General features: G+C 70.1%; 54 protein-coding genes and 2 pseudogenes (1 of these 56 cut by a window edge). 18 read left to right on the top strand and 38 right to left on the bottom strand.

Features of this window, described 5'->3' with window-relative positions:
* Positions 1–568: the 5' portion of a phosphoenolpyruvate carboxylase gene (gene ppc / locus ACWDR3_RS23010; RefSeq protein ID WP_450354403.1), read on the bottom strand. Its footprint begins 2174 nt before the window's first position; 568 of the gene's 2742 nt are visible here — the first part of the coding sequence; its start codon is at positions 566–568; the stop codon falls past the left edge of the window.
* Positions 569–883: 315 nt separating this feature from the next.
* Here ppc and ACWDR3_RS23005 point away from each other — a divergent pair, with 315 nt between their 5' ends.
* Complete coding sequence (locus ACWDR3_RS23005) at positions 884–1897, top strand: acyl-CoA desaturase (RefSeq protein WP_450354402.1); 1014 nt, start codon at positions 884–886, stop codon at positions 1895–1897.
* Positions 1894–2571: a TetR/AcrR family transcriptional regulator gene (locus tag ACWDR3_RS23000; RefSeq protein WP_124003795.1), complete on the top strand. Its 678-nt coding sequence runs from the start codon at positions 1894–1896 to the stop codon at positions 2569–2571. Before ACWDR3_RS23005 ends, ACWDR3_RS23000 begins: the two co-directional genes overlap by 4 nt.
* Before the next feature lie 134 nt (positions 2572–2705).
* Here ACWDR3_RS23000 and ACWDR3_RS22995 read toward each other — a convergent pair whose 3' ends face one another.
* The 3 genes and pseudogenes from ACWDR3_RS22995 to ACWDR3_RS22985 all read right to left on the bottom strand — a co-directional run bounded on the left by ACWDR3_RS22995 (position 2706) and on the right by ACWDR3_RS22985 (position 4129).
* Entirely contained in the window at positions 2706–2879 is a 174-nt protein-coding gene (locus ACWDR3_RS22995) for a CsbD family protein (RefSeq protein ID WP_450354401.1), read from the bottom strand.
* Between the two features lie 81 nt (positions 2880–2960).
* A pseudogene (locus ACWDR3_RS22990) lies at positions 2961–3314 on the bottom strand (glyoxalase); the annotation flags it as partial.
* A gap of 2 nt (positions 3315–3316) precedes the next feature.
* Complete coding sequence (locus ACWDR3_RS22985) at positions 3317–4129, bottom strand: trans-aconitate 2-methyltransferase (RefSeq protein WP_450354400.1); 813 nt, start codon at positions 4127–4129, stop codon at positions 3317–3319.
* A gap of 89 nt (positions 4130–4218) precedes the next feature.
* Here ACWDR3_RS22985 and tamR point away from each other — a divergent pair, with 89 nt between their 5' ends.
* On the top strand, positions 4219–4716 hold the full coding sequence (tamR, locus tag ACWDR3_RS22980; RefSeq protein ID WP_450354399.1) for a MarR family transcriptional regulator TamR: 498 nt from the start codon (positions 4219–4221) through the stop codon (positions 4714–4716).
* A gap of 75 nt (positions 4717–4791) precedes the next feature.
* Here the strand turns inward: tamR and ACWDR3_RS22975 are convergent, their stop codons facing one another.
* Positions 4792–5565 (bottom strand): LuxR C-terminal-related transcriptional regulator, encoded by a 774-nt coding sequence (locus ACWDR3_RS22975; protein WP_450354398.1) that lies wholly within the window; start codon positions 5563–5565, stop codon positions 4792–4794.
* 258 nt (positions 5566–5823) lie between these two features.
* On the opposite strand from ACWDR3_RS22975, the gene ACWDR3_RS22970 reads away from it, so the two are divergent.
* A complete protein-coding gene (locus tag ACWDR3_RS22970) occupies positions 5824–6279 on the top strand; it encodes a GNAT family N-acetyltransferase (protein ID WP_450354413.1) in 456 nt (151 codons plus the stop codon).
* Here the strand turns inward: ACWDR3_RS22970 and galK are convergent.
* The 3 genes from galK to galT are packed head-to-tail and all read right to left on the bottom strand — an operon-like array spanning position 6272 to position 9449.
* Positions 6272–7426: a galactokinase gene (gene galK / locus ACWDR3_RS22965; RefSeq protein WP_450354397.1), complete on the bottom strand. Its 1155-nt coding sequence runs from the start codon at positions 7424–7426 to the stop codon at positions 6272–6274. The two genes, ACWDR3_RS22970 and galK, sit on opposite strands and share 8 nt — an antisense overlap.
* On the bottom strand, positions 7426–8391 hold the full coding sequence (gene galE, locus ACWDR3_RS22960; protein WP_450354396.1) for a UDP-glucose 4-epimerase GalE: 966 nt from the start codon (positions 8389–8391) through the stop codon (positions 7426–7428). The genes galK and galE overlap by 1 nt, the downstream gene beginning before the upstream one ends.
* Positions 8388–9449 carry a galactose-1-phosphate uridylyltransferase gene (galT, locus tag ACWDR3_RS22955; RefSeq protein ID WP_450354395.1) on the bottom strand — a complete coding sequence of 354 codons (1062 nt, stop codon included), beginning with the start codon at positions 9447–9449 and terminating at the stop codon, positions 8388–8390. Before galT ends, galE begins: the two co-directional genes overlap by 4 nt.
* A 125-nt stretch (positions 9450–9574) precedes the next feature.
* Here galT and ACWDR3_RS22950 point away from each other — a divergent pair, with 125 nt between their 5' ends.
* Entirely contained in the window at positions 9575–11284 is a 1710-nt protein-coding gene (locus ACWDR3_RS22950; protein WP_450354394.1) for a sodium:solute symporter family protein, read from the top strand.
* Positions 11285–11305: 21 nt separating this feature from the next.
* On the top strand, positions 11306–11620 hold the full coding sequence (locus ACWDR3_RS22945; RefSeq protein WP_450354393.1) for a hypothetical protein: 315 nt from the start codon (positions 11306–11308) through the stop codon (positions 11618–11620).
* A 78-nt stretch (positions 11621–11698) separates the two neighbouring features.
* Here the strand turns inward: ACWDR3_RS22945 and ACWDR3_RS22940 are convergent, their stop codons facing one another.
* From ACWDR3_RS22940 to rsmI, 12 genes are all read right to left on the bottom strand, one after another.
* Entirely contained in the window at positions 11699–12391 is a 693-nt protein-coding gene (locus ACWDR3_RS22940) for a helix-turn-helix transcriptional regulator (RefSeq protein WP_450354392.1), read from the bottom strand.
* 252 nt (positions 12392–12643) lie between these two features.
* Positions 12644–14461: an outer membrane protein assembly factor BamB family protein gene (locus ACWDR3_RS22935; RefSeq protein ID WP_450354391.1), complete on the bottom strand. Its 1818-nt coding sequence runs from the start codon at positions 14459–14461 to the stop codon at positions 12644–12646.
* A 58-nt stretch (positions 14462–14519) separates the two neighbouring features.
* Positions 14520–16373 (bottom strand): outer membrane protein assembly factor BamB family protein, encoded by a 1854-nt coding sequence (locus ACWDR3_RS22930; RefSeq protein WP_450354390.1) that lies wholly within the window; start codon positions 16371–16373, stop codon positions 14520–14522.
* A 189-nt stretch (positions 16374–16562) separates the two neighbouring features.
* Positions 16563–18365 carry an ABC-F family ATP-binding cassette domain-containing protein gene (locus tag ACWDR3_RS22925; protein WP_450354389.1) on the bottom strand — a complete coding sequence of 601 codons (1803 nt, stop codon included), beginning with the start codon at positions 18363–18365 and terminating at the stop codon, positions 16563–16565.
* Positions 18366–18436: 71 nt separating this feature from the next.
* Positions 18437–19528: a peptidoglycan recognition protein family protein gene (locus tag ACWDR3_RS22920; RefSeq protein ID WP_450354388.1), complete on the bottom strand. Its 1092-nt coding sequence runs from the start codon at positions 19526–19528 to the stop codon at positions 18437–18439.
* 184 nt (positions 19529–19712) lie between these two features.
* Positions 19713–20981 carry a hypothetical protein gene (locus ACWDR3_RS22915; RefSeq protein ID WP_450354387.1) on the bottom strand — a complete coding sequence of 423 codons (1269 nt, stop codon included), beginning with the start codon at positions 20979–20981 and terminating at the stop codon, positions 19713–19715.
* A gap of 60 nt (positions 20982–21041) precedes the next feature.
* The gene (locus ACWDR3_RS22910) at positions 21042–21941 is read right to left on the bottom strand and encodes a 4-(cytidine 5'-diphospho)-2-C-methyl-D-erythritol kinase (protein WP_450354386.1); all 900 of its coding nucleotides are present in this window, start codon (positions 21939–21941) and stop codon (positions 21042–21044) included.
* Positions 21938–22867, bottom strand: a complete 930-nt coding sequence (gene rsmA, locus ACWDR3_RS22905) for a 16S rRNA (adenine(1518)-N(6)/adenine(1519)-N(6))-dimethyltransferase RsmA (protein ID WP_450354385.1) — start codon at positions 22865–22867, stop codon at positions 21938–21940. Before rsmA ends, ACWDR3_RS22910 begins: the two co-directional genes overlap by 4 nt.
* Before the next feature lie 125 nt (positions 22868–22992).
* Positions 22993–24315, bottom strand: a complete 1323-nt coding sequence (locus tag ACWDR3_RS22900) for a ubiquitin-like domain-containing protein (RefSeq protein ID WP_450354384.1) — start codon at positions 24313–24315, stop codon at positions 22993–22995.
* Positions 24316–24467: 152 nt separating this feature from the next.
* Positions 24468–25367: a TatD family hydrolase gene (locus tag ACWDR3_RS22895; protein WP_450354383.1), complete on the bottom strand. Its 900-nt coding sequence runs from the start codon at positions 25365–25367 to the stop codon at positions 24468–24470.
* Positions 25368–25414: 47 nt separating this feature from the next.
* On the bottom strand, positions 25415–25828 hold the full coding sequence (locus ACWDR3_RS22890; RefSeq protein ID WP_450354382.1) for a hypothetical protein: 414 nt from the start codon (positions 25826–25828) through the stop codon (positions 25415–25417).
* A 248-nt stretch (positions 25829–26076) separates the two neighbouring features.
* Entirely contained in the window at positions 26077–26934 is an 858-nt protein-coding gene (gene rsmI, locus ACWDR3_RS22885; RefSeq protein ID WP_450354381.1) for a 16S rRNA (cytidine(1402)-2'-O)-methyltransferase, read from the bottom strand.
* Between the two features lie 86 nt (positions 26935–27020).
* Here rsmI and ACWDR3_RS22880 point away from each other — a divergent pair, with 86 nt between their 5' ends.
* Positions 27021–28766, top strand: coding sequence for a dolichyl-phosphate-mannose--protein mannosyltransferase (locus ACWDR3_RS22880; RefSeq protein WP_450354379.1), 1746 nt, complete (start codon positions 27021–27023; stop codon positions 28764–28766).
* A 42-nt stretch (positions 28767–28808) separates the two neighbouring features.
* Here ACWDR3_RS22880 and ACWDR3_RS22875 read toward each other — a convergent pair whose 3' ends face one another.
* Together ACWDR3_RS22875 and ACWDR3_RS22870 are read right to left on the bottom strand one after the other, a co-directional pair.
* Positions 28809–29669 (bottom strand): hypothetical protein, encoded by an 861-nt coding sequence (locus tag ACWDR3_RS22875; RefSeq protein ID WP_450354378.1) that lies wholly within the window; start codon positions 29667–29669, stop codon positions 28809–28811.
* Positions 29670–29672: 3 nt separating this feature from the next.
* Complete coding sequence (locus ACWDR3_RS22870; protein ID WP_450354377.1) at positions 29673–30089, bottom strand: hypothetical protein; 417 nt, start codon at positions 30087–30089, stop codon at positions 29673–29675.
* A 297-nt stretch (positions 30090–30386) separates the two neighbouring features.
* On the opposite strand from ACWDR3_RS22870, the gene ACWDR3_RS22865 reads away from it, so the two are divergent.
* A complete protein-coding gene (locus ACWDR3_RS22865; protein WP_450354376.1) occupies positions 30387–32006 on the top strand; it encodes a penicillin-binding transpeptidase domain-containing protein in 1620 nt (539 codons plus the stop codon).
* 118 nt (positions 32007–32124) lie between these two features.
* The gene (locus tag ACWDR3_RS22860; protein ID WP_450354375.1) at positions 32125–33801 is read left to right on the top strand and encodes a penicillin-binding transpeptidase domain-containing protein; all 1677 of its coding nucleotides are present in this window, start codon (positions 32125–32127) and stop codon (positions 33799–33801) included.
* A gap of 71 nt (positions 33802–33872) precedes the next feature.
* Here the strand turns inward: ACWDR3_RS22860 and ACWDR3_RS22855 are convergent, their stop codons facing one another.
* Positions 33873–34220, bottom strand: a complete 348-nt coding sequence (locus ACWDR3_RS22855) for an SsgA family sporulation/cell division regulator (protein ID WP_450354374.1) — start codon at positions 34218–34220, stop codon at positions 33873–33875.
* A 168-nt stretch (positions 34221–34388) separates the two neighbouring features.
* Between ACWDR3_RS22855 and ACWDR3_RS22850 the strand changes: the two genes are divergently transcribed.
* From ACWDR3_RS22850 to ACWDR3_RS22825, 6 genes are all read left to right on the top strand, one after another.
* On the top strand, positions 34389–35444 hold the full coding sequence (locus tag ACWDR3_RS22850) for an energy-coupling factor ABC transporter permease (RefSeq protein ID WP_450354373.1): 1056 nt from the start codon (positions 34389–34391) through the stop codon (positions 35442–35444).
* Position 35445: 1 nt separating this feature from the next.
* Positions 35446–36207 carry a cobalt ECF transporter T component CbiQ gene (gene cbiQ, locus ACWDR3_RS22845; RefSeq protein WP_450354372.1) on the top strand — a complete coding sequence of 254 codons (762 nt, stop codon included), beginning with the start codon at positions 35446–35448 and terminating at the stop codon, positions 36205–36207.
* The gene (locus tag ACWDR3_RS22840; protein WP_450354371.1) at positions 36195–36965 is read left to right on the top strand and encodes an energy-coupling factor ABC transporter ATP-binding protein; all 771 of its coding nucleotides are present in this window, start codon (positions 36195–36197) and stop codon (positions 36963–36965) included. Before cbiQ ends, ACWDR3_RS22840 begins: the two co-directional genes overlap by 13 nt.
* A 135-nt stretch (positions 36966–37100) precedes the next feature.
* Positions 37101–37556: an organic hydroperoxide resistance protein gene (locus ACWDR3_RS22835; RefSeq protein ID WP_450354370.1), complete on the top strand. Its 456-nt coding sequence runs from the start codon at positions 37101–37103 to the stop codon at positions 37554–37556.
* 34 nt (positions 37557–37590) lie between these two features.
* Complete coding sequence (locus ACWDR3_RS22830) at positions 37591–38754, top strand: serine hydrolase domain-containing protein (RefSeq protein ID WP_450354369.1); 1164 nt, start codon at positions 37591–37593, stop codon at positions 38752–38754.
* A gap of 49 nt (positions 38755–38803) precedes the next feature.
* Positions 38804–39220 carry a RidA family protein gene (locus ACWDR3_RS22825; RefSeq protein ID WP_450354368.1) on the top strand — a complete coding sequence of 139 codons (417 nt, stop codon included), beginning with the start codon at positions 38804–38806 and terminating at the stop codon, positions 39218–39220.
* A 9-nt stretch (positions 39221–39229) separates the two neighbouring features.
* Here ACWDR3_RS22825 and ACWDR3_RS22820 read toward each other — a convergent pair whose 3' ends face one another.
* The gene (locus tag ACWDR3_RS22820; protein ID WP_450354367.1) at positions 39230–39937 is read right to left on the bottom strand and encodes a Clp protease N-terminal domain-containing protein; all 708 of its coding nucleotides are present in this window, start codon (positions 39935–39937) and stop codon (positions 39230–39232) included.
* A 245-nt stretch (positions 39938–40182) separates the two neighbouring features.
* Between ACWDR3_RS22820 and ACWDR3_RS22815 the strand changes: the two genes are divergently transcribed.
* Positions 40183–41034 carry an LLM class flavin-dependent oxidoreductase gene (locus ACWDR3_RS22815; RefSeq protein ID WP_450354365.1) on the top strand — a complete coding sequence of 284 codons (852 nt, stop codon included), beginning with the start codon at positions 40183–40185 and terminating at the stop codon, positions 41032–41034.
* An 85-nt stretch (positions 41035–41119) separates the two neighbouring features.
* Here the strand turns inward: ACWDR3_RS22815 and ACWDR3_RS22810 are convergent, their stop codons facing one another.
* Together ACWDR3_RS22810 and ACWDR3_RS22805 are read right to left on the bottom strand one after the other, a co-directional pair.
* Positions 41120–41773 carry a TetR/AcrR family transcriptional regulator gene (locus ACWDR3_RS22810; RefSeq protein ID WP_450354364.1) on the bottom strand — a complete coding sequence of 218 codons (654 nt, stop codon included), beginning with the start codon at positions 41771–41773 and terminating at the stop codon, positions 41120–41122.
* A gap of 131 nt (positions 41774–41904) precedes the next feature.
* Positions 41905–42264 carry a hypothetical protein gene (locus ACWDR3_RS22805; RefSeq protein ID WP_450354362.1) on the bottom strand — a complete coding sequence of 120 codons (360 nt, stop codon included), beginning with the start codon at positions 42262–42264 and terminating at the stop codon, positions 41905–41907.
* Here ACWDR3_RS22805 and ACWDR3_RS22800 point away from each other — a divergent pair.
* Positions 42257–43213, top strand: a complete 957-nt coding sequence (locus ACWDR3_RS22800) for a prolyl oligopeptidase family serine peptidase (protein WP_450354361.1) — start codon at positions 42257–42259, stop codon at positions 43211–43213. The genes ACWDR3_RS22805 and ACWDR3_RS22800 overlap by 8 nt on opposite strands.
* Positions 43214–43251: 38 nt before the next feature.
* Here the strand turns inward: ACWDR3_RS22800 and ACWDR3_RS22795 are convergent, their stop codons facing one another.
* From ACWDR3_RS22795 to ACWDR3_RS22750, 10 genes are all read right to left on the bottom strand, one after another.
* The gene (locus ACWDR3_RS22795) at positions 43252–46005 is read right to left on the bottom strand and encodes an alkaline phosphatase family protein (RefSeq protein ID WP_450354360.1); all 2754 of its coding nucleotides are present in this window, start codon (positions 46003–46005) and stop codon (positions 43252–43254) included.
* Positions 46006–46018: 13 nt separating this feature from the next.
* A complete protein-coding gene (locus tag ACWDR3_RS22790; protein WP_450354359.1) occupies positions 46019–47380 on the bottom strand; it encodes an ABC transporter permease in 1362 nt (453 codons plus the stop codon).
* On the bottom strand, positions 47377–48333 hold the full coding sequence (locus tag ACWDR3_RS22785) for an ABC transporter ATP-binding protein (protein WP_450354358.1): 957 nt from the start codon (positions 48331–48333) through the stop codon (positions 47377–47379). Before ACWDR3_RS22785 ends, ACWDR3_RS22790 begins: the two co-directional genes overlap by 4 nt.
* Positions 48334–48469: 136 nt before the next feature.
* Positions 48470–49246 carry an aquaporin gene (locus ACWDR3_RS22780; protein ID WP_450354357.1) on the bottom strand — a complete coding sequence of 259 codons (777 nt, stop codon included), beginning with the start codon at positions 49244–49246 and terminating at the stop codon, positions 48470–48472.
* Complete coding sequence (locus ACWDR3_RS22775) at positions 49243–49551, bottom strand: ArsR/SmtB family transcription factor (RefSeq protein ID WP_450354356.1); 309 nt, start codon at positions 49549–49551, stop codon at positions 49243–49245. Before ACWDR3_RS22775 ends, ACWDR3_RS22780 begins: the two co-directional genes overlap by 4 nt.
* A 102-nt stretch (positions 49552–49653) precedes the next feature.
* Positions 49654–50499, bottom strand: a complete 846-nt coding sequence (locus tag ACWDR3_RS22770) for an EamA family transporter (RefSeq protein ID WP_450354355.1) — start codon at positions 50497–50499, stop codon at positions 49654–49656.
* On the bottom strand, positions 50496–51020 hold the full coding sequence (locus tag ACWDR3_RS22765; RefSeq protein WP_450354354.1) for a YbaK/EbsC family protein: 525 nt from the start codon (positions 51018–51020) through the stop codon (positions 50496–50498). Before ACWDR3_RS22765 ends, ACWDR3_RS22770 begins: the two co-directional genes overlap by 4 nt.
* Positions 51021–51045: 25 nt before the next feature.
* Entirely contained in the window at positions 51046–51600 is a 555-nt protein-coding gene (locus ACWDR3_RS22760) for an isochorismatase family protein (RefSeq protein WP_450354353.1), read from the bottom strand.
* A complete protein-coding gene (locus tag ACWDR3_RS22755; protein ID WP_450354352.1) occupies positions 51597–51776 on the bottom strand; it encodes a DUF397 domain-containing protein in 180 nt (59 codons plus the stop codon). Before ACWDR3_RS22755 ends, ACWDR3_RS22760 begins: the two co-directional genes overlap by 4 nt.
* Positions 51773–52618, bottom strand: coding sequence for a helix-turn-helix domain-containing protein (locus ACWDR3_RS22750; protein WP_450354350.1), 846 nt, complete (start codon positions 52616–52618; stop codon positions 51773–51775). Before ACWDR3_RS22750 ends, ACWDR3_RS22755 begins: the two co-directional genes overlap by 4 nt.
* A 124-nt stretch (positions 52619–52742) precedes the next feature.
* Between ACWDR3_RS22750 and ACWDR3_RS22745 the strand changes: the two genes are divergently transcribed.
* Positions 52743–53150, top strand: a complete 408-nt coding sequence (locus tag ACWDR3_RS22745) for an ATP-binding protein (protein ID WP_450354349.1) — start codon at positions 52743–52745, stop codon at positions 53148–53150.
* A 900-nt stretch (positions 53151–54050) separates the two neighbouring features.
* Here ACWDR3_RS22745 and ACWDR3_RS22740 read toward each other — a convergent pair.
* On the bottom strand, positions 54051–54455 hold the full coding sequence (locus ACWDR3_RS22740; RefSeq protein WP_450354348.1) for a hypothetical protein: 405 nt from the start codon (positions 54453–54455) through the stop codon (positions 54051–54053).
* Between the two features lie 184 nt (positions 54456–54639).
* A pseudogene (locus tag ACWDR3_RS22735) lies at positions 54640–55587 on the bottom strand (MMPL family transporter); the annotation flags it as partial.
* Positions 55588–55693: the final 106 nt, after the last annotated feature.

Below are 55693 nucleotides of genomic sequence, written 5' to 3'. Positions count from 1 at the left end.
CGCGCAGTTCGTCGGTCTGCCAGACCAGGTCGATGTTCTCGGCGAGCCGGGTGTCGTAGCGGCGGCGGTCGGCCTCGATGACCGGGGTCTCCAGGAGTGTCGCGATGCGCCGGAGCTTGTTGAGGACGGACCGGCGGGCGGCCTCCGTCGGGTGGGCCGTGAAGACGGGCCGCACGTTCAGGTTGCCGACGGTCTGGCGCAGGTGCTCGGGGTCGGCGTCCTTGAGGCGGTCGGCGGTGCGGGCCAGCAGACCGCCCTCGGCGGCCCGGCGAGCGCGCAGCTCACGGCCGCGGTGCACCTGCTCGGTGACGTTGGCGAGGTGGAAGTAGGTGGAGAAGGCGCGCACCAGCTTGGCCGCGGTCTCCAGCTCGATGCCGCGCAGCAGCTCGGCGGCGGCCTCACCGTCCTCGCGGGTGAGGCGGCGGACCTTCTCGACCAGCTCCAGGAGCTCGGGGCCCTCCTGCCGGACGAGGGTCTCGCCGAGCAGGTCGCCCAGTCGCCTGATGTCGGCGCGCAGCTCACTGCTGGTCGAGGTGGTGCTCGTAGTCAGGTCGTCGGCACTGCTCACAGGTGCGGCTCCTTGCAGTGTTGAAGCTCGTCCGGGAGGGAACCCGGCCGACCGGGGCCGTGCGGCGAGCTGCCGCATACGACCCTGACATCCGGGAAGGAATCAGAGCGGACCGCGCTGTCCGACCGACTCCAAGGATAGGTGTCCATGCGGACGCGCAGACTGTCGGGCTCCTTGCCGCCCGGCCACGCACTGCCATACTTACGATGCCGTAGGTTACGGAACCGTAGGGACTGTTGTAACGGAGCCCGGGCAAGGTTCCCGCTGCCGTCCCGGCACAACCTCTCCACCATCGACCCCACAGGGGACGCCACCATGTCCACAAGTTCCGATGTGATCGACGACGCCCCGAAGGCGAACAACGACACCCCCCTTCCCCCAGCGACCCTCGGCGGTGAGAAGAAGGGGACGGTCGAGCAGCTCGCCCTTCTCCTCTTCATCGTCGTGCCCTTCCTGGCCCTCGTCGCGTCGGTGCCGCTCGCCTGGAGCTGGGGCGGTGTGAGCTGGCTCGACCTCGGGCTGCTCGTCTTCTTCTACTACCTCGGCTGCCACGGCGTGACGATCGGCTTCCACCGCTACTTCACCCACGGTTCCTTCAAGGCCAAGCGCCCGCTGCGGATCGCGCTCGCCATCGCCGGTTCGATGGCGGTGGAGGGCCCGCTGGTGCGCTGGGTGGCCGACCACCGCAAGCACCACAAGTTCTCCGACGCGGAGGGCGACCCGCACTCCCCGTGGCGCTTCGGCGAGACCCTGCCGGCGCTGATGAAGGGCCTGTGGTGGGCGCACATCGCCTGGATGTTCGACGAGGAGCGGACCCCGCAGGACAAGTACGCGCCGGATCTGATCAAGGACACGGCGATCCGCACGATCTCCCGGCAGTTCATCTACTGGACGATGCTCTCCCTCGCCCTGCCCGCCCTGATCGGCGGTCTGGTGACGATGTCCTGGTGGGGTGCCTTCACGGGCTTCTTCTGGGGATCGCTCGTGCGGGTGGCGCTGCTGCACCACGTGACCTGGTCGATCAACTCGATCTGCCACGCGGTCGGCAAGCGCCCCTTCAAGTCGCGGGACCGCTCGGGCAACGTGTGGTGGCTCGCGGTGCTGTCCTGCGGTGAGTCCTGGCACAACCTGCACCATGCCGACCCGACCTCCGCGCGGCACGGTGTGATGCGCGGCCAGGTGGACTCCTCGGCGCGCATCATCCGCTGGTGCGAGCAGCTCGGCTGGGCCTACGACGTGCGCTGGCCGTCACGCTCGCGTATCGATTCCCGCCGGAACACCGACCAGGACGGCTCCCGGCGCGGGAGGGAAACCGCCGAGGCGGCATGATTGACGCCGTGGCGACCGACTCCAGCAGCACCCCGAGCAATGAAAAGCCGCGGCGTGCCCGCCGCACCCGGATGACGGGTGCCGAGCGTCGCCAGCAGCTGCTGGAGATCGGCCGCACCCTGTTCGCCGCCAAGGGCTTCGAGGGCACGTCGGTGGAGGAGATCGCGGCGAAGGCCGGGGTCTCCAAGCCGGTGGTGTACGAGCACTTCGGCGGCAAGGAGGGCCTGTACGCGGTGGTCGTGGACCGCGAGATGCGCCGCCTCCTGGACATGGTGACCAGCTCCCTCACCGCCGGCCACCCCCGCGAACTGTGCGAACAGGCCGCCTTCGCGCTCCTCGACTACATCGAGGAGTACACGGACGGCTTCCGCATCCTGGTCCGCGACTCCCCCATCCCCCAGTCGACGGGTTCCTTCGCGTCCCTGATCTCCGACATCGCCACGCAGGTCGAGGACATCCTGGGCCGCGAGTTCAAGAACCGCGGCTTCGACTCCAAGCTGGCTCCCCTCTACGCGCAGGCCCTGGTCGGCATGGTCGCGCTGACCGGCCAGTGGTGGCTGGACGTCCGCCGCCCGAAGAAGGCGGAGGTCGCCGCCCATCTGGTCAACCTGGCCTGGCACGGCCTGGACGGCCTGGAGGCGAAGCCGCACCTGATAGGGCGCCGCAAGAGCTGAACGCCCGCGCAAAGAAGTGCGTGAGGAAGCAAGGCGCGTACGAGAAGGCGGGCCCCTGCCGTCCCAGGCAGGGGCCCGCCTTGTTTCCCCGGCGCCGGCCCTACAGTGCTCGACCGCATCGGCGCCCGAGCACGTCAGTCCTTGAAGACGTCCTTGACCTTCTCCTTGGCCTGGCGGGCGTCGCCCTTGGCCTGCTCGGCACGGCCCTCTGCGGTCATCCGCTCGTTGCCGACGGCGCGGCCGACGGTCTCCTTGGCCTTGCCCTTCATCTGCTCGGCCTTGGCCTTGCCCTTCTGCTCTTCAGCCACCGTTCATCACTCCAAAGATCGGTCGGATTCCGGTGTCGCACTCCGGGTGACCGCCGAGCCGCCGGGCAAACCTCGATCGCGCGGTTCAAGGAACTCCAGCCGGTTGCCGACCGGGTCGTCCGCGTAGAAGCGCAGGTGCTCCGGGAGGTCGTCGTCCCAGGTCACCGCCACTCCATGCGCCACCAGCCGGGCCGCGTACGCCTCGATGCCGGTGACGCGCAGACCCGGGTGCGCCTTCCTGGCGGGCCTGAAGCCGTCCTCGATCCCCAGGTGCAGCCGCACGGCCCCGGCCTCGAACCAGCACCCGCCGCGCGCCGCGAGCACCGGCGGCTTGGGCACCTCGGCCATGCCGAGGACGTCGACGTAGTAGCCGCGCAGCAGGTCCTCGGAGCCGGGCGGGGCGGCGAGCTGGACGTGGTCGACGGCGACGAGCACGGTCAGTCCTTCTTCCGGGCGACCGCGAAGATACGGCGGAAGGGGAACGGGGTGCCGTGCTCGGTCGCCGGATAGGCCTCGCGCAGGGCGGCCCGGTATTCGGCGAGGAACGCGTCCCGCGCGGGCGGGTCGTCGGCGAGAGCGGTGAGGACGGGCCGCAGCCCGGTCCCCTTCACCCAGTCGAGCACCGGGTCCTCGCCGCTCAGGAGATGGACGTACGTCGTCTCCCACACGTCGGCCGAAGCGCCCAGCGCGGTCAGCCGCTCCAGGTAGGTCTCCGGTGCGAGCACGGCGTCGTCGTGGCGGAGGGTCTCGGCGAGGCGGTCGCGGAAGGGGGCGGAGTGGGCCAGGTCGCGCATCAGCTGGTGGCTGGGGGCCGAGAAGTTGCCGGGGACCTGGAAGGCGAAGGTGCCGCCGGGGGCGAGGGCGGCGATCCAGTCGGCGAAGCGGTCGACGTGTCCGGGGACCCACTGGAAGGTGGCGTTGCTGACGATCAGGTCGTACGTGCCCTCGGGCGCCCAGGTGCGGACGTCGGCGTAGGAGAAGTCCAGGCGCCCGCCGCCGGGTGTCGCGCCCTCGTACTCCACGAGCGCCTTGTCGAGCATCTCGGGCGAGTTGTCGTAGCCGACGATGTGCGCGGCCGGCCAGCGCTCGGCGAGCAGGGCGGTCATGTTGCCGGGGCCGCAGCCCAGGTCCGCGACGCGGGGTGCGGGTGACGGCGGGTCCTGGATGCGGGCGAGGAGGTCGGTGAAGGGGCGGGCGCGGTGGTCGGCGTGGCGGAGGTACTGGGCGGGGTCCCAGGTGGGTGAGGTCATGACGTCCACCTTCCCCGCCCATATATCTTGATGTCAAGAGACTTGACTTCAAGAGACTTCACGTCGACACAACCACTACACTGATCGTCATGGAGGACGAGGTCGATCGGCTGGTCGCAGCATGGCGCCGGGAGCGCCCGGACCTCGACGTGGAGCCGCTGGAAGTGCTCAGCCGGGTGAGCAGGCTGGCCCGGCACCTTGATCGGGCGCGTCGGCTGGCCTTCGCCGAACACAGCCTGGAGCCCTGGGAGTTCGACGTACTGACCGCGCTCAGGCGCGCGGGCACGCCGTATCAACTCTCGCCGGGGCAGTTGCTGACGCAGACTCTGGTCACCTCGGGCACGATGACCAACCGGATCGACCGGCTGGCCCAGAAGGGCCTGGTGGAGCGGCTGCCCGACCCGAGCGACCGGCGCGGGGTGCTGGTCCGGCTGACCGACGAGGGCCAGGACCGCGCGGACCAGGCCCTGGCCGGCCTACTCGCTCAGGAACGCGCGATCCTCGCGGAGCTGTCACGTTCACAGCGCGGCGAACTGGCGGGCCTGCTGCGGCAGCTGACGGCGCCGTTCGACAACATCCCCGGCTGAGCCGAGCGTTGGCGTTGGGCCGGAAAGACCCTGGCCCTGGTCAGGCACAGGGTCCCGGCCAGGCACAGGTCCCGGTCACGCCGTGTGGGTCTCCTCCGCCCCGATGCGGGTCGTCGGTTCCAGGTCGACCGGGCCTACCCCTGCCCTGCGCGCGAGCGCCACCGCGGCGAGGGTGGAGTGGACGCCCAGTTTGCCCAGGACGTTCTGCATATGGGTGCGGACGGTGTGCGGGGAGAGGAACAGGCGCTCGGCGACGGCCTTGCGGCCGAGTCCGGCGACCATGCAGCGCAGCACTTCGCGCTCCCTCGGCGTGAGGGACTCCACCAGCCGTTCGCTCTCGGTGCGGTGCTTGCGCGCCGCCGTGAGCTCCCGCAGGACACCCGTGAGCAGCGCCGGCGGCAGATGGGTCTCGTCGCGCAGCACCCCCCGGATGACCGTGAGCAGCCGGGACAGCGAGCAGTCCTTCGCCACCCATCCCGACGCCCCGGCCTGCAGGGCCAGTGCGGCCCGCCGGGGATCGTCCTTCTCGGCCAGGACGACGATCCGGACGCCCGGCTGGGCGGTGCGGACGCCGGCGACGAGAGAGATCCCGTCCACCAGCCCGTCCTCGCCGGCTTCCTGGAGCGGCACCGCGGGCCGGACCCCCGGCACGTTGCCCCCCAGGTCCGAGTCGACGAGCAGCACGTCGTAGCGGCGCCCCTCGGCGGCGGCGCGCTCCAGACTGCGCAGCGCCGCGGGACCGCTGCCGGCGGCGGAGACGTCGACATCGGGCTCTGCGGCCAGTGCCGCGGCGAGCGACTCGGCGAAGATGCGATGGTCGTCGACGACCAGCACACGGATGCGAACCACGAAACCCCCTTCCCCAAGCTCTCGAAGAGCAGGGGATACCCCATCGTCGGGAGACGACACGGGCGCAGGTACGACGCCCGAAGCGCGATGGCTGTGCACGGCCGCCGCCATGCGAGAACTGCTACCCCCACTTCGGGTGCCGTACCCGACTTGTCTCGCCCCCTGATCTGCACCGGCCCCCACCGGTGCCGTTCATCAGGGTACGGCTGGGGGGCGGGAGCGGAAGGTAATTTGCAGAACTGGTTGGCCAGCGCGTTTATGGTGAGCCGCATGTTTCGTCTTGAGACAGAAATCGACAGGGCTCGACGCGATCTTCTCCGTTCCCGGCTCCGGGACACCAACACGGCCGCCTCACCGGTGCTGCGCGCGCTGCGCGGAACGCCCGCGGAACGTGAACTTCCGCTCCATGTCTGGGCGTTGGACGAGGCGGACGCGCTCGCCGGCGGCCTGGTCGGCCACACCTGGACGAGCTGGCTGCACGTGACGTACCTGTGGGTCGACGACCGCCACCGCGGCGCGGGCCTCGGCTCCAAACTCCTCGAAACCGCGGAGCGCATCGCACGCGAGGAGCGGGGCTGTACGGCGGCCCGGCTGGAGACGTGGGACTTCCAGGCGCCGGAGTTCTACAAGAAGCAGGGGTACGACGTGGTGTGCGTGATCCCCGACTATCCGCCGGGGATCACCGAGTACACCTTGACCAAGCGGCTCAGCTGAGCCGGCGCGCGCCCGGCGAGGGCACCGCCTCGAACACCCGCGGCGCGAGGAACCCGGCCGCGGCGAAGGCCTCTTCGACGGCCTTGGTGATGGTGTCCACGTCGGCGGTCTCCGCCAGCACGATCGCCGAGCCGCCGAAGCCGCCGCCGGTCATCCGGGCGCCGAGCGCGCCGGAGGCGACGGCCGTGTCGACGACGAGGTCCAGCTCAGGGCAGGAGACCTGGAAGTCGTCCCGCAGCGAGGCGTGACCGGCGACCAGCACCGGGCCGATCGCGCGGGTCTCCCCCGCCTCCAGGAGCGCGACCACCTTCTCCACCCGCTCGTCCTCGGTGACGACGTGCCGGACCAGCCGGACCACTTCCTCGTCGTCGCCGATCCGGGCGAGGGCCGCGTCCAACTCGTCGTACGGGATGTCCCGCAGGGCGTCCACGCCGAGCAGCGCCGCGCCCTTCTCGCAGCCCGCGCGCCGCTTGCCGTACTCGCCCTCGCTGTGCGAGTGCTTGACCCGGGTGTCGACGACCAGCAGGCGCATGCCCTCGGCCGCGAGGTCGAAGGGGATCTGCTTCTGCGAGAGGTCCCGGGTGTCGAGGAACAGGGCGTGGCCCTCCTCGCAGCACGCGGACGCGGTCTGGTCCATGATGCCGACCGGGGCACCGACGTAGACGTTCTCCGCGCGCTGGCACAGGCGGGCCAACTGCCAGCGCTTGAGGCCCAGTTCGTACAGGTCGTTGAGCGCGAGGGCGACAACGACCTCCAGGGCCGCCGACGAGGACAGACCCGCGCCCGCCGGGACCGTCGAGGCCAGATGGATGTCCGCGCCGGTCACCGGATGCCCGGCCTCGCGCAGCGCCCAGACGACACCCGAGGGGTACGCCGTCCAGTCGCGGTCGGCCTCGGGCACCAGGGCGTCGAGCGACAGCTCGACGACCCCGCTCTCGACGTCCGCGGAGTGCAGGCGCAGCACCCCGTCCGTGCGGCGCGAGACGGCGGCCACCGCGGTGTGCGGCAGCGCGAACGGCATCACGAAGCCGTCGTTGTAGTCGGTGTGCTCGCCGATCAGGTTGACCCGGCCCGGCGCCGCCCAGACGCCCTCCGGCTCGGTCCCGTACAGCCCGACGAAGTCCTCACGGACCTGCTCTGCCCCCACTACTGCTCCCTTGCGATCTGCTGCGCGAACTCCCAGGCGTCCGCGACGATACCCGCGAGATCCGCGCGGGACGGCTGCCAGCCCAGCTTCTCGCGGGCGGCCTCCGCCGAGGCCACCAGCGACGCCGGGTCGCCGCCCCGGCGCGGGGCCACCACCTCGGGGATCGGGTGCCCGGTGACCTGACGGACGGTCTCGATGACCTGGCGGACCGAGAAGCCCTCGCCGTTGCCCAGGTTGCAGATCAGGTGCTCGCCGGGGGTGGCGGCGGTCAGGGCGAGGAGGTGCGCCTCGGCCAGGTCGGCGACGTGGATGTAGTCGCGCACGCAGGTGCCGTCGGGCGTCGGGTAGTCGTCGCCGAAGACCGAGATGGCCTCGCGCCGGCCCTGGGCGACCTGGAGGACCAGCGGGATCAGGTGCGACTCGGGGTCGTGCCGCTCGCCCTGCGCGCCGTACGCGCCCGCCACGTTGAAGTAGCGCAGCGAGACCGCGCCCAGGCCGTGGGCCGCCGCCTCGCCGGTGATCATGTGGTCGACGGCGAGCTTGGAGGCGCCGTAGGGGTTGGTCGGGGCGGTGGGTGCCGTCTCGACGATCGGGACCTCGGTCGGCTCGCCGTAGGTGGCCGCCGTGGAGGAGAAGACCAGCTTGCGCACGCCGGCCTCGCGCATCGCGCCGAGCAGCGCCATGGAGCCGCCGACGTTGTTCTCCCAGTACTTCTCGGGCTTCACGACCGACTCGCCGACCTGCGAGAAGGCGGCGAAGTGCAGCACGCCCTCGTAGGAGGAGTCGAGCCACTTGGCGGCGTCACGGATGTCGCCCTCGACGAAGGCCGCCCCGGCCGGGACGCCCTCGCGGAAACCGGTGGACAGGTTGTCGAGGACGGTGACCTCGTGGCCCGCCTCCAGCAGATGCCGGGCGACCACGCTGCCGACGTACCCCGCGCCACCGGTCACCAAGTACTTGCTCATGAACTCGCTACCTCTCGCAGACGCTGGGCCGCGCGCTCCGGCGGCACGTCGTTGATGAACACGCTCATGCCGGACTCGGAGCCCGCGAGGAACTTCAGCTTGCCGGAGGTGCGGCGGATGGTGAAAAGCTCCAGGTGCAGCGCGAAGTCGTCCCGGCTGATGCCGTCGAACTCCGGCAGCGCGCCGAACGGCGCCTGGTGCCAGCCCGAGATGTAGGGCGTGGGCGGTTCACCTTCGCCGAAGATCCGGTCGAAGCGCCTCAAGAGTTCCAGATAGACCTGGGGGAACTCTGTGCGCGCCTCCTCGTCCAGACCGAGCAGATCGGGCACCCGGCGCTTGGGATACAGGTGGATCTCGTACGGCCAGTGCGCGGCGTACGGCACGAAGGCCGCCCAGTGTTCACTCTCCAGGACGACCCGCTCACCTGAGAGTTCACGCTTCAGGACGGCGTCGAAGAGGTTCTCCCCGCCGCTCGCCTTTTTGTGCTGCGCGAGTTGACGCAGCATCAGCGTGGTGCGAGGGGTGGTGAAGGGGTAGGCGTAGATCTGGCCGTGCGGGTGGCCGAGCGTCACGCCGATCTCCTCGCCGCGGTTCTCGAAACAGAACACCTGCTCCACGGAGGGGAGATGCGACAGCTCCGACGTACGGTCCGTCCACGCGTCGAGGACCAGCGCCGCCTGCTCCACGCTCAGGTCGGCGAAGGAGGCGTTGTGGTCGGACGTGAAGCACACGACCTCGCACCGCCCGGAGTCGCCGGCCAGCGAGGGGAAACGGTTCTCGAAGACCACGACGTCGTACGACGAGTCGGGGATCTCGCTCAGCCGGCCGTCCCGCGAGGGACACAGCGGGCACTCGTCGGCCGGCGGGTGATAGGTGCGGCCCTGGCGGTGCGAGGCGACGGCGATGGAGTCCCCGAGCAGCGGATCCCGACGGATCTCGGAGGACGTGACGGTCGGCTCCAGCGGGCGACGGTCCACGGCGTCCCGCACGGTGTCGTCGCGCAGATCGTAATAAATCAACTCGCGACCGTCGGCCAGCCGGGTCGAGGTCTTCTTCACTGCGGACTCCCGTTGTTCGAGCCAGCCAACCACCAAACAGAACCGAACACACCAAAACACAACTCACCACCTCAGTCAACATCACAATCAATCAAGGTGAGACAACGAACGTGTTGAATTACTGGGTGCAGAACCCCACATATGCCCCCGAGTCCCCCCATTCGACTGTGCAACTGGCAGCCGAGCTGCGACTCCCCACCAACTGGCTCGACTATCTGATCCTCGGCATCTACTTCGTCGTGGTGCTCGGCATCGGCTTCGCCGCCCGGCGCTCGGTGAAGACGAGCCTCGACTTCTTCCTCTCCGGCCGGTCGCTGCCGGCCTGGATCACCGGGCTCGCCTTCATCTCGGCGAACCTCGCCGCCACCGAGATCCTCGGCATGGCGGCCAACAGCGCGCAGTACGGCGCGTACACCGTGCACTGGTACTGGATCGGCGCCATCCCGGCCATGGTCTTCCTCGGCCTGGTGATGATGCCCTTCTACTACGGCAGCAAGGTCCGCTCGGTCCCCGAGATGCTGCTGCTGCGCTTCGACAAGGCCGCACACCTGCTGAGTTCGATCCTGTTCGCCTTCGCGGCCATCCTGATCGCCGGTGTGAACCTGTACGCCCTCGCGATCGTGGTCGAGGCGCTGCTGGGCTGGCCGCAGTGGGTGGCGATCCTCGTCGCCGGCTTCTTCGTGCTGGCGTACATCACCCTCGGCGGGCTTTCGTCCGCGATCTACAACGAGGTGCTGCAGTTCTTCGTGATCCTGGCCGCGCTCATCCCGCTCGTCGTGCTCGGCCTGAAGAAGGTCGGCGGCTGGGGCGGCCTGACCGACAAGCTGGACGCGAGCCACGGCCACAACTTCACCACCGCGTGGGGCGGCACCGGCATCGGCAGCACCAACCCGCTCGGCGCGAACTGGCTGACCATCGTGCTGGGCCTCGGCTTCGTGCTGTCCTTCGGCTACTGGACGACCAACTTCGCCGAGGTGCAGCGCGCGCTGTCCGCGAAGAACCTCTCCGCGGCCCGGCGCACCCCGCTCATCGCCGCGTACCCGAAGGTCTTCATCGTGTTCCTGGTGATGATCCCGGGCCTGGTGGCCGCGGCGCTCGTCCCGAAGATCGGCACCAGCGGCTCGGACCTCCAGTACAACGACGCGATCCCGTACCTGATGGAGCAGTTGCTGCCCAACGGTGTCCTCGGCATCGCGGTGACCGGACTGCTCGCCGCGTTCATGGCCGGTATGGCGGCCAACGTGTCGTCCTTCAACACGGTGTTCACCACCGACATCTGGGGCAAGTACGTCGTCACGGACCGCGAGGACGCGTACTACGTCCGCTTCGGCCGGCTGATCACGGTGATCGGTGTGGCGGCCTCGGTGGGCACGGCGTTCCTGGCGTCGTCCTTCTCCAACATCATGAGCTACCTCCAGACCCTGTTCTCCTTCTTCAACGTGCCGATGTTCGTGGTCTTCATCGTCGGCATGTTCTGGAAGCGGGCCACGCCGAAGTCCGGCTTCTGGGGGCTGCTCGCGGGCACGGTGACCGCGATGGTGAACTACTTCTGGATCTACAAGCAGGGGATCATCTCCATCCCCTCCGACCAGGGCGCGAACTTCGTCTCCGCGATCGCCGGCTTCGTGGCCGGTGCGGTGGTCATGTTCATCGTGTCCCTGTTCACCCAGCCCAAGCCGGCCGAAGAGCTCCAGGGCCTGGTCTACGGCACGACCTCGCCGGGCATGACGGAGGCTCCCGCGGAGGGTGACGACGCGTGGTACCGGCGGCCGGCTTTGCTCGGTTGGGGTGCCGTGATCCTGGCGGCCCTCTGCTACATCCCGTTCTCGTTCTAGTCGCGGGAGGATTGAGAGACCATGTCTGAACACTCAGGACACTCAGGGCACGACGTCCAGCGCGAGGTCAGTGAGCTGGAGGGCAAGTCGACGACGGCCTCTCGGCTGTTCGATCTTCGGCTCATCATCGGCGGGTTGTTCGTCGTCTACGGCGTGATCGTCACGATCGCCGGGATCAATCCGTCGGACTCGTCGCTGGACAAGTCCGAGGGGATCAACATCAACTTGTGGACCGGGATTGCGATGCTGCTGCTCGGCATCTTCTTCCTGGGTTGGGTGAAGCTTCGGCCGGTGCCTCCGGTGGAGATTGCGGAGGAGAAGGACGAGGGGGCTTAGATCGGTTGCCGGGTGCGGGGAGTTCGTGGCTGGTCGCGCCCGCGCGGCGGAGCCGCAAATCGATACAGCCCCGCGCCCTTAGGCGTCCGGGCCCGCTGAGTTGTTCAGCGGGCCCGCCCTGTCCAGCAGTCCCGTCCTTGCCGCCAGTGCCGCCGCCTCCAGCCTCGAACCCACCCCCAGCTTCATCAGGACCCTCTGCACATGCGTGCGGGCTGTGGATGGGGCGATGCCCATGCCGGCGGCGATCAGGCGGGTGTCCTCGCCGTCGGCCACGCGGACCAGGACCTCTACCTCCCTCGGGGTGAGCATCTGGAGCAGGCGTTGGCCCTCGTCGTCGGGCTGGGCCGCCGGGTTGAGGAGTTCACTGAAGGCGCCTTGCAGCAACTGCGGTGCTACGGCCGCTTCCCCGGCCCGCGCCTTCATGATCGCCCGCTCCACGCCCTCGATGCGCTCGTCATGGCGTACGTAGCCGGAGGCGCCCGCCGCGAAGGCCGCCGCGATGCCGCGTGGGCTCGGTACCGGGCCCAGGACCAGGACCGCCACCTGCGGGCGCTCGCGCTTGATCCGTACCACCGGGTCGAACATGCCCGGCTCGGCCGGTGTGGCCGTCCCCAGCAGGCACACCTCCGGTGCCCGGCTGATCACCAGTTCCGCCGCACCGGCGGCAGGTGCCGCCGCGGCCAGCACTCGGTGTCCCCGCAGCTTGAGCGCCGAGGCCAAGGCCTCGGCGAGCAATCGGTGGTCGTCGACCACCATCAGCCGCACTCCCATCGAGCAACCCCCCAGTCCCCCCAATGGATCCCCATGGACGCACGGAAGCCCCCCTCCGGCTCCCCCGCCCTCCATGACCCCGGAAGCTACACGCTTGTTCGACGTTGCGCTCCCCCTACCGGTGAGAAGTGCCCTGGATCGACGGATTTTCTGGCTTTCCACTCATTCGAAAGGTGATGAGCGGTACGCGCACGGCCCCGCCCCTGAGCAGGGGCGGGGCCGTCACGGAACCCAGGTGGTCCAGCCGCCGGTTCAGCCGCTCGTGCCGAAGGCGAGTGCCAGATACTCCTTGTCGCCCGCGGTGGACGAGGAGTCCGCGTAGACCGCCGACATGTAGAGGTGGCCCTGCCGGTAGATGATCTCGGAGTACTCCGGCAGCATCCGCGACTCGGCGTCGCGCACCGAGTCCGTCGCCGGGTTCTCCAGCAGCTTGGTCTCCTTGAAGGAGCCGCCGTCGAGGCTGACGATCTGGCCGCCCTTGTCGTAGGGCGGGCGCTTGTACGCGATCAGGTTGGCGCCGTCCATGCGCAGCGGGGTGATGGTGTAGCCGTCGCCCGCGTCGCCGCGCTGGCCGGTCTGCTTGCCGGTGGCGAGGTCGAAGACGACGACCTCGTTGCTCTGGCCGTGCTCGCCGCCGCTGTCGTGCTCCTCGGTCGGCACGTACAGCCGGTCGTTGCCGACCGCGAGGCCGGAGCAGTTCTCGATCCGGGAGATGCCGTCGCACTTGGCCGCGTACTGGTCGCCCGGCGCCGAGATGCGGGTGCGCAGCTTGCCGGTCTTGTTGTCGATGGAGAAGAAGTCCGAGATGCCGCTGCCGTCGCCCGCGGTGTCGCCGACGTCGGCCGCCACCACCAGCGGGTTCGTGGAGACCACGGCCGCGTACTCGATGCCGTCGGACATCTTGTATTCCGAGATCACCTTCCCGGACTTCGGGTCGATGGTCTGGATGTGCAGCTGCCGCTGGCCGTACGCGCCGCACTTGCGCACCGCGACCAGCTTCTCGCCGCCCGCGTACCCGGCGTCGTAGCAACTGTCGGTCGGCTTGGGCGCCCACAGGGACTTGCCGGTGGTGATGTCGAACGCGCCGCCGCCGCTGGTGCCGCCGACCGCGACCGTGTTCGCGCTGACGGTGACGTTGTCGAAGTTGATCGGGGTGTCACCGGTCTTGACCGTCTTGGTCCACAGCTTCTTGCCGGAGCCGAGGTCGAGCGCCGCGACCTGGCTGCAGCCGTGCGCCGGGTCGGCCTTGGTCGGCATGGCGGGCTCGTAGACGATCGCCGTCAGGCCGCCGTCGGTGGCGTACTTGCTGGACTGGCAGACCGGGCCCGGCAGTTTGATGGTCCAGAGCTTGGTGCCCTTGTCGGGGTCGTAGCCGTCGATCTCGGCGACACCGCTCTTGACGTACGCCTTGTCGGTGAGCCAGGAGCCGTTGACGGCCACGCTGTTGACGCCCTTGGCGACCTGCGGCTCGGGGACCTGGAAGAGGACCTGGGAGGCGGTGTTCGCGGGGACCTTCTCCTCGCCGCCGGTGGACGTGCCGCCGGTGTCGCCCTTGTCGTCCTTGCCGCCGGTGGGGCCGGCCGAGCTGGCCTGCTCGTCCTTCTTGTCGTCGTCCTTGCCGGACGAGGAGTACCAGATGCCGCCGCCGACGATCAGCGCGATCGCCACGACCGCCGACACGATGATCGCGACCTGCGCGTTGACCTTCCGGCCGCCGCCCGGCTGCCCCGGCTGCGGGTGCAGCGGCACGGTGGTCGGCTGCGGATAGCCGTAACCGGGCTGCTGGCCATAGGGGTTGGGCGGCTGACCGTACGGATTGGGCTGCTGGGCGTACGGGTTGGGCTGCTGGCCCGGGTAGCCGTACCCCGGCTGCTGCGGCGGCTGGGGTGCCTGCGGGGCGCCGAAGCCGGGCTGCTGCGGGGGCGCGGCCGGCGGGGCCTGGGGCGGCGGCGCCTGCGGGTGGCCGTAGCCGGGCGGCGGCTGCTGGGGCGGCTGCTGCGGCTGGTCCTGCGGTGGGCCGAAACCGGGCTGCTGCGGCGGCTGGTTGGGCGGTGGCGGCGGCTGGGTCATGACGTGAGTACCTCGGGGACGGGGACGGCGGCGGGTCGCGGGCGAAGGGAGGAAGGCGTCACTTGCCGTAGGCGAGCATCAACTTCTCCTTCGTGTCGTCGTTCCCGGACAGCCGTGTGGTCGCGAGATAGAAGCGCCCGTCGACCCAGTCGAAGATCTTGGAGTAGAAGCCGCTCTCGACGCCCGCGGTGCTCGCCGGGTTCTGCAGCAGCTTGACCGGCTTGTGCGACGAGCCGCCGGTGGGGATCGACACGACCTGGCCGCCGGTGGCGTAGGACGGCTCGACGTAGGCGAGGAGCTTGCCGCCCTCGGTGCGCAGCGGCAGCATCGACTCGTCCGCCGGGGACTTGACCCGCCACTTCTCCTTGCCGGTCGCCAGATTGATCGCGACGACGTCGTTCGGCCCGCCGGAGGCCTCGGTCGGCAGGTAGAGGGTGGTGGAGTCGACCGCCACGCCCTGGCAGCCCTGAAGGTCGCGCTGGAGGATCGCCCAGCCGCACGAGGGCGCGAAGTCCTCGTCGAAGCTGACCTGCGAGCGGAAGGTGCCGTTGGAGTTGAAGGTGGAGATGTTCCAGGCCTTCTTGTCCTCGTTGGTGCTGTAGACCACGACCGGGTCCACGGAGTACGTCCGCGCGACCCGCCAGCCCTTGTCGAACTTCTGGGTCCACCTGACCTTGCCGGTCTTCGGGTCCAACTCCTGCATCTCGTCGTGCTCGTTGTTCCCGGTGGCGTCGCAGGAGGCGACGGAGAGCAGCCTGCCGCCGCCCGCGAAGGCGGTCGGGAAGCAGGCGTTGCCGTACTTCGTCTTGTCGAACAGCTTCTTGCCGGTGCCGATGTCGAAGGCCACCCCGGACTGCGAGCGGCCCACCATCAGCGTCTTGCCGGTGATGGACATGCTGATGGTGATGGTGCTGTCGAACAGGGCGCCGTCGGCGAGCGTGGAGCTCCAGCCCTTGGCGCCGGTGTTCAGGTCGATCTGCTGGAGCTTGTTGCACTCGGCCCGGTCGCTCGCGCCGCTCTCGTAGGCCACCACGACCTTGTCGTCGGCCGACTTCTGCGGGGTGACCGCGCAGATCTTCTGCGGGAACGTCAGCGCGTCCCAAGTGGGGTTGCCGTCACCGACGTTGTAGGCGAAGAGCTGCTTGTACGCCGCCTTCACCACGGTCTTGTCGGTGATCCACAGGCCGGGTGCGTCGGCGCCGGAACCGGGCGCGTTCGGCGCCTCCTTGTACCAGAGCACCTTCGACTCGCCCGCCTTGCGGCCGGAGTTGAGGTCCTCGGGGTCGGCCCCGCCGTCGCCGCTGCCGTCACCGGGGTTGACCGGGGTGGACGCGGACGGCTTCGCGTCGTCGCTCTTCTGGGCGACCGGCTTCTTGTCCTTGTCGTCGTCGCCACCGCCGCTGGTGACGGCGAAGACCGCGCCGCCGATGAGGGCGAGCGCGACGACGGCCGCCCCGACGGCGAGCCCGGGCCTGCCCTTGAAGGGATTGCGGGAGCCGCCGACGGGGGGCGGCGGCATGCCGGGACCGCCCGGGTACTGGGGCTGCGGCGGATAGCCGTACCCCGGCTGGGCGCCGTAGGGACCCGGCTGCTGCGGCTGGCCGTAGGGACCGGGCTGCCCGTAGGGGCCCGGCTGTTGGGCGTACTGGCCGGGCTGCGCGTACGGGCCCGGCTGCTGCGGTTGGCCGTACGGTCCCGGCTGGCCGTAGGGGCCCGGCTGCTGAGGCGCCTGCGGGTAGCCGTAGCCGGGCTCGGGCGCGGCGGACGGCGGGCCCTGCGGAGGCGGCGGGGTCTGGGGCGGGCCCTGCGGGGGCGGGGGCGTCTGAGGCGGCTGCGGCTGGGGTGGCGGCGCGCCGAACGCACCTTGCGGCGGCTGCGGTGGCTGCTGCGGCTGGTCCGGCGGCTGGGTCATCAGCGCGTCTCCCCCTCGTTCACTGATTTTTAGCCACCCCGGGCTGTGTCGGGCCCGGAGTCGTCCTCAGAAAGTTCTCAGACGGCTCTTTCTATCACTCGGTGCCGACAACACATCGGGCCGGTTCAACCCCTGTTCCCAAGGGAGAACCGGCCCGTGATGCCGCCGTTACGCGCCTTCACTCACCCTTCACGCGTCCTCGGCGAGATCCAGCCAGCGCAGCTCCAGTTCATCGCGCTGCCCGGCGAGATCGCGGAGTTCGGCGTCCAGTTCGGCCACTTTCGCGAAGTCGGTGGAGTGCTCGGCGATCTGCGCGTGCAGCTTGGTCTCGCGCTCGGAGACCTTGTCCAACTGCCGCTCGATCTTCTGGAGTTCCTTCTTCGCGGCCCGCTGGTCGGCGGCGCTCTTCTCGGCCACGGGCTTCACCGTGACCGGTGCCGCGGCGGCGGCCGCCTCCTCCATCCGCTTGCGCCGCTCCAGGTACTCGTCGATGCCGCGCGGCAGCATCCGCAGGGTGGCGTCACCGAGCAGCGCGAAGACCCGGTCGGTGGTGCGTTCGACGAAGAACCGGTCGTGGGAGATGACGATCATCGAGCCGGGCCAGCCGTCGAGAAGATCCTCCAACTGGGTCAGCGTCTCGATGTCGAGGTCGTTCGTCGGCTCGTCGAGGAAGAGGACGTTGGGCTCGTCCATCAGCAGCCGCAGCAACTGGAGCCGGCGCCGCTCACCACCGGACAGGTCCCCGACCGGCGTCCACTGCTTCTCCTTGTTGAAGCCGAACGTCTCGCACAGCTGCCCGGCGGTCATCTCGCGCCCCTTGCCGAGGTCGACGCGCTCGCGGACCTGCTGAACGGCCTCCAGAACGCGCAGAGTCGGGCTCAGTTCGGCGACCTCCTGGGAGAGGTAGGCGAGCTTGACGGTCCGGCCGACGGTGACCCGGCCCGCGGCCGGCTGGGTCTCGCCCTCGCTGCGGGCGGCCTGGGCCATGGCCCGCAGCAGGGAGGTCTTGCCGGCGCCGTTCACCCCGACCAGGCCGATCCGGTCGCCGGGGCCAAGCTGCCAAGTGACGTGCTTCAGCAGCACCTTGGGGCCGGCCTGGACGGTGACGTCCTCCAGGTCGAAGACCGTCTTGCCCAGCCGCGAGGAGGCGAACTTCATCAGCTCGCTGGTGTCCCGGGGCGGCGGCACGTCCGCGATCAGCTCGTTGGCGGCCTCGACGCGGAAGCGCGGCTTGGAGGTCCGGGCGGGGGCGCCGCGGCGCAGCCAGGCCAGCTCCTTGCGGACCAGGTTCTGCCGCTTGGTCTCCTCGGTGGCGGCGATCCGCTCGCGCTCGGCCCGCGCGAAGACGTAGTCGGAGTAGCCGCCCTCGTACTCGAAGACGGAACCCTTCTGCACGTCCCACATGCGGGTGCAGACCTGGTCCAGGAACCACCGGTCGTGGGTCACGCAGACGAGGGCCGAGCGGCGCTCGCGCAGATGGCGGGCGAGCCAGGAGATGCCCTCGACGTCGAGGTGGTTGGTGGGCTCGTCCAGGACGATCAGGTCCTGGTCCTCGATCAGCAGCTTCGCGAGCGCGATCCGGCGCCGCTCGCCGCCGGAGAGGGGCGCGATGACGGTGTCCAGACCCTGCGGGAAGCCCGGCATGTCCAGCCCGCCGAACAGTCCGGTCAGTACGTCCCGGATCTTGGCGTTGCCCGCCCACTCGTGGTCGGCCATGTCCCGGATGACCTCGTGGCGGACGGTGGCCGTGGGGTCGAGCGAGTCGTGCTGGGTGAGCACGTCGAACCGCAGCCCGCCGGAGTGGGTGACACGCCCGGTGTCCGCCTCCTCCAGCTTGGCGAGCATCCGGATCAGCGTGGTCTTGCCGTCACCGTTGCGCCCCACGACCCCGATCCGGTCCCCTTCGGAGACACCGAGCGAGACACCGTCGAGCAGGGCACGGGTGCCGTACACCTTGCTGACGTTCTCGACATTGACCAGGTTGACGGCCATTTTGCTCCTGACAGGGGGGACGGTCAGCCACCCAGCCTAATGTGCACCGGGCGGCTGACGATCCGCGCAGGTCAGGAGGCCGCTGCCGTCCTGACCTCGGCCAGGAGGTCGTACATCGTCTGGCCCGGGCAGTCCGTCTGGAGCCAGTCGCGGTGGCCGGTGACCGTCTCGTTGTCCTTCTGCACGCCGTTGACCGGGTTGGTGTACGCGATCTTCGCCTGCGGGTCGAGGCCCTTGAAGCGGGCGATGACCTTGATCAGGCGGGTCAGCGAGGCCTTGGCCGCATCGGTCGGGGGCTGGTCGACGAGGGTGCCGATCAGGGCGATGCCGAGGTTGCCGGAGTTGAAGCCGGCGGTGTGGAAGGCGGTGACCACCTTGCCGTCGGGGTCGAAGGCGGGGACGCCGTCGTCGCCGGAGTAGCGGCCCTCGTAGACCGTGCCGTCCTCGTCGATCAGGAAGTGGTAGCCGATGTCGCCCCAGTCGAGGGTGACCGCGTGGTACTCGTAGATCGCGCGGACGGTCGCCGCCGGGTCGGGGTCGTTGTTCGGGGTGTCCGTGTGGTGGACCGTGATCGCCTGCAACGCGTAGTACGCCTCGGGCGAGTTGACCTTGCCGTCCTTGTACCGCTTCGACTCGTCGGCGCCCCACGCGGGCCGGGACAGATACTGCACGCCCCGCACGCGCGTGGCGTCCGTCGGCACCTTGAAGGTGCGGTCCGGGCCGCCCGTGGTGTCGATCGCGAGCGAGCGCAGCGCCGTCGTGGCGTCCGGTGCCTTCAGCGCGTACGCCGTGGCGCCGCCGGACGGGACCAGGGCCGTACCGCCGTCGTCGACGGTCGCGCAACCGCCGCCCAGGGTCTGCCAGTTCGCGTCGCCCGGGAAACGGATGCCGGCACCGTCCGGCGCACCGCTCCAGCGGACGCCGACATAGGTCGCGGAGAAGGCGGTCGTGGCCGTGCCGGTGCCGGTCGAGGCGGCGGACCGGGTCGCCGGGAACGACTCGGGCTTCGTACCGGCGTCGGTCTCGGTCTCACCGGACTCGGTGGCCGCGAAGACCGCCGGGGTGAGCGCGGCGCCACCGGCCACGGCCGCGGCGGTCCCGATCACGCCGCGCCGGGAGAGGTGGCGCTTCCTGCGGTGGGTGGGAGTGGGGGGTTCGGACACGTGCGTGGCCCTTCGGCTGTGCAGATGAGCTGTGCGTGAGGGGGTCGGCGTGGCGGAACTGACGCCTGGACGCCGACGCCTGAAGTGTCAACGACCCTATCCACCCCACCCGCCCCACCCGTACTGCGAACGCCGTACTTCCCTGTGGAGATCGGGCGAAGATCGGTCAGCCCGTGAGGAGCGGTCAGCCACGCTCCCGTTGGCGCAACTGATAGCGCCGCACCGCGTCCAGCAGCCAGGTGTCCAACCACTTCTCCCGGTCCACGGGACCGATGTGCCGCTCGGCCTCGACGCAGCGCGGATCGTCCTGCAGGGCGAGGCCGTACACCGCGTAGATCCGGATCATCTGCTCCTCGTGGTCGACGAGTTCGGCCAGCGCGTCGGCGATGCGAGGGTCGCGGCCCGGGTACTCGGCGAGCCAGTAGCCGGCCACCGCGCGGACCTGTGAATCGGGGTCGCGGGCGAGGGTGAGCACTGCCGAGAGACGCTCCGGGCGGACCAGCATGCACCTCTCGTCCCGCCGGAGGCCGATCGGGACCAGCATGCGGATCCGCGGGTCCGGATGCGCGAGGTGGGAGAGCAGCAGGGGCTCGATCTCCGGCCCCTCGCTCTGCGTCAGCGCGCTGAGCACCGCCGCCAGCACCTCGGTGTCCTCCTCGGCCGCGGCCCACGGCACCAGCACCTCGGGCCCGCGGGCCTCGAAGAGGTCGTCAGGGCCCAGGGGGTCGCTCCCCAGCCCCATGACCAGACACTTCAGCACGTCCGCCGCGAACAGGCGCCGCAGCCGGTCGGGGTGCCGGCCCAGGGCCACGGCGGCGGCCCAGGTCTCCTCGTCCATCCGGGCCGAGAGGACCAGCGACACCGTGGACCAGACGGCGTGATCCGGGTCGGGGTGCGCCAGAGCGCGCGCCACCAACTCGTCGAAGGGCGTGCGAACCCCGAAACTCGCCTCCAGCTTGCTCAGAATCCCCGCGTGTCCGTCACGCACGCTCACCCCACCGAGCGTGAACTGCTCCCAGTGACAGCACCAGCCGTAGTGCTCGCCCCGACTCCGCTCGACCGGTCCCGACTCGCCGGTCCTGCGCCGGAGTTCGGCCTCCGCGCCGGTCTCCGTCCACTGCCGGGCGCGGACGAGCAGTTCGGCTCGCGCGGCGGGCGAGAGATGGACGGGTTCCCGCAGGACGATGTCGGCCATGACGTCGGAACCGCCGTCCACCGCGCGCAGCAGCGGGGTGGTGCCGTCGGGGAGGGCGCGCAGCGGATCGGCGCCCGCCTCGACCAGCGCCTCGGCGACCGGTTCGTCGTACGCGTCGATGGCCAGGCACAGCACGGGCAGTCCGTCGACCACCGCCTCCGGGTCCGCGCCCGCGTGCAGCAGGTCCCTGACCTCGTCCACGTCACCACGCCGTACGGCGGCCACGAGCGCGTCCGTCGCGACCGGATCCTTCGTCAATTCCCCAACTCCCCAGTTCCCGGCGGAGCCTAGAGGGCCGCTACGGGACCCGGCACCTGATTAACCGCCCAGTAGCGTCGCCCCCGGCGCCGGCCCCGAAGTCACCCGTACCGTCCGGCACGTGCCCGAACTCTCCAGTGCCGCCGCCACCTTGGCCGCGGACTCGGGGTCGCGGGCGAGGAACGCCGTCGTCGGGCCCGAGCCGGAGACCAGCGCGGCGAGGGCGCCGGCGGTGCGGCCGGCGGCGAGGGTGTCGGCGAGTTCGGGGAAGAGGGAGAGCGCGGCGGGCTGCAGGTCGTTGGAGACGGCGGCGGCGAGTGCGTCCGGGTCGCCCTTGGCGAGCGCGTCGAGGAGTTCGCGGGAGGCCACGGGCTCGGGGATGTCCGTGCCCTCGCCCAGCCGGTCGAACTCCCGGAAGACGGCCGGGGTCGACAGTCCGCGTTCCGCCATCGCGAACACCCAGTGGAAGGTGCCGCCGACTTCGAGGACGGTGAGCTTCTCCCCCCGCCCGATGCCGAGCGCGGCCCCGCCCACCAGACTGAACGGCACATCGCTGCCCAACTCGGCGCAGATGTCGAGCAGTTCCTCGCGCGTGGCCCGGGTGCCCCACAGCGCGTCGCACGCCACGAGCGCGCCCGCGCCGTCGGCGCTCCCGCCCGCCATACCGCCGGCGACCGGGATGTCCTTGGCGATGTGGAGGTGCACGGCCGGGTCGATGCCGCGTCGTTCGGCGAGCGCGACGGCCGCGCGGGCCGCCAAGTTCGTACCGTCCAGGGGCACTTGGCCGGCGTCCGGTCCGGTGCAGGTGACGCGCAGTTCGTCGGCCGGCGTGACGGTGACCTCGTCGTACAGGCCGACCGCGAGGAAGACGTTGGCCAGGTCGTGGAACCCGTCGGGCCGGGCGGCGCCCACCGCGAGCTGGACGTTGACCTTGGCGGGGACGCGGACGGTGACGCTCACTTGCCGGGCTCCTTGGGTGGGGTGGGGTCGGCGGAGGTGCTGCCGACTTGATTCTCGGCGCCGTCCACCTTGTTCTCCGCGATCCGCGCGAACTCCTCCACCGTCAGCGACTCCCCGCGGGCCTGCGGGGACACCCCCGCCGCCACCAGCGCCGCCTCCGCCGCCGCGGCCGAACCCGCCCACCCGGCGAGCGCCGCCCGCAGGGTCTTGCGGCGCTGGGCGAAGGCCGCGTCGACGACCGCGAAGACCTCGCGCCTGGAGGCCGTCGTCTTGAGCGGCTCGGTCCTGCGGACGAGCGCGACCAGGCCGCTGTCCACGTTCGGTGCGGGCCAGAAGACCGTGCGGCCGATGGAGCCGGCGCGCTTGACCTCGGCGTACCAGTTCGCCTTCACGGACGGGACGCCGTACACCTTCGAACCGGGCGGCGCGGCGAGCCGGTCGGCGACCTCCGCCTGGACCATGACGAGGGTGCGCTCGATGGTCGGGAAGGTGTCGAGCATGTGCAGGAGGACGGGGACGGCGACGTTGTAGGGGAGGTTCGCCACCAGTGCCGTCGGCGGGGGGCCGGGGAGGTCGGTGATGTGCATGGCGTCCGAGTGGACCAGGGCGAAGCGGTTGGCGCGCTCTGGCATGCGGGCCGTGATGGTCGCGGGCAGCGCGGACGCGAGGACGTCGTCGATCTCCACGGCTGTGACGCGGTCGGCGACTTCGAGCAGCGCGAGGGTGAGCGAGCCTAGCCCCGGGCCGACCTCGACCACCACGTCGTCGGGGCGGACCCCGGCCGTGCGGACGATGCGGCGGACCGTGTTGGCGTCGATGACGAAGTTCTGGCCGCGCTGCTTGGTGGGCCTTACGCCGAGGACGGCCGCGAGTTCACGGACTTCGGCGGGGCCCAGGAGGGCGTCGGGGGTGGGGTTGCTGCTCACGGGACCTAGGGTACGGGGCTGTCATTTGGCTGCTGCGCCGTCGTGGCTGGTCGCGCCCACGCGGCGGAGCCGCAAATCGACACAGCCCCGCGCCTCTTTTGGGGGGCGAGCCCCCCACACCCATCTCAGCCGTGCAGCCTTGTCCCACAGTGCGGCCATGGACTCGACCCCCGCCTGACGTACAGCTTCTTCGCTCGGAATGTCTGTTCCGCCGCCGGGGCGTCCTGGGGGCGGCCGCTGCCGCCGAGGCCCTGCCAGGTGCGGGTGTCGAACTGGTAGAGGCCGCCGTACGTGCCGGACGGGTCCACCGCGTTCGGGCGGCCGCCGGACTCGCAGGTGGCGAGGCCGTTCCAGTTGAGGCCGTCGGCGCCGCCCACGGAGGTCGGCAGGGGCTTGGTGCCGACCTTCACGAGCTGCTTGCGCGGTCGGCGCACCACCTCGTCGTCGGTCCTGCGTGGCTTCTGCTTCACGCCGTTGACCGTGCGCAGGGCGTACGTCACCCGGCGCAGGCCCGGCACCCCGGCCTGTTCGACGACCTCCGTGCCCTTGAACAGCGAGGGGTCCTCCGTGCGCTGCACCTCGAACGGGATCGGCTCCTCGCGGACCTCCTTCGTCCCGGTGATCCGCAGCACGGTGACCGTCTGCCCGTCGCGCGGGAAGCTGTCCTGCGGGACGGACGTGGTGTCCTGGTCGTGCAGGGTGATCCCGGACTCGCCGATGACCTCGCCGACGGTCGCCGCGTTCGTGCGGACGGTGCGGGCGCGGCCGTCGGCCATGACCGTCACCGAGCGCTCGGTGCGCACGTGGAGTTCGAGACCGGCGCGTCCGATGGGCTGGGAGCGCGAGATGGACAGGTACGCGCCCTCCGCGCGTACTCCCAGCTGCTTGAGCGCTCCGTCGACCGTGTGCGCCGTCGTCCACACCTCGCGCCGCTGGCCGTCGAGCGTGAGCCGGACCGGGCGGCCGTAGTGCACCGCGACCTCGTCGCCGCTGGTCAGGTCCGTGCCGGGGGCGGGCGCGACCACGTCGTGCGCGCCGACGTCGACGCCCTCCTCGGCGAGCAGTTCGGTGACGTCGTCGGCGAAGGTGTGCAGGGTGCGCGGCTTGCCGTCGACGCTCAGCTCGATCGCCTTGTCCTCGGCGACGAAGGCGGTGGTGCCGCCGGCGAGGAACGCGACGACCAGTGCCTGCGGCAGCAGCCGGCGCATCGCGCTGTCCGGGCGCTCGGTGTACCGCCCCTTGCGCCGGCGTTCGGCCCGCCCCGCCTGCCGGGGCAGCGTCGGTTCGGTCGGCCGGGTCGGCTCGGGCACTTCGTAGGCCGGCCGGTAGGTGTCCTCGTACGTGTCCGGCGCCGCGTACACGCCGTAGGCCAGCGTCTCCGCGCTGTGCAGGTCAGTGCGCGGCTCAGCGCCGTACGGCTCGTACGTCTGGTACTTCGAGTTGCTCACGCCGACACGCTCCAGTGGCCGGAGGGGTCCGGAAAGGGCCCCCAGAACCTAGCGGAGCATTCGTCACTCTCCAAAGCGACGCGACTACTCAAAGTGGTGTTCGAGCGGTTCGGGGGCCGGATCGGCCGCCCTCGACAGGCCGCAGCCGGTCCTCAGTAACCGAACGCCCGTGCCGTGTTCGCCGCCAGGGCCGTCGACAGCGTGTCCTCGTCGATGTCGCGTACGGCGGCCAGCGCGCGCACCGTGACCGGGATGAGGTACGGGGCGTTGGGCCTTCCGCGGTGGGGCACCGGTGTCAGGAAGGGAGCGTCCGTCTCCACCAGGAGCAGCTCCAGGGGGGCGACGGCTGCGGCGTCGCGCAGGTTCTGGGCGTTCTTGTAGGTGACGTTGCCTGCGAAGGACATGAAGTAGCCGGCGCCGGCGCAGATCTCCGCCATCTCGGCGTCGCCGGAGTAGCAGTGGAAGACGGTCCGCTCGGGGGCGCCCTCCTCCTTGAGGATGCGCAGTACGTCCGCGTGGGCGTCGCGGTCGTGGATGACGAGCGCCTTGCCGTGCTGTTTGGCGATCTCGATGTGGGCGCGGAACGAACGCTCCTGCGCCTCCTTGCCCCCGGGCCCGGTGCGGTAGTAGTCGAGGCCGGTCTCGCCGACGCCCTTGACCTGCGGGAGCCCGGCCAGGCGGTCGATCTCGGCGAGCGCCTCGTCGAGCGCTTCCTCGCCCCCCGGTACACGGGCGCCCTGCCTCGACCAGCCGTCGGGGTCGCCGTGGACGATGCGCGGGGCCTCGTTGGGGTGGAGGGCGACGGTCGCGTGGACGTTCTCGTGCGCGGCGGCCGTCTTGGCGGCCCAGCGCGAGCCCTTGATGTCGCAGCCGACCTGCACGACCGTCGTCACCCCAACCGACGCGGCCTTCGCGAGGCCCTCCTCGACCGTGCCGGACTGCATGTCCAGGTGGGTGTGGGAGTCGGCGACGGGCACCCGGAGGGGTTCCGGGAGCGGTGGGGCGGCGTTCTTGCCGGAGGTGCCGGACGAGCTGGAAGAAGGGGAAGGCATGCCCCGATCCTACGAAAGGGGCATGCCTTCACGCGCTCCGTTTTCGCTCAGCTCGCCTTGCGCTGGAACGGGTGCAGCAGGTCCGACAGATGCCAGTGGTGCCGCTCGCCGTCGGCCTGCGCGGGCACCTCGGGGAGCTCGGTCCCGGGCGCCGTCACGGCCGTCGGTGCCGGCTGGTGACGGTAGGCCGCCTTGTGCACCGAGGAGACCTGCCCGGGCCGCATGATCCGTACGACATGGCCGTCGCACTGCACGCACGAGGGCCTGCTCAGCGGGGAGGGCACGACCCGGCCGCCGGCCACGTACGTGACGTACTGGTGGCCCTCGGTGTCCTTGTGGTGCTCTATCTCGTACGACTGCTCCCAGCCGTGCCCACAGCGCATGCAGGCGAAGGAATACGACTCGTGGACCACCGCGGTCGCCGCACCGCGGCCGCCGTTCTGTCCGGAGATCTCGCTCATGCCAGCTCCTCTTGTCCGCTGGGCACAGGGACGGTTCGTCCCCACAACCCAGTGGACGCCTCCACCGGCGGGAAAGCATCAGGCCTGTCGAGTGTTGGAGCCGATTTGGACTTTCCTTGCCATACCGGCCTCGCGGACCGGTGCGGACTTTGCCATCGCCCCTGCCTGCTTTGCCTGCCCGTGGGGCGCGCGCTCAGAAGATATGCGCCCTGCTCAGAGCGGGTATGAGCCAGGTCACGCAGGCCTCGTCAGGAGCTCGCGGAAGCCGCGTTCTTCGCAGCCACAACCGCGTCGAAAACCTCCCGTTTGGGCAGCCCGGCCTCCGCCGCCACCGCCACGATGGCTTCCTTGCGCCGCTCCCCCGCCTCCTCGCGCACCCGCACCCGCCGCACCAGCTCGGCCGCGTCGAGCTCCTCGGGCCCCTTCTCCGGCGCGCCCTCGACGACGACGGTGATCTCACCGCGCACGCCCTCGGCGGCCCACGCGGCGAGCTCTTCCAACGGGCCCCGCTTGACCTCCTCGTACGTCTTGGTCAGCTCCCGGCAGACGGCCGCCCGCCGCTCGGCGCCGAAGACCTCGGCCATCGCGGCGAGGGTGTCGTCGAGCCGGTGCGGGGCCTCGAAGTAGACGAGGGTGCGCCGCTCGTCGGCGACCTCCCGCAGCCGGGACAGCCGCTCGCCCGCCTTCCGCGGCAGGAACCCCTCGAAGCAGAACCGGTCCACGGGCAGTCCGGACAGCGCGAGCGCGGTCAGCACGGCGGACGGTCCTGGTACGGCGGTGACGCGGACGTCCCGCTCGACGGCGGCGGCGACCAGCCGGTACCCGGGGTCGGACACCGACGGCATCCCGGCGTCCGTGACGAGCAACACCCGTGCGCCGCCCACGAGTTCCTCGACCAGCTCGGGCGTACGGGCCGACTCGTTGCCCTCGAAGTACGACACGATCCGCCCCTTGGGCGTGACGCCCAGCGCCTGGGTCAGCCGCCGCAGCCGCCGGGTGTCCTCGGCGGCGACGACGTCGGCACCGGCCAGTTCGGCGGCGAGCCGGGGCGGGGCGTCCGCGGTGTCGCCGATGGGGGTGCCTGCGAGAACGAGGATTCCAGTCACGCCGTCCATCCTCCCAGCCGCGTTCCGATGCGGACGCATCCGGCCATGCACGGGACTCACACAGCGCTGTTCCCTACGATGGCGCGGTGACCAGTACCGCGTCCTCCACGGACACCCGGCAGGGCCGGCCCCCGCAAGACCAGCAGCCCTCGTGGCAGCAGCGGCTGCGCCGTTTCGGCTACCAGCCGGGGGCGGCCCAAGACACCGACGTACGCGAGCGGCTCGTACCGCCGTACGTCCAGCCCAGCCCGCGTCTGTGGCAGGTGCTCGGCGTACCGCCGGCGCTCGCGGAGCGCATCGCCCGCTGGTCCGGCTGGGGCGGCCCGCTGCTGGTCACGCTGATGGCGGGCGTGCTGCGGTTCTGGAACCTGGGCAGCCCGAAGGCGGTGATATTCGACGAGACGTACTACGCCAAGGACGCCTGGGCGCTCGTCCACCGCGGCTTCGAGGTCAACTGGGACAAGAACGCCAACGACCTGATCCTGTCGACGAACGGTCACGTCAGCGTCCCCGCGGACGCGGCGTACGTGGTGCACCCGCCGGTCGGCAAGTACGTCATCGGCCTGGGCGAGCTGATCTTCGGCTTCGACCCGTTCGGCTGGCGCTTCATGACCGCGCTGCTCGGCACGCTCTCGATCCTCATCCTCTGCCGCATCGGCCGCCGCCTGTTCCGCTCGACGTTCCTCGGCTGCGTCGCGGGCGCGCTGATGGCGGTGGACGGCCTGGCGTTCGTGATGAGCCGTACGTCGCTGCTGGACGGCGTGCTGATGTTCTTCATCCTGTCCGCGTTCGGCTGCCTGCTGATCGACAGGGACAGGGCGAGGGAGAAACTGGCCGCGGCGCTGCCTGTCGACGCCGACGGCAGGGCCCGCCCGGACGCGCACATCGCGGAAACCACCCGCTTCGGCTGGCGCCCCTGGCGCTGGATGGCCGGCCTCACCCTGGGCCTGGCCCTCGGCACCAAGTGGAACGCCCTCTACGTCCTGGCCGCGTTCTGCGTGATGGCCCTCCTCTGGGACGCCGGCTCCCGCAAGGTCGCGGGCGCCCGCCACCCGTACACGGCGGTCCTGCGCAGGGACACGGGCCTCACTTTCGTGGCAACGGTCCCGGTAGCGATCGCGGTCTACCTGACGTCCTGGATCGGCTGGATCCTCTCCCCCACGAACGGCTCCGGCGGCTACTTCCGCAACTGGGCCGCCACCGACGGCAAGGGCGGCAACTGGACCTTCCTGCCCGACTGGCTGCGCAGCCTGTGGCACTACGAACACGAGGTCTACGAGTTCCACGTAGGCCTCTCGTCCCCCCACACGTACATGTCCAACCCGTGGAGCTGGCTGGTCGACGGCCGCCCGGTCTCGTACTTCTACGAGTCCCCCTCCCCCGGCAAGGACGGCTGCCCGGCGGACGCGGGCGAGAAGTGCGCGCGCGAGGTCCTGGCGCTGGGCACCCCCCTCCTCTGGTGGGCGGCCTGCTTCGCCCTGGCCTACGTCCTGTGGCGCTGGTTCTTCCGCCGCGACTGGCGAGCGGGCGCCATCGCCTGCGGCGTCGCGGCGGGCTACCTCCCCTGGTTCATGTACCAGGAGCGCACGATCTTCTTCTTCTACGCCATCGTCTTCGTCCCGTTCCTCTGCCTGGCGGTAGCGATGCTCCTCGGCGCGATCATCGGCCCACCGGGATCGAGCGATACCCGGCGGGTGGCGGGGGCGACGGGGGCGGGGGTGTTGGTGCTGCTGATCGCGTGGAACTTCATCTACTTCTGGCCGCTCTACACCGGAACCGCCATCCCGATCGACAACTGGCGGTCTCGGATGTGGCTGGATACGTGGGTGTAGGTGGGCGGGGGCGGCCGCACACCGCGGTGCTCCCCGCGCCCGTCACAGGACGGTGAAGCTGTCCTTGGCCTTGCCGTAGATCTTCAGGGCCTGCGTCTCGATGTCCGGCTGGTACCAGGTGTTGATCTGGTAGGACTTGCCGTCCGCGTCGAAGCCCAGCAGCAGGGCGTGCCAGGAGACGTTCTTGAGCGTGAAGGTGTACTCCCAGACGACCGCCGGGTTGCCTTGGAACTCCGTCTCCTCCAGACGGATCTTGCGGTAGCCCTCGCCCTGGTGGGACTCCTGTTCCGAGGTCTGCCAGGTCTCCAGCAGATCACCGTCGGCGAGAGCCGACTTGGCCGCGAGTTCCTGCTTCCCGTCGGGGGATGTGTAGCTCACCTCCGCCCCCGTCGGCACAACCCGTCGCCAGCCCTCGGGCGTCACCCAGGCGAACCCGCCCTCCTCCACCACCTGCGCGCCGGGTGACTCGGTGGCGGGGCGGGGGGTGCCCTCGATCGTGGACGGCGGCACCATCGGTGCGGCAGGACTTCCCGCGCCTGACTGCGCGGGGTCGGACGTCAGGAGTGAGGCGCTGAACGTGACAGCGAGGACGAGGCCGGCGACAGTCGCGAACGCGAGGAGGGGCCACCAGTTCCGCCGAACCGCGGCAGGCACCCCGATCTCGGAGGGCGAGTCGAACGTGACGTGAAAGGTGGTCGTCGGTGCGTTCCGCACCACCCGTCGCTGAGCCAAGTGCTCGGTCCCGTTGGTCCGTTGCCCGGCCACCTCGACGTCGAGCAGCGACGCGACGTACCTGCGCCAGAGGGGCAGGTCCCGCCGCCGCCCCTGTTCGATCAGGTGGTCCAGCGCCTCGGGACGAGAGTCCGTCAGCGATGCCCAGTACCGCTCGGCGAGCCGGCTCATGGCTCACACACCCCCCGTGCCGCCTGGCAGGCCCACGGTGTCCTCACTGCCCGCAGGAGCAGGCACGGCTGTCTGCGGAGCACCGCCTGCGATGACCGCCTGAAGGCTCCGTGCGCTGCCGAACTGCCGTAGCAGCGCAGGCGCCGACGCGCCCACCGCGACCGTGGCGAGCGCCCCGGTCAGCTGCGGGGCGAACAGCCAGCCGGCTCCCGCGCCGAGGGCCACCCGGGTGAGGGCGGCCAGTGTGTCGGAGGCAGGATCGACGTACTTCTTGAGCCGCGGCAGTTGTTCACGCCGCCTGTTCCGCGCGAGGGCCCGATGCCGGGCCGCCTGCCATGTCGCGATCCGGCCGTAGAAGACCACGATCTCCACGACGAGACCGCCCAGCGCGCCGTACGCAATGGACGTAGACCACTCCATGGCCGTCCCCCTCGGCAATGGCGATGCACGCGGCTCGATTCGTTCCGCGTGTTTCAGCATCCCAGAAGGGGGCGCTGTCCGGGAGGACAACGACATGAGCCGTCAAACCTACGTATGACGGTGCCGCGGCCGTCGGCCAGCTGCGTCCCCACCCCCTCCTCCTCTTCGACAACAAACGAAAACTTGGGCCACAGCCACCCCCCATCTCGCATACAGTGCGAGCATGGACAGCCCTTTCTGAACGTGTTCAGAAGAACCTGAGGACGGAGGGAGGGGCTCACGGGGAGGGGAACGTTCATGGGTCGGGGGGTCAAGACCGCTGTCATAGGCGGGGTGTTCGCCGTGATGGTGGGTGGGGCCGGGTACGGGGCCTACAACATCGTCGGTGCGGTGAGCGGGGACGAGGGGTCCGGGGCGGCGGCCGTGAAGACCGGGCCGCCCAGTGCCGGGGAGGTCAAGGACGCGTCGGGCAAGTTCTTCGCGGCCTGGGAGAAGGGCGACGGGGCGCAGGCGGCCACGTACACGAACAACGATGTCGGCGCCGAGCCGCTGTTGACCGCCTACGGCACCGACGCCCACATCACGCACGTGAAGATCACGCCGGGTGCCGCGACCGGCGCCACCGTGCCGTTCTCCGTGAAGGCCACGGTGTCGTACGAGGGGAAGTCCAAGCCGCTCGCGTACAAGAGCGAACTGACCGTCGTGAGAGGGAAGACCACCGGGCGTGCGCTCGTCGACTGGCAGCCGTCCGTCCTGCATCCGCAGTTGAAGAAGGGCGACACGCTGGTCACCGGCGAGGCCGCCAACCCGCCCATCGAGGCCGTGGACCGGGACGGGACCGTCCTGACCGCCGAGAAGTATCCGTCCCTCGGGCCGATCCTCGACGAGCTGCGCGCCAAGTACGGTGACAGCGCCGGTGGTACGCCCGGGGTCGAGCTGTCGATCCGGCACGACGTCGAAGGGTCCGCCGACACCTCGCTGCTCACCCTCTCGAAGGGCAAGCCGGGCGAGCTGCGGACCACGCTGCGGGCGAGCGCGCAGGCGGCGGCCGAGACCGCGGTGAAGAAGTACGCGGAGTCGTCCGTGGTGGCCGTCAAGCCGAGCACCGGCGAGGTCCTCGCGGTCGCCAACCACCGCGCGGACGGCTTCAACGCCGCGTTCCTCGGCCAGTTGGCGCCCGGCTCCACGATGAAGATCCTCACCGCGGCCACGCTCATCGACAACGGCATCACCAGCATGAACGGCCCGGCGCCCTGCCCGGACGACGCGACTTGGCAGAGCCAGACCTTCCACAACCTCAAGGACATGACCCCGAACCTGAACGCGACGCTCTCCGAGAGCTTCGCCCGCTCCTGCAACACGGCGTTCGTGAAGTACGCGGACGAGGTGAAGGTGGACTCGCTCACCAGGGAGGCCGAGGACCGCTTCGGGCTCGGGCGCGACAACTGGAAGAGCGGCATCCCGTCCTTCGACGGCTCGGTCCCCGCCTCCGGCGGCCCGGACACCGCGGCGAACATGATCGGCCAGGGCCAGGTCCAGATGAGCCCGCTGAACATGGCGTCGGTGACGGCGACCGCGATGACGGGCGCCTTCCGGCAGCCGGTCATCGTCTCCCCGAAGCTCGACGACCGCCAACTGGCCACCGCCAAGGGCCTGTCCGCGAATACGGTCCAGCAGTTGCGCTCGATGATGAACCGCACCGCGGTCAGCGGCACCGCGGCCGGCGTGATGGCGGGCCTGGGCCCGGACTTCGGCGCGAAGACCGGTTCCGCGGAGGTCGACGGCCAGTCCAAGTCGAACAGTTGGTTCACCGGCTACCGCGGCGACGTGGCGGCCGCGGCGATGACCCAGGACGGCGGCCACGGCGTGGACGCGGCCGGCCCGATTGTCGCAGCTGTGCTACGGAGTGGTGGCTGAAGTCACCCGTACAGGACGGGACTCTAGGGTGGCTACCGTCGTTGAGTTGGGTGTGGGAGGGCTGGGTCCGCCGGGACCCTGAGGGGACCCTGGGGAATCAGCGGAGGATTCGGGAACTGTGGGTAAAAGAGGGCGCGTCGCCGAGCGACGGAAGACCAAGCCCGCCGTGATCGGCGGGATGATCGCCGTGGTCGTCGGCGGCGCCGGTTTCGGCGTCTACGCGCTGTACGGGAGCGGGGCGGCGGCCGACGACCGGACCACCAACACGTCCTCGTCCGCCGACCACAAGGACGTCAAGACCGGCCCGCTGTCGGCGACCGAGGTCACCACCGCGGCCACCCGGTTCCTCACGTCCTGGCAGCAGGGCAAGGTGCCGCAGGCCGCCGCCGTCACGAACGACACGACGGCCGCCACCACCCTGCTCACCGGCTACACCAAGGACGCCCACATCGAGGGCGTCACCCTCACCCCGGGCGTCCGCACCGGCGACAAGGTCCCCTTCTCCGTGAAGGGCACGGTCTCGTACAAGGGCACCAGCAAGCCGCTGGCGTACGAGAGTTCGCTGACCGTCGTGCGGAACAAGGCGGACGGCAAGCCGCTGGTCGACTGGTCCTCCGCCGTCGTCCACCCCGACCTCAAGGACGGCGACACCCTGGTCACCGGCGAGTCCGGGACCCCGCCGATCAAGGCCTACGACCGTGACGGCGGCGAGCTGACCACCGCCAAGTACCCGTCCCTCGGGCCGGTGTTGGACGGGCTGCGGGAGAAGTTCGGCAAGATCGCCGGCGGCAAGGCGGGCGTCGAACTGGACGTGGTGCGCGGCAAGGCGTCCGAGAAGGCCAAGCTGTCCGACAAGACGCTGCTGACGCTCGCCAAGGGCACGCCCGGTTCGGTGAAGACGACGCTCAGTCCGACCCTCCAGGCCGCCGCCGAGCAGCAAGTGGCCAAGCAGGCCCGGGCATCGGCCGTCGTGATGCGCCCCTCGACCGGCGAGATCCTGGCCGTCGCCAACACCTCGCACGGCTTCAACGTCGCCTTCCAGGGCTCCCTCGCCCCCGGCTCCACGATGAAGATCGTGACCTCGACGATGCTGTTCGAGAAGAACCTCGTCACGCCGAGTTCCTCGCACCCCTGCCCCAAGACGTACAAGCTCGCCGGCTGGACCTTCCACAACGACGCCGACTCCGAGATCAAGCAGGGCACGTTCAAGATGAGCTTCGGGGCGTCCTGCAACAACGCCTTCATCAACTTCGCGCCGAAGCTGTCCAACAGCGACCTGACGAAGGAGGCCCAGCAGGTCTACGGACTCGGCATGAACAACTGGGCCATCGGTGTCCCGACCTTCGACGGCGCGGTCCCGGTGCAGAGCGGCGCGCAGATGGGCGCCTCGCTGATCGGCCAGGGCGGGGTGCGGATGAACCCGCTGAACATGGCGTCGGTGGCCTCGACGGTCGCGACCGGTTCCTTCCACCAGCCGTACCTGGTCTCCCCGAGCGTGGACAACCGCACGCTGGCGAAGGCCTCGCGGACGATGTCGTCGACGACGCAGGCCGAGCTGAAGGACGTCATGCAGTACACGGCCGCGTACGGCACGGCGGCCAAGGCGATGGCGGGCCTGGGCCCCAACTACGGTGCCAAGACGGGCTCCGCGGAGGTCGACGGCCAGGAGAAGCCGAACGGCTGGTTCACCGCGTACCGCGGCGATCTCGCCGCGGCCGGCGTGGTCCAGGCGGGCGGCCACGGCGGCGACACGGCGGGACCGATCGTCGCGGCACTCCTGCGGATGGGCGGCTGAGCCCCATCGGAATCAGGGTGGCCGAGCACCACCCGAACCGGGGCCGCTGAGCCCCAAGTCGCGGGCGCCGGTCAGCTCTTGACCGGCGCCGTCGCCATGTACGTACGCCGCAGGAACCTCAGCAGGGCCTTCGACTCGAACTGCACCACCGAGACGCCCTTGGCCGAGTGGAACTCGACCACCGCCTGCACCCGCCCGCACGGCCAGACGCGGACCTCTCCGCTGCCGGCCGGCGCACGCAGCCCCTGTTCGAGCAGGGCGCGCGAGAAGGTCCACTCGTTGGGTCCGGGCAGTCCGAAGCGCACCGATCGCGGGTCGGCCTCGGGGTCGTAGCGCAGGACGACGGGCACAGTCCCGCCGTCGGGGATCTCGGCGTCCGTGACGATATGGGCTCGCGCGTACTGTTCGACTACAGACATCGGGCGGCCCCTAACGCTGCGTAACCTATGTGAAAGCTGTGCGTCCGCTTCTCCTCCAATGTCGCACATTTTCCTGTTCTCGCTCCTTGACGTCGGACAGATCACATGCACGATGCACGAGCGTCTAGCTCTTGCAAAGGGTTCGCAATAAGCCTCTATTATCGAACGGTGCATGTGCCTGACGGATTCATCAACGCCCCCACCTCCGCCGTGACCGGAGTCGTCGCAGCGGGCGCCATCGCCGTGAGCCTGCGCGGCGCGCGCCGCGAGCTCGACGAACGCACCGCGCCACTGGCCGGTCTGGTGGCCGCGTTCATCTTTGCCGTACAGATGCTCAACTTCCCCGTAGCGGCCGGAACAAGCGGCCATCTGCTGGGCGGTGCGCTGGCGGCGATACTCGTCGGCCCCTACACAGGGGTCCTCTGCGTCTCCGTCGTCCTGCTCATGCAGGGCATTCTCTTCGCGGACGGCGGCCTGACCGCGCTCGGCGTGAACATCACCGACATGGCGATCGTCACAACGGTCGTCGCGTACGCGGTCTTCCGCGGCCTGGTGAAGGTGCTCCCGCGCAAGCGGCGCTCGGTCACCGTCGCCTCCTTCGTCGCCGCGCTCCTCTCGGTCCCGGCCGCCGCCGTGGCCTTCACGCTCCTCTACGCCGTCGGCGGCACCACGGACGTCGCCATCGGCAAGGTCGCCACCGCCATGATCGGCGTGCACGTCCTGATCGGGATCGGCGAGGCGGCGATCACGGCGCTGACCGTGGGCGCGGTGATCGCCGTACGCCCGGATCTCGTGTACGGGGCGCGGGGCCTGGAGCAGAAGCTCAAGCTGCGGGTGGGCGGCGAACTCGTCGACGTACCGACGCCCGAGGCGGTACCGGTCGCGGCGCGCACCTCCCGGCGCACGCTGTGGATCACCGGTCTGGTCACCTCCCTCGTCCTCGCCGGGTTCGTGAGCTTCTACGCCTCCGCGAACCCCGACGGCCTGGAGAAGGTCGCCGCCGACAAGGGCATCGACAAGAAGGCCGAGGAGCACGCCTCGGCCGACTCCCCCCTCGCCGACTACGGCGTCAAGGATGTCGAGAACGCCCGCCTGTCCGGGGGGCTGGCGGGCGTTCTCGGCGTAGGCGTGACCATCGTCGCGGGCAGCGCGGTCTTCTGGGCGGTGCGCCGCCGGCGCACGCCCGACGCGACTCCCACGAACACCGCAAGCACGAGCGCCTGACATGGGAGCGGGGCACGCGCACCGGCTGTACCGGCACGGGCACTCGCCCGTGCACGCGTTGCCGCCGCACACCAAGCTCGCCGCCGTCCTCGCCTTCGTGGTGGTCGTGGTCTCCACCCCGCGCGAGGCGATGTGGGCGTTCGGCCTGTACGCCGTCCTGCTGGCGGTCGTCGCGTACGTCGCGCGCGTGCCGGCCGGGTTCCTGCTGCGACGGCTGCTGATCGAGGTGCCGTTCGTCGCGTTCGCCGTCCTGCTGCCGTTCGTGGCGGAGGGCGAGCGGACGGACGTCCTGGGCCTCTCGCTGAGCGTCAACGGCCTGTGGGGCGCGTGGAACGTACTGGCCAAGGGCACCCTCGGCGTGGCCGCCTCGGTCCTCCTCGCCTCCACCACCGAACTGCGCGAACTCCTCCTGGGTTTGCAGCGGTTGAAGATCCCGCCGCTGCTCGTCCAGATCGCGTCCTTCATGATCCGCTACGGCGATGTCATCACGGACGAGATGCGGCGGATGAAGATCGCCCGCGAGTCACGGGGTTTCACGGCCCGGGGCGTCCGGCAGTGGGGCGTGCTCGCGAAGTCGGCGGGCGCGCTGTTCATCCGCTCCTACGAGCGCGGCGAGCGCGTGCACCTGGCGATGATCAGCCGCGGGTACGCCGGTTCGATGCCGGTCATCGACGAGGTGACCGCGTCGAGGGCACAGTGGTCGTACGCCCTCGCGCTCCCCGTCGCGGCTCTGGCCGTCTGCGTGTTGGGATGGACCCTGTGAGTACCACCGATTTCCCCGCCTCTCTTGAGGTCTCCGGCCTCGCCTACGCCTACCCGGACGGCCATCAGGCCCTGTTCGGCGTCGACTTCACCGTCGGCCGCGGCGAACGGGTCGCGCTGCTCGGCCCGAACGGCGCCGGCAAGACGACCCTCGTCCTGCACCTCAACGGCATCCTCACGGGAGGCGCCGGGACGGTGACGGTCGCCGGACTGCCGGTCGGCAAGCGGCACATGGCGGAGATCCGGCGCCGGGTCGGCATCGTCTTCCAGGACCCGGACGACCAGCTCTTCATGCCGACGGTCCGCGAGGACGTGGCGTTCGGCCCGGCGGCGGCCGGCATGAAGGGCGCGGAGCTGGAGCAACGGGTGCGTACGGCACTGGAGTCGGTGGGGATGGCCGACTTCGCCGACCGCCCCCCGCACCACCTCTCCTTCGGCCAGCGCCGTCGGGTGGCGGTCGCGACCGTGCTCGCCATGGAGCCGGAGATCCTCGTCCTGGACGAGCCCTCCTCCAACCTCGACCCGGCCTCCCGCCGTGAACTCGCCGACATCCTGCGGTCGTTGGACGTCACGGTGCTCATGGTCACGCACGACCTGCCGTACGCGCTTGAGCTGTGCCCGCGCGCGCTGATCCTGAGCGAGGGCGTGATCGCGGCCGACGGGAAGACGGCGGAGGTGCTCGGGGACGAGGACCTGATGCGGGCGCACCGGCTGGAGCTGCCGTTCGGCTTCGACCCGCGGTCGGTGACCGCGTCCTGACCTCGGCCCGGCCCACTGAACTCGGGTTACCGGCGGTTGCTACCCCCGGGTAACACCCACTGACCTACCGGCCAGTACCTTGGGCGAGATGCACGTGGCATCTATTACGCACACTCGCCCTGGGGGAGGCCGGCCATGACGGACGACGCGGTCGCAGTCGCCGTGGACACCCGTCCGACGAAGATCATGTACGTCGCCGAGGCGACCGCGCACGGTGGTCGGGACGGCTATGTCACCAGCCAGGACGGCCAGATCGAGCTGAAGGTCGCGATGCCGCCGGAGCTGGGCGGCGACGGCAACGGCACCAACCCGGAACAGCTCTTCGCGGCCGGTTACAGCTCCTGCTTCCACAACGCGCTGGTGCTGGTGGGCCGCCGCTCGGGCTTCGACCTCACCGGTTCCACGGTCGCCGCGAAGGTCGGCATCGGCCCGAACAAGCAGCGCGGGTACGGTCTCGCGGTCGCCCTCAGCGTCTCGCTCCCGGTCCTGGACCCGGACATCGCCGCGAAGCTGGTGGACGCGGCGCACGAGGTGTGCCCGTACTCGAACGCGACGCGCGGGAACATCGACGTGACGATCCTGCTTGGGTAAGTAGGAAGTACCCGCAGGCCGGAGGTGTACGGGCGTGGACGTGAACGGCGTGGTGGCCGAGGGCTTCGAGCCGGTCAGGGAGGCGTTCGCGCGGAACTTCGAGGTGCTCGGGGACCGGGGCGCGGCGGTGGTCGTCTACCGGGACGCGCACAAGGTCGTCGATCTGTGGGGCGGCACGAAGGACGTCGACGGCACCGCACCCTGGCAGCCGGCCACCGCGCAGATCGTGCGCTCGGCGACCAAGGGCGTCGCCGCCGCCGTACTCCTGGTGCTGCATCAGCGCGGAGAGCTGGACCTGGACGCGCCGGTGGGCGAGTACTGGCCGGAGTACAAGGCGGCGGGCAAGGAGCGGACGCGGGTGTGGCACCTGCTCGCGCACCGTGCCGGGGTGCCGGTCCTCGACCGTCCGCTGACGCCCGCGCAGGCCGCGGACCCGGTGCTGGGCGCCGAGGCGGTCGCGGCGCAGGTGCCGGCCTGGGAGCCGGGCACGGACCACGGGTACCACGCGCAGACGTACAGCTGGCTGACGGGCGAGTTGATACGGCGGATCACGGGCCGTTCGCCGGGCGAGCTGATCGCGGACGAGATCGCGGGGCCGGTCGGCGCGGAGCTGTGGCTGGGCCTGCCGGAGTCGGAGGCGGGACGGGTGGGCCGGGTCGCGCAGGTGGAGCCGCCCCCGGAGCCGGCCGGCCTGCGGACGCGCCCCAAGCGGGCGGTCGCCGAGGCGTACGCCGACCCCGCCTCCCTCACCACCCGGGCCTTCGCCGCGATCACCCCGCTCCCCGACGAGAACGACCCGGCGTACCGCGCCGCCGCGCTCCCCGCGTCCAACGGCATCGCGACGGCGGACGGTCTGGCCCGTTTCTACGCGTCCCTGATCGGTGAAGTGGACGGCGGGAAGCGGCTGTTCACACCGGAGACGATGGAACTGGCCCGCACGGAGCGCTCCGCGGGCCCGGACCGTGTACTCGTGGTGCCGACCCGCTTCGGCCTCGGCTACATGCTCCACGGCGCCGCCTCCCCGCTCCTCTCCCCCACCTCCTTCGGCCACCCCGGCCGAGGAGGCGCCCTCGGCTTCGCCGACCCGGATTCGGGCATCGCGTTCGGCTACGTGACGAACGGCTTCCGGAAAAGCGTGACGGCGGACCCACGGGCGCAGGCGTTGGTGCGGGCGGTTCGGGGGGCCTTGTCGGCGTAGGCGGGGGCGGCTCCGGAATGGGCTGAGGTGCGTGGGATGTTCCCTGTCCATGACGCTCAAGGACGACGACGCCCGCACGATCACCAACCCGCCCGCGCTCCACGACCCCACCCCCTTCGGCTACAGCCACGCCGTGTCCGCACCCGGTGAACTGGTCTTCATCGCCGGGCAGTACGCGTCCGACGCGACGGGGTCACCCGTGCCGGGCGACTTCGCCGCGCAGGTGGACGTGGCCTTCGAACGGCTGCGGTCGGCGCTGGCGGGAGTGGGGCTCGGCTTCGAGCACGTGGTCCGGCTGGGCACGTTCGTCGTGGACCACGACGTCACGAAGCTGGAGACCCTGGGCAAGGCGCTGCACACGCACTTCGGCGACCGCCTGCCGGCGCAGACCCTGAGCGGGGTGGCGTCCCTCGCGTTGCCGGGGATGCTCTTCGAGGTGGACGCGGTGGCGGTACGAGGAGTCTGACCGGCGCTGCTACTGCTGCTTGCCGCGCGCGGCGAGCCGTCCGGCGACCTCGGTCCTGACCGTCTCGCGCAGTTCGGCCGGTGTGAAGCCGAGGTTGCGGAGGATCTGGGCGGCCGGGCTTGCCTCGACGTGGATCAGGCCCAGCAGTGTGTGTTCCGTGCCGACCCAGTCGTGGCCGAGGTCGGCCGCCGCGGCGCGGGCCTGTTCGATGGCCTCCTTGCTCTCCGGCCGGAACGCGATGTGACCGCGCAGCGCCTTCGGACCGGCCGGCGGCAGGGCTTCCTCGATCGCGTCGCGGACACGCTGCTCCGACTCGGTCTTCGCCACGAGCACCTCGTACGCCAGGCCTCGCGGTTCGCCGAGCAGGCCGAGGAGGAGGTGTTCGGTGCCGATGGAGTCGTGCTTGTGGGTGCGGGCGGCTTCCTGCGCGAGCACGATGCTGTGCCGGTTGAGGTCGGTGTAGCGCTCGAACGGGCCGGGTGCGTGGCGTTGTTGGGCGGCCTGCTTGGTCACGCCGATGGCGTCGCCGATCTCGGTCCAGGACGCGCCGACCTGCTTGGCCTTGCTGACGTAGTGGTCGATGAGCTGGTCGCCGAGGTCGGACAGGGTCTGGGCGCGCAGTCGTGCCTCGCTGATGCGGGCCAGTTCGTCGGATTCGGGCAGTTCCTCGTCGAGACGGGCGATCAGGTCGGCGAGGCTGATGTCGAGTGGGCTCATGCGTCAACTTTAAATTGACGCCCCCTCATCGTCAACCTGTAATTGACGATTGCTCGACTGATGGCGCGGGCCGGCCCAAATCCGGTTGCCCCCTCCCTCCGACCCGCCCTACGGTGAGGCCACTTCGACGAGACGTTCCCCAGAAGCAAGCCGCAGGGCGGGAGCGTCCCACCTCCTCGATTCCTCGACGAGGTGCCGGAGGGGCGGCAGTGACTTTGTCGACCCTTCCTCTCGGAGGCTCCTTCATGAACGTCGGTATCGGCCTGCCCATCGGCGACCCCGCCGCCCTGCTGACCTGGGCGCGGCGCGCGGACGCCGGGCCCTTCACCACCCTCGGCCTGCTCGACCGTCTCGTCCACGACAACCCCGAGCCGTTGGTCGCCCTGGCCGTCCTCGCGGGCGCCACGTCTCGCATCCGCGTCCAGACCGAGGTCCTGCTCGCCCCGCTCCGCGACACCGCACTCCTGGCCAAGCAGGCCGCGACCCTGGACCGGATGACCGACGGCCGCCTGACCCTCGGCCTGGGGGTCGGCGGGCGCGAGGACGACCACCGGGCGGCGGGCAGGGACCTGCGCACGCGGGGCCGGCGCCTGGACGAACAGATGGCTGTGATGCGGAGGTTGTGGTCGGGCGAGGCGTACGACGACGCGGGCGGTGTCGGCCCGATCGGCCCCGCGCCCGCTCGCCCCGGCGGCCCCGAGGTCCTCTTCGGCGGCTTCCGACCCGTAGCCATCGAACGCGTCGCACGCTGGGGCGACGGCTTCCTCGCCGCCGCGGCACCCTCCTGGGCGGGCGGCCTGTTCGACACGGCACGCCGGTTCTGGAAGGAGTACGACCGCGCCGGCGAACCGCGTCTCGTCGCGCAGGTCAACGTCGCACTGGGCCCGGACGACGTGATCGACGACGCCCGCAGCAACATGCACGCGTACTACGCCTTCACCGGCATGGCCGACCGCATGGTGTCCGGCATGCTCACGACCCCGACGCAGATCCGCGAGACGATCACCGCCTTCACCGACCTCGGCGCGGACGAGGTGATGCTCTACTGCTACGGCACCGACCCGGACCAGGTGGACCGACTGGCGGACGTGCTGTGACGGTGGCCGGGGCGTGACGGCGGTCAGGGTGTGACGGTGGCCCGGGTGGCCAGTCGATCAGTCCGATGTTCGCGGCACCCCTCCATCAGCCCGCCTCCCCAGACCCCAAGCCCTTCTCCGGCCCCCCGAACGCCGGTCCCGGCGGCAGGAGTCGCACCCCGTCCGGTCGCGTGCGCATGCCGTCCAGCAGGAGTCGTAGATACCGACGCCACAGGTCCGGCTCTCCCGTGCGGTCGGTGATCGACGCCACCATCAGCTGGATCATCGGCAGGTCCAGCGGCACCACGTCGGCGCGCAGCGTCCCCTGTTCCTTGGCGCGGGTGATCAGCGCGTCGACGAGAGGCCTGACGCGTCGGTCGACGAGGGCGTGCCGCTGGGCGGCCTTGCCGGTGCCGAGCATGACCTCGCGCAACCCCCGGTCGTGCGCCTGGAGTTCGCACACCTTCTCCAGGCTGGACGCCAGCCCGTGCCACGGGTCGGGATCGGCGGCGGCCTCCCGGGCGGACGCCTCGACCCGGTCGATCATGTCCTCGAAGACCGCGTCGACGAGCTCTTCCTTGTTGGCGAAGTGCCGGTAGGCCGTCCCCACGCCGAGCCCCGCATGGCGGGCTACATCGTCGAGGGTCGCGGTCAGACCCCGGTCGCGGAACACCTCGCGCCCTGCGGCCAGCAGGCGACGACGGTTCAGCTCGGCATCGCGCCGCAGCGGCGGCCTGTCGAAGCCAGCGGGCTCAGCCATGCCGGTCACCCCTCCTTCCGGTTGCGGGTGATGCCGGAATGTCCCGCGCATCACACCTCCAAGTGTAAGCGGAGATCCAATCTCCGTTTGATGCTACGGTAGCCGAGCGAAACGGAGATTGAATCTCCGTTTCATGACTTCGTATCGGCGAGGAGAACAGACATGCTCGAAAACAGCGGGATCACGCGGCGGCAGGCACGGAACGCGGGGACGTCCCGGCCGGGCTCGTGGAGGAGCTCACGGACGGGTCCATGGAAGGGCACCGCCGCCGTCGCGGCGACCGTCGCCGTATGGCTGAGCCTGGCCGCCTGCTCATCGGGCGGCGACAGCTCGTCCAGCGGTTCGGCGAGCGACGCCTCCAGCGCGAGTGCCCAGACGGCCGCCTGCCCCACGACCGCGGCGAGCAGCGGTACCGGGACGTCCAGCGGAGCGCCCAGCGGGATGCCGTCGGGCGCCACCGGCGGCAACGCGGGAAACATCCCCGTGGCCAAGACCATCAAGAAGTCGGACACCAGCACGAGCACCGTGATCGATCCCAAGGGCGCGCAGATCAAGTGCGCGACCTCCGGGATCACCGCCACGAACGACATCACGTACTCCTCGCCGACCACGAACGGCAAGAAGAGCGACCTGAAGCTGGACATCCAGGTGCCCACGTCCACGTCGGGCAAGAAGCCGCTGGTCGTCTACATGACCGGCGGCGGATTCAGCATGGCGGACCGCACCGCCAACCTGAGCCAGCGCACCTACGTGGCCGACCAGGGCTACGTCGTGGCCAGCATCCAGTACCGCACCGTCACGAACGGCGCCACGTACAAGGACGCCGTCGCCGACGTGAAGTCCGCGATCCGCTACCTCCGCGCCAACGCCGACAAGTACGACATCGACGTCGACAACGTCGCCGTATGGGGCCAGTCCGCGGGCGGCTACCTGGCCGCCATGACCGGCGTCACCAACGGGGACAAGTCCTTCGACGTCGGCGACAACCTCGACCAGAGCAGTGAAGTGCAGGGCGTCGTCGACGAGTTCGGCCCTGCCGACCTGTCCACCCTCGCGGCCGACTACGACACCGCCGCGCAGAAGGCCAACTACACCGCGGGCAACGTCGCCGCCCAGTGGGTCTACGGCCCCGGCACCAAGAAGTCGATCGAGGACCGTACGAGCCAGATCGCGGCCGCCGACCCGAGCACGCACATCAACTCCAGGACCGCGCCCTTCGTCCTGTTCCACGGCAGCGCCGACAACCTGGTCTCACCCAGCCAGACCCTGAACCTGCACACGGCACTCCGCGCCAAGGGCATCGACAGCACCCGTTACGTCCTCACCGGCGCGGGCCACGGCGACCTGTCCTTCACCGGCGACACCTCGGCCGCCCAGCCCTGGTCCACCCAGGAGACGATGGGCCACATCGTCGACTTCCTGCAGCAGAACCTCAGTTGATCGGCCGGGCGGCCCTGGATTCCTCCTAGGCAGCTGTGTCAGCCGTCGGACTCCGGTGACGGGAGGTAGGCGCCCGGCACGTCGTCAGGCGTGTAGATCTTGCGGTCGCCGGGGTACGGCTTGGTCCAGTTGTGGGTCTGGTACCAGGTGTAGCGGTTCATCTGGGTGGGGTTGGCGTAGTCGGGAACCGCGTTGGGGCCCGTGAGGCGCTGGTGCGAGGCCCAGGTCTTCCACTGCGCCGCGAGCGCCTTCTCGGCCGCCGGCACCGAGACGGACGTCGGCGCGGGCGCCGCGTCGGTGTCCTGGGCCGCCGGGGTGTCCGAGCCGCAGGACGGCTGGGGGCTCACGCCTAGGGTCAGCGAGGTCCGGTTGGGCACCGCCGTGAACGGGGTGGTGTCCGCCTTCCGCGTGAACGCCCCGTACATGGGCGTGGCCGCGCTGTCGAGCTGGTTCATCGGGTGGATCCCGAGGATCTGCTCGACGGTACGGACCATGGTGATCTGCGAGTAGTAGTGGTCGTCGACCGTGTTGTGGTTGGCGTACGGGCTGATCACCTGGACCGGGGCGCGGTGGCCGTCGACGTGGTCGAGGCCGGCCTGGGAGTCGTCCTCGACGACGAAGATCGCCGAGTCCTTCCAGTACTTGCTGTGGGTGATCTTGTCGACCATCCGGCCGACCGCGAGGTCGTTGTCGGCGACCTCGGCCGCCGCGTTCGCCGGGCCGCCGGTGTGGTCGTTGGAGAACCAGAACATGTTCAGGTTCGCCGGGCCGTTCTTCTCGAAGTCCTGCTGCCAGATCTGTTCCTTGTAGATGTCCGGCACGTCGAGGTCGAACAGCGGGAAGCCCTGCACCGACACGTCGTTGAGCGAGGGGATCGCCGAACCCGTCTTGATCGGGTACGCGGTCTCGGCCCCCGTCGCGGCCATGTTCTTGCTGTCGCAGTACAGGTTCTGCCAGGTCGCGCCGGCCGGCTTGGTCTCCAGCGACTGGAACTCGCCGAAGTCCTTCACCGACTTGCCGGCCGCCTGCGCGCCGGTCCAGATGAACCCGGTCTTCTGGTGGCCCAGGACGTCGTTCTCGGTGTCGTAGCTGCGCGTGTACTCGCCGGCCGAGGACTCGGTGTACTCCGGGTTGTCCGACTGCATCAGCCAGTTGTGGCCCTCGGCGGAGTTGGTGCCGATGTCGTAGAAGTTGTCGTAGAGCCCGAACTGCTGGGCCAGCGCGTGCTGGTTGGGCGTCACGTTCTCGCCGAACTGGGTGAGCGAGGCGTTGCCGTTGCCCTCCGGGATGTCGCCGAAGACCTGGTCGTAGGTGCGGTTCTCCTTGACGAGCAGGAACACGTGCTTGATCGTCGAGGGGTCGCCGAGCCGGGCGGGGACCGGGACGGCCTTCGTGTGGTTCCTGCCCTTGGCCGTGGTGACCGAGCCGGGCGTCCAGCCGTTCTGCTTGAAGACCTTGGCCGTCTGGGACCTGACGACGAGGTCGCTGGGCAGCGTGAACTGCGTGAGGCTCGACGTGGTGTCGTGCGTGTTGTGGCCGGCGGCGTCGGGGCGCAGCGCGTCCACGCCACGGGTGTTGGCGACGACGACCTGCCTGCCGTTGGCCGTGATGCCCGAGGGGAAGTAGTCGGTGGGGAGCAGGCCGACGTAACGGGCGGGCTGCTGCGGGGAGTTGTAGCGGTAGACGGCGACCGCGTTGGCGCGGCCGAGCGTGACCAGAAGCCGGCCGTCGTCGGTGAGCGTCACCGCGTTCGGCTCGTAGCCGACGGACGCCTCGGGCCACGGCTGGGTGGCGATGGTCTGGACGACCTTGCCCTTGCGGGTGTCGATGACCGAGACGCTGTTGTCGGCGGTGTTGGTGACGAACACCGCGCCCTTCTTGGCGTACACGGCGGTCGGGTGCAGTCCTACGGGGATGGTGCCGACGGCGGCCGACGGGTCGGCGGTGTCGATGACGCTGACCGTGCCGGTGGTGCTGGCGCCCGTCTTCGGGTTAGCGGGCACGTCGGTGCCGTAGGAGTTGATGGTGGTGTCGCCGGCCTTCGCCGGGCGCCCGCCCTCGTTGCTGACGTACAACGTGCCGCCGACCAGGGCGATTCCGCGCGGGGCGGTGCCGACGGCCCAGGTCTGCTTGATGGTTCCGGTCGCCGCGTCGATGGCGACCACCTTGTTCTGGCCGTTGACCGCCGAGTACACGGTGGAACCGTCGGCGGAGAAGACGGCCGCGCCCACGAGTGCCTGCTTGGCGCCGTCGGCCGCGATCGGGACGGCGATCGGGCTCGCGAGGGTGCCGTCCGCGTTGACGGTGAACTTGGTGTAGCCGTTCGCCTGCCCGAGCCACAGCTGCTTGCCGTCGGGCGAGTAGGTCGGGCCTTCCTGGCCGACGGCGCCGCTGCTGATGCGCAGGTCGTCCGCCGTGCTGGTGCCGACCTTCTGCTTCACCTGACCGGTGGCCAGGTCCATGATCACCAGAGAGGCGTCGCCGTCGGCGATCGAGGCCGCGAGGTGGGTGCCGTCCGGGCTGACCGTCGACGACATGATCTTGCCGTCGTTGATGACCGTACGGCTGCCGTACGGCTTGATGTACTGGTCGCTGGAGATGACCTGCCCGTTGGCGGTGGTCTGGCCGACCTGCTGGGTGCCGAACCGGTAGGTCGAGGCGACCGCCGTGCCCGTGACACCGAGGGCGACGGCGATACCCGTCGTCACCAGCAGTGCCCGGCGGCCGACGTGTCTGCCGAAGAGGTTGACCTGCTTCTTCTCGCTGATCCGACGCTGGCGCATTACCTGCACGGAACTGTTCCCTTCAGTGGGTGTCGAGCAGGTCGACGTTGCCGTCGAACTGCCACAGCGGATTCGGGGCGTCACCGGTCGAAGTCCGCACCAGGAAGTAGCCGTTGACTTCCTTGGGACCGTCGCCGTCCGCCACGAACCGCCCGTCCGAGGTGATGTCGAGCTGGTAGATCGCCGACCCGGTGACCGCGACCCCGGGGAGGTGCCAGCTCACGACGCAGCGCCAGTCGTTGCCCGCGCCCTCCTGGGCGGCCTGGCCGGCGCTCTTGGTGCACGCGGCCGAGGTCCGCAACTGGGCCTCGGTGACGGCGGGTCGGTGGAGTTCCCGTGTCTGCAGGCGGTACAGATGCGCGAACACGGTCGCGAGGGACTTCTGCACCTTCACCTGCTCGATCCCGGAGCCCGTGGACGGCGTGGCCACGGCGACGACTCCCACGGTGACGGCGGTCAGCGCGGCCAGCGGCAGCAGGCCCACGGTGATCGCGCGGCGCCCGGAACCGTCGTAGGCCGCGTTCGTGAAGTCCCGTCGTACGAACAGCACATAGGCCAGCGCGGTCGCGAGCAGCGCCCACACCAGGCTGACCGCGACGCCGATCAGCAGCGGGGCGAGCTGGGCCGGGCTGGTGAACAGGCCGTTCCAGGCGATGAAGGCGTAGCCGGGCAGGGCGAGGCGCACGGCGACGGGCAGCGGCAGCATCTGTGCGACCTGCATCGCGAGCGCGACCAGCACGGGCAGCAGCAGTCCCATCGAGGACCGCCCGAGCGCGACCGACCCGAGGAGTCCGATCGCGGCGAGGGCCAGGGTCGGGGCGAGGGCCGCGGTCCAGGAGAGCAGGACCGCGCCCGCCGCGTCCCCGGGCGTCAGCAGATGCCCGTCCAGTCCCACCAGCGGCTGGTTGCCGACGGCCAGGAGGCCGCCGACCGTGCTGGAGACGGCCAGCCCCGCGACCAACGCCAGGATGACGGTGACGCTGGCCAGCGTCTTCGCCACGAAGATCCGCGCGGGCGAACGGACCGCGACCAGCAGATGCCGCCAGGTGCCGAGCCGGTCCTCGGCGGCGAACACGTCACCGGCGACCAGCGAGGTCAGCAGCGGAAGCGCCCAACTCCCCGCGAAACCCAGCATGACCAGCGGCCCGGCCCACCCCGTGGCGTGCATCCAGCGGCCGAAGAGGGTGTCGGAGGGAAGCGTGTCCTGCTGGCTCACCCCGGCGACGAAGAGCGCGGGCGCGATCCAACACGCCAGGACCAGCAACCGGATCCGCCACTGCGAGACCAGCTTGACGAGCTCGAAGCGGTACCCGCGCGCGACGGAGACGCGGCGCGCTACGGCGGTGGGTTCGGCGACGGCGGTCGCGGTAGCAGTAGCGGTCATCGGCCGGCCTCCTGCTCCTTCTGCTCCTGCTGGTCGGTGAGTTCGAGGAACGCGGCCTCAAGGGGCGATACGACGGGGGCGAGTTCGCGTACGGCGATGCCCGACCGCACGATCTGGGCCACCAGTTCGTCGAGGGCGGGCACGAGCGCGCGCACGATGAGGACCTCCGCGTCCTGCCGCGCTCCGATGTAGTCGACGACCCGGATGCCGGCCGTCTCGGCGGCCAGCAGCCGTGCCGCCTGCGTGTCCGACGTACGCAACCGGTACTCGAGTTCGCGGCTCTCGGCGGCCATCTTGCTCAACGGGCCGGAGAAGACGACCCGTCCGGTGGCGAGGATGGTGACCTCGGAGCACAGCGCCTCCAGGTCGTCCATACGGTGGCTGGAGAGCACGACAGCGGTTCCGTCGGCGGCGAGCCGGTTGAGGACCCCGTGCACATGTCTCTTGCCCGCCGGATCAAGGCCGTTGGACGGTTCGTCGAGCACCAGCAGCCGGGGCTTGGTGAGCAGCGCGGCGGCGAGCCCGAGCCGCTGGCGCATGCCGAGCGAGAAGCCGCGGGCCTTGTCGTCGGCGACATCGGTGAGCCCGACCTGGTCGAGCACGTCGTCGATCCCCGCCGTCCGCGCGTCGGCGCCCCGGAGAGCGGCCAGCGCGGCGAGGTTCTGCCGGGCGGTGAGAGAAGGGTAGAGACCGGGCCCGTCCACGAAACCGGCGACGCCGTCGGGGGCGGCGAAGGCCCGCCCGACCTGCTGACCGAGGATCTCCAGCCGCCCGCTGTCGGCGACGGCCAGCCCGAGCAGCAGACCGAGCAGGGTGGTCTTGCCGGCCCCGTTCGGCCCGACCAGACCGTGGATCTGTCCCTGTGTCACATCCAGATCGACGCCGTCGAGCGCGACGACATCGCCGAAGCACTTGGTGATCCCGCCGGCCCGGACCGCGTGGAGTATGCCCATGAGCCCCTTCTTTCGAAATCCTCAGGGACCCTAGGGGCACCACACATCCCAGACACAGACAGCCGTCTGAACGCCCATGGAACGGACCGTCAAGTCGTCGGCAAGCCCGGGGAACGGTCCGGTCAACTCGCCTCTGTCACTGAACGTCTTGTCGACCAGGCACGAAGATGACAGCCACCAGAGCCAACCCGACCACGCCGCCGATGAGTTGCATGGCGATGAAGCCGGCGAGCGACCCGGGCGCGATGCCCGCGAAGGTGTCCGTGAAGGCACGACCGATCGTCACCGCCGGGTTGGCGAAGGACGTCGACGACGTGAACCAGTACGCGGCGCCGATGTAGGAGGCGACCGCCACGGGCGCGTACTGGAGCCGGTTCGCGCGGGCGAGGCCGAAGATCAGGAGAATCAGGCCGGCCGTGGCGACGACTTCACCGAGGAGAAGGTGTCCCGCGGAGCGGTCGTGGGTGGACCACCTCACCAGCGGCTCACCGAACATCGCATCCGCCAGAACCGCACCGCCGATGGCACCGACTACCTGAACAGGGACGTACACGGCCGCCTCGCGCACAGTGACGCCGGCGCCGCCGCGTCGCGCGGTCCACCACTCGGCCAGCGTCACGACCGGGTTGAAGTGCGCGCCGGAGACCGGGCCGAACAGCAGGATCAGGACGCCCAGGCCGAAGACGGTGGCCGTGGAGTTGGCGAGCAGTTGCAGGCCGACGTCCTTGGTCAGTTGGGTGGCCTGGATGCCGGAGCCGACCACGATGGCCACCAGGAGCGCGGTGCCTATGAGTTCGGCGGCGGCACGCGCGGCCAGCGGGGCGCGCGGCGGAGTGGCGCCCGGCGCGGGCGCGATGGATTCACGCACCGGAGTGGCCGGCACGGACTCCTCGGCGGCGTCGGCAGGGGTCATGGACAGGCCCGCTTGTTCTCGGCGGCGGTGCGCGCGGACGCGGCCAGCTCCGCGAACCGGCCGGCGAGTGAGGCGAGCACGTCGGGCTTGAGCCGGTAGTAGGTGTACCGGCCGCACGGCTCCGTCTCGACGACGCCGGCTTCGCGCAGCACCTTCATGTGGTTGGAGAGGTTGGTTTGCCGAGCACCGGTCTCCTCGACCAGGTGGGTGGTGCACAGCGTCTCTTGGGCGAGCAAGGTCACGATCCGGAGCCTGAGCGGATCGGCCAGAACCCGGATCAGATCAGTGTCGACTGACGTCAGCATGGACTGATGCTTTCACATGATGCTCACCGTCGACGCCGCCAAGGAGTCGGACGCCTGCATCACCATGGGCCGCGGCGACACCTGCCCGATCCGGACACCGCCCTACCCGGCCCGCAACATCAACCCGATCCCCGCCACCAACAACACCGCGGCCGCGATACGGGACACCCCGAACCGTTCCTTGAAGAAGACGGCGCCGATGGCCGCGCCGACGATGATCGACGACTCTCTCAACGCCGCGATCGGGGCCAGTTCCGCCTTCGTCTGGGCCCACAGGACCAGGCCGTACGCGGCGACGGACAAGGCTGCGCCCAGGAGGCCGAGGGTGGCGAACGGGCGTAGGGATGTGAGGAGTTCGCCTCGTAGGCGGGTGGCTGCGTAGGCCGGGATGGCCAGGCCCTCCACCGCCATCAAGTACGCGATGTAGCCGAGGGACGAGCCCGAGGCGCGGACGCCCAGGCCGTCGACGACCGTGTACGCGGCGATCGTCAGGCCCGTCGCCAGCGCCGCGCCGATCGCCGGCCAGTTGGGGCGGCTGCCGCGCATGCCCCAGACGGCGACTCCGGTCAGGCCCGTGCAGGAGAGGGCGATTCCTGCGGCGGCCCAGCCGTTGGGGACCTCGTGGGCGAAGACCGCGGCGAGGAGGGTGACGACCAGGGGTGCGGTGCCGCGGGCGATGGGGTACGCCTGGCCGAAGTCGCCCAGCTTGAACGACCGCATCAGGAGTACGAAGTACGCGATGTGGATGGCGCCGGAGAGCAAGAGGTACGGCCAGGCCCCGCGCGCCGGTATCGGCACGAACGGCATCATCGCCAGGCCGATCAACACCCCGCCGCCCGCGATCAGCGTGAACCCGACCAGTTTGTCGGTGATTTGGTGGGCGATGGCGTTCCAGCTGGCGTGCGTGACCGCGGCCAGCAGGACGGCCGTGGCCACCAGGGGGGTCACGAGTCGCGCTCGCGCACGTCCACGAGAGTCGCGCCGGCGTGGGCCACCAAGTCCTTCGGTTCCATGGGGAAGACCGTGTGCGGGTTGCCGGCCGCGGCCCACACCACGTCGTGCTCCAGCAGCGAACGGTCCGCCAGTACGCGCGTCTTCGTACGGTGTCCGAAGGGCGGTACGCCGCCGATGGCGTACCCGGTCGTCTCCCGTACGACGTCCGCCTTGGCCCGCGTGACCTTCTCCACGCCGAGCTCCTGCCGGACGCGTTCCAGGTCCACCCTCGACGAGCCGTCCATCAGCACGAGCACCGGGACGCCGTCCGCCGCGAAGATCAGGGACTTGCAGATCTCGCTCAACTCGCACCCGATCGCCGCGGCGGCCTCGGCCGCGGTGCGGGTCGCGTCCGGGAAGCGGCGGACGCGAGTGAGCAGGTCCGCCAGCCCCAACTCCCTTACCGCCTCGGCGAATCGGGGGCTGGCTCCGGAGTCGCCGGTGTCTTCGGTGGTGGTGTTGTCGTTCGTGGTCATGCAGGCACGGTAACGGGGGGTGTGCTCAGTTCTCGAACGAGATTTCCTTCGCCTCGGTCACCGCTGCCGTGCGGCCCGGGGCCCCGTTGTACTGCCAGTACAGGTTCGTGTGCGCGACGACCTGGTCCGGCGGCGGGGCACCCCACTGGCTCAGGTCCGTCGTGGTGTGGGCGTCGCCGACGAGCGTGACGTCGTAGCCGCGTGCGAAGGCGCCGTGGATCGTGGCGCGGATGCAGGCGTCCGTGGACGCGCCGACCACGACGACGTGTCCGACCCCGGCCTCGGCGAGGACGTCCTCCAGGTCCGTGTCCTCGAAGGAGTCGCCGTAGCGCTTGTGCACGAGGCGCTCCGCGTCTTGGCGGGTCAGCTCGGGGACGTACTGCCAGCCGTCGCTTCCCTGCGTCACGTTGTCGTCGGAGTGCTGCACCCAGACGACCGGCGTGGCTTGGTCTCGTGCCCTGTCTACGAGCCCGGAGATGTTCGCGATGACCGCGTCACGCTCGTAGGCGTCGGCCACGACGGCGACCTGCACGTCGATCACCAGCAGCGCGGTGTTGGGACGTTCGGAGAGAGTCGTCATAGCTGCTCCAGGAAGTCGGACCAGGTGGCGGGGGCGACGGTGAGGTGGGGGGCTTGGGGGGCCTTTGAGTCGCGGATGTGGATCGTGGTGGGGGTAGCGGCCACCTCTACGCAATCGCCAGGCGCACTGCTGTCGCTGTAGCTGCTCTTGAACCAGTGGAGTTCGGCGGTGCTCATAGTCTCCCCAGCACTTGCTCGATGAAGGCGAGTGACTCCCCCGGGGTGAGGGCCTGCGCCCGGATCATGCCATACCGCAATTCAAGGATACGAAGCTCCCTGGGGTTTGAGACCGGGCGGCCGCTGAACGCTCCGTCGGAACGTCCGATCCCCGCGCCATCAGCAAACTTCAACACCTGGACCAGGCCATCCATCCCGGCATGGCCCTCCCTACTGGTCGGCATGACCTGAAGCGTAACGCTCCGCATCTGCCCGATCTCCAAAAGGTGTTCGAGCTGCGATCGCAGCACCACCCTCCCACCGATGGGGCGCTCCAGCGTTACCTGTTCCTGGACGAAACTGAGCGTCGGGGCAGGCTTCCTCTCGAAGATCGACTTCCTGGCCATGCGTGCGACGGTCTCCCGCTCCACCTCGTCCGGCGAGTACGCGGGTTGCCGCGTCTCGTACAGCGCCCGTGCATACGCCGGCGTCTGCAACAGCCCTTGGATGTTGTGGTTGCTGTACTGCATCAGCTCAACCGCCTTGTCCTCCAACTCCTTCAGCTCCCGCACTTTCTGCGGATACCGGGCCTCCTCCATGTCCTTCGTGAATGCCCTCAGATGCCCTTGTGCGCCCAGCAGTTGATCCGCCCGTTCCAGGAACTCCGGCCTCGGAATGCGCACACCGCGCTCGATCTTCCGGATCATGTCCTCGCCGTAGCCCATCGCCTGCGCCAGATCGGCCACCCGCATCCCCGCGACCTCGCGGAAGAACCTGAGCATCCGTCCCACCGCCTGGACCAACGGCGCAATCTCGTCCCCCGGCTGTACATCCCAACCGGCCTCGTCCACACCCTCGTTCATGCACCCTCCGTACCCGTACAACCCCCGAGACTGACGAGACAGTGCGGGACAAAGCCGAGACAGTCACGCTACGTACCGGCACCACCACTCACTCAGAGAAGCAAACGCGGCCACTCTGAGTGACATGAATCAAGAAATCACCATCCGCAATTTCTCCGTCCCCCTCTCCCCCACCCCCCGCGGCGCCCGCCTCGCCCGCCTTCTCGCCGCCGAACAACTCCACGCCTGGGACCTCCCGTTGGAGACCGCATCGCAGATCGTCGCCGAGCTGGCCGCCAACGCGGTGACGCACGGTCGCGTACCGGGACGGGACTTCCGCCTGACTCTGTACGTCGTCGGCAACACCCTCCGTATCGAAGTCACCGACACCCGAGCCGACGCCCTCCCGCCCCTCGCCCCCGCCCCGGCCCCCGGCGCCGAGTCCGGCAGAGGTCTCCTCCTCGTGGACGCCCTGGCTGATCGATGGGGCGTGGCCATGGGGCCGTATCCAAGGAAGACCGTGTGGGCCGAGGTGAATACTGACCGGCACTGATCACCTCGTGCTTCTGGAGCCGCCGATACCGTGGCGGCCGCGCCGGTCGTCGGTTCAGGTATCGGGGGGCGACGGTCCGAGATGGAGGTCGCCGGAACTCCCGTATTCGTGAAGCGAGTTCCCTTGACGGACCTCGAACTCCGGCCGGAGCACGTGCGCTCCACGGCCAACCTCTTCGAACTGCCCACCTTCTACCAGTACGGCATCGGGTCGGCCGGCTTCGATGCCTGGCGCGAACTCGCCGCGCACCTCACCGCGCCGCTTTCCCGCTGCTGTACCGCTGCTGTACCGCTGCTGTACCGCTGCTGTACCGCTGCCGGGTGCTGCCCGATCAGCGGCCCACCTACTTCGCGGACGCGTTCGGCGGGGTCGAGGGGGCCGTCGCCCGCTGGGGGATCCGACGCGGTACACCGTCGGCTGGACGTCTCGTACCGTTCCTGGAAAACCTGCCCCGGACGCTCGGGGAGCGGCTCGCCGACGTTCCTGACTACCGGCGGGCGGCAGACGTCCTGTCCCGGGGAACGGAGTTCATGAGCTCACGCGGGTTCGTGCACTTCGACGCGCACTTCGCCGACTTCGGACTCGCTCTCAGCCGCGACTTCGAACTCTCCGCGGAGGAGGCCGAGTTCCTCACCAACCACCTCGTCCACGACCTCAGTTACGCACCCAACCACCTGCCGGAGGCCGTATGCGGCGGGAAGGAGCACGGGGTCTTTCTGCGCGACTGGGCCTCTCGGGGCACCCTCCGGACATCGCCGTCCTCCTCGACCGCCACGCCCCGCACGCCCTCGTCCTCGACGACTTCCACCGCCGGCTGCTCACGGAGAGCAAGCGGACACCCTTCCCAGCGGCCGAGCTCCGCCAGGCCCTGGACGCCCGCCCCCCTCACACTCAGCCCGCTCACACCCACTCCGCCTCCGCTGCCTCCGCCCGCTGACGGCGGCCCGCGATGAGCCCGCCCGCCGCGCCCAGCGAGACCAGGCCCATCATCGCGGCGGCCAGGATCCCCTTGATGCCGTCCATCGTGAAGTACATGGCGACCGCGGTACCGCCGTTGAAGAGGAACAGGAACCAGAGGGTGCCGGGGCGGGACAGGAACGCCTTGATCCTCGGCTTCTTCGCTATGCGTGAGCCGGCGAGGAGCGCGACCACCGCTCCGGCGCCCGTGACGATGTTCTTGCCGGTGCCGTCGAGGACCGTACCCGCGGCCGTGCTGGCGGCGAGGCCGCCGACGAAGCAGCTCCACAGGACGAGGTCGGCGACGAACTTCTTGACGGCGGCGAGCGGAGAACGGGAAGAGCGCATCGGAGGGCCTTTCTGACCAGGGACGACAGGGATGACATGGAGTTCCGGATCTCTCTTCGATCCGCTGTCCACGATCCCGTCCGGCGCCTCCGCCAACGAGGGAGCGGCCTCCCGAACCCGGGGTGTAGCGCACTACACCCTGCGGGTTCGAGAAGCCGCCGTGACTACCTCCGAGCTATACCTTCTAGGCCCGGACCAGCTCCTTCTCCTCGTCCGGATCCGAGTCCTTCGCATCCGTCAGAGCCTTCAGGCCCTCACCCTCCACGTCCACGTTCGGCAGCGCCCGGTCCAGCCACTTCGGCAGCCACCAGGCCCGCTTCCCGAGCAGCGCGAGGACCGCCGGCACGATCGCCATCCGCACGATGAACGCGTCGAAGAAGACCGCGATCGCGAGGCCGAAGCCGATCATCTTGATCATGGATTCGCTGGAGCCGATGAAGCCCGCGAAGACCGCCATCATGATGACCGCCGCGGCCGTGACGACCCGCGCGCCGTGCTTGAAGCCGGTGACGACGGCCTGGCTGGCCTTCTCGCCGTGGACGTAGGCCTCTCGCATGCGGGTCACGAGGAAGACCTCGTAGTCCATCGCGAGGCCGAAGACCACGCCGACCATGAAGATCGGCATCATCGACATGACCGGGCCGGTCTCCTCCACGCCCAGCAGGCCCGCGAACCAGCCCCACTGGAAGACCGCGACGACCGCGCCGAGCGCCGCCATGACGGAGAGCAGGAAGCCGAGGGCCGCCTTCAGCGGGACCAGGATCGAGCGGAAGACCACGATCAGCAGGAGGAAGGCGAGGCCGACCACCAGGATCAGATACGGGATCAGCGCGTCGTTCAGCTTCTGCGAGACGTCGATGTTCATCGCCGTCGTGCCGGTGACCAGGACCGTCGCGTCGGTGTCGGCCTTGATGTCGGCGCCCGCGTCACGGATGGAGTGCACCAGGTCCTCGGTCGTCACCGACGAGGGCTTGGAGTCGGGGACGACGGTGATCGTCGCGGTGTCGCCCGCCTTGTTGAAGTTGGCCGGGGTGACCGACTGGACGTCCTTCAGACCCTTGATGCGGTCGCGGACCTCGGTCACCGCCGCCTTGGGGCTGTCGCTGTTCTTGGCGTCGACCGCGATCATCAGCGCGTACACGCCCGAGGTCGTAGGCGCGGCGGCCGGGCCAGTCGTCCGGGGACGGCTTCGGGCCGAGCGTCGGCAGGACCTTCGCCAGCCACTCCCGCAGCCGGGC

The sequence above is a fragment of the Streptomyces sp. NPDC001002 genome (assembly GCF_053599215.1).
This window is presented reverse-complemented; position numbering and strand designations above follow the sequence as displayed.

Coding starts and splice junctions, on each gene's coding strand:
- ACWDR3_RS22895 (WP_450354383.1), bottom strand. CDS start 25,367: ATGCCTTCCCCTTCTTCCAGCTCGTCCGGCACCTCCGGCAAGAACGCC.
- ACWDR3_RS22765 (WP_450354354.1), bottom strand. CDS start 51,020: ATGACCACGAACGACAACACCACCACCGAAGACACCGGCGACTCCGGA.
- ACWDR3_RS22790 (WP_450354359.1), bottom strand. CDS start 47,380: ATGACCGCTACTGCTACCGCGACCGCCGTCGCCGAACCCACCGCCGTA.
- ACWDR3_RS22820 (WP_450354367.1), bottom strand. CDS start 39,937: ATGAGCCCACTCGACATCAGCCTCGCCGACCTGATCGCCCGTCTCGAC.
- ACWDR3_RS22945 (WP_450354393.1), top strand. CDS start 11,306: ATGTCTGAACACTCAGGACACTCAGGGCACGACGTCCAGCGCGAGGTC.
- ACWDR3_RS22970 (WP_450354413.1), top strand. CDS start 5,824: ATGGTGAGCCGCATGTTTCGTCTTGAGACAGAAATCGACAGGGCTCGA.
- ACWDR3_RS22985 (WP_450354400.1), bottom strand. CDS start 4,129: ATGACCTCACCCACCTGGGACCCCGCCCAGTACCTCCGCCACGCCGAC.
- ACWDR3_RS22925 (WP_450354389.1), bottom strand. CDS start 18,365: ATGGCCGTCAACCTGGTCAATGTCGAGAACGTCAGCAAGGTGTACGGC.
- ACWDR3_RS22840 (WP_450354371.1), top strand. CDS start 36,195: ATGGACCCTGTGAGTACCACCGATTTCCCCGCCTCTCTTGAGGTCTCC.
- ACWDR3_RS22815 (WP_450354365.1), top strand. CDS start 40,183: ATGAACGTCGGTATCGGCCTGCCCATCGGCGACCCCGCCGCCCTGCTG.
- tamR (WP_450354399.1), top strand. CDS start 4,219: ATGGAGGACGAGGTCGATCGGCTGGTCGCAGCATGGCGCCGGGAGCGC.
- ACWDR3_RS22775 (WP_450354356.1), bottom strand. CDS start 49,551: ATGCTGACGTCAGTCGACACTGATCTGATCCGGGTTCTGGCCGATCCG.
- ACWDR3_RS22785 (WP_450354358.1), bottom strand. CDS start 48,333: ATGGGCATACTCCACGCGGTCCGGGCCGGCGGGATCACCAAGTGCTTC.
- ACWDR3_RS22750 (WP_450354350.1), bottom strand. CDS start 52,618: ATGAACGAGGGTGTGGACGAGGCCGGTTGGGATGTACAGCCGGGGGAC.
- ACWDR3_RS22935 (WP_450354391.1), bottom strand. CDS start 14,461: ATGACCCAGCCGCCGCCACCGCCCAACCAGCCGCCGCAGCAGCCCGGT.
- cbiQ (WP_450354372.1), top strand. CDS start 35,446: ATGGGAGCGGGGCACGCGCACCGGCTGTACCGGCACGGGCACTCGCCC.
- ACWDR3_RS23005 (WP_450354402.1), top strand. CDS start 884: ATGTCCACAAGTTCCGATGTGATCGACGACGCCCCGAAGGCGAACAAC.
- ACWDR3_RS22810 (WP_450354364.1), bottom strand. CDS start 41,773: ATGGCTGAGCCCGCTGGCTTCGACAGGCCGCCGCTGCGGCGCGATGCC.
- galE (WP_450354396.1), bottom strand. CDS start 8,391: ATGAGCAAGTACTTGGTGACCGGTGGCGCGGGGTACGTCGGCAGCGTG.
- ACWDR3_RS22875 (WP_450354378.1), bottom strand. CDS start 29,669: ATGAGCCGGCTCGCCGAGCGGTACTGGGCATCGCTGACGGACTCTCGT.
- ACWDR3_RS23000 (WP_124003795.1), top strand. CDS start 1,894: ATGATTGACGCCGTGGCGACCGACTCCAGCAGCACCCCGAGCAATGAA.
- ACWDR3_RS22930 (WP_450354390.1), bottom strand. CDS start 16,373: ATGACCCAGCCGCCGGACCAGCCGCAGCAGCCACCGCAGCCGCCGCAA.
- ACWDR3_RS22740 (WP_450354348.1), bottom strand. CDS start 54,455: ATGCGCTCTTCCCGTTCTCCGCTCGCCGCCGTCAAGAAGTTCGTCGCC.
- ACWDR3_RS22835 (WP_450354370.1), top strand. CDS start 37,101: ATGACGGACGACGCGGTCGCAGTCGCCGTGGACACCCGTCCGACGAAG.
- ACWDR3_RS22745 (WP_450354349.1), top strand. CDS start 52,743: ATGAATCAAGAAATCACCATCCGCAATTTCTCCGTCCCCCTCTCCCCC.
- ACWDR3_RS22825 (WP_450354368.1), top strand. CDS start 38,804: ATGACGCTCAAGGACGACGACGCCCGCACGATCACCAACCCGCCCGCG.
- ACWDR3_RS22865 (WP_450354376.1), top strand. CDS start 30,387: ATGGGTCGGGGGGTCAAGACCGCTGTCATAGGCGGGGTGTTCGCCGTG.
- ACWDR3_RS22780 (WP_450354357.1), bottom strand. CDS start 49,246: ATGACCCCTGCCGACGCCGCCGAGGAGTCCGTGCCGGCCACTCCGGTG.
- ACWDR3_RS22870 (WP_450354377.1), bottom strand. CDS start 30,089: ATGGAGTGGTCTACGTCCATTGCGTACGGCGCGCTGGGCGGTCTCGTC.
- ACWDR3_RS22940 (WP_450354392.1), bottom strand. CDS start 12,391: ATGGGAGTGCGGCTGATGGTGGTCGACGACCACCGATTGCTCGCCGAG.
- ACWDR3_RS22755 (WP_450354352.1), bottom strand. CDS start 51,776: ATGAGCACCGCCGAACTCCACTGGTTCAAGAGCAGCTACAGCGACAGC.
- ACWDR3_RS22855 (WP_450354374.1), bottom strand. CDS start 34,220: ATGTCTGTAGTCGAACAGTACGCGCGAGCCCATATCGTCACGGACGCC.
- ACWDR3_RS22760 (WP_450354353.1), bottom strand. CDS start 51,600: ATGACGACTCTCTCCGAACGTCCCAACACCGCGCTGCTGGTGATCGAC.
- ACWDR3_RS22890 (WP_450354382.1), bottom strand. CDS start 25,828: ATGAGCGAGATCTCCGGACAGAACGGCGGCCGCGGTGCGGCGACCGCG.